Source organism: Chitinivorax sp. B (assembly GCF_005503445.1).
Taxonomy (GTDB): domain Bacteria; phylum Pseudomonadota; class Gammaproteobacteria; order Burkholderiales; family SCOH01; genus Chitinivorax.
Genome location: NZ_SCOH01000038.1, coordinates 1 through 51,589 on the forward strand (window position 1 = coordinate 1; position 51,589 = coordinate 51,589).

46 protein-coding genes and 1 pseudogene are annotated in these 51,589 nt (G+C 53.2%); 27 read left to right on the forward strand and 20 right to left on the reverse strand.

The annotated features are described in order from the left end of the window. Positions 1-82: 82 nt before the first annotated feature. The 3 genes from FFS57_RS19195 to FFS57_RS19205 form a co-directional block, all read right to left on the reverse strand. Complete coding sequence (locus tag FFS57_RS19195; protein ID WP_137939436.1) at positions 83-541, reverse strand: DUF3422 family protein; 459 nt, start codon at positions 539-541, stop codon at positions 83-85. 420 nt (positions 542-961) lie between these two features. Then, positions 962-3,946: an Rne/Rng family ribonuclease gene (locus FFS57_RS19200; RefSeq protein WP_137939437.1), complete on the reverse strand. Its 2,985-nt coding sequence runs from the start codon at positions 3,944-3,946 to the stop codon at positions 962-964. Positions 3,947-3,955: 9 nt separating this feature from the next. Continuing rightward, a complete protein-coding gene (locus FFS57_RS19205; protein ID WP_137939438.1) occupies positions 3,956-4,204 on the reverse strand; it encodes a hypothetical protein in 249 nt (82 codons plus the stop codon). A 501-nt stretch (positions 4,205-4,705) separates the two neighbouring features. Between FFS57_RS19205 and FFS57_RS19210 the strand changes: the two genes are divergently transcribed. From FFS57_RS19210 to FFS57_RS19245, 8 genes are all read left to right on the forward strand, one after another. Further along, positions 4,706-5,662, forward strand: a complete 957-nt coding sequence (locus tag FFS57_RS19210; RefSeq protein WP_137939439.1) for an RluA family pseudouridine synthase — start codon at positions 4,706-4,708, stop codon at positions 5,660-5,662. Between the two features lie 12 nt (positions 5,663-5,674). Further along, positions 5,675-6,331 carry an HAD-IA family hydrolase gene (locus tag FFS57_RS19215; RefSeq protein ID WP_249384075.1) on the forward strand — a complete coding sequence of 219 codons (657 nt, stop codon included), beginning with the start codon at positions 5,675-5,677 and terminating at the stop codon, positions 6,329-6,331. Continuing rightward, positions 6,310-6,669 (forward strand): Rieske (2Fe-2S) protein, encoded by a 360-nt coding sequence (locus tag FFS57_RS19220; protein WP_137939441.1) that lies wholly within the window; start codon positions 6,310-6,312, stop codon positions 6,667-6,669. The genes FFS57_RS19215 and FFS57_RS19220 overlap by 22 nt, the downstream gene beginning before the upstream one ends. Next, entirely contained in the window at positions 6,662-7,609 is a 948-nt protein-coding gene (locus FFS57_RS19225; protein WP_137939442.1) for a S49 family peptidase, read from the forward strand. Before FFS57_RS19220 ends, FFS57_RS19225 begins: the two co-directional genes overlap by 8 nt. Positions 7,610-7,718: 109 nt before the next feature. Then, positions 7,719-8,531, forward strand: coding sequence for a flagellar motor protein MotD (gene motD, locus FFS57_RS19230; RefSeq protein WP_137939443.1), 813 nt, complete (start codon positions 7,719-7,721; stop codon positions 8,529-8,531). A 120-nt stretch (positions 8,532-8,651) separates the two neighbouring features. After that, positions 8,652-9,485: a thymidylate synthase gene (locus tag FFS57_RS19235; RefSeq protein ID WP_502705930.1), complete on the forward strand. Its 834-nt coding sequence runs from the start codon at positions 8,652-8,654 to the stop codon at positions 9,483-9,485. Beyond that, on the forward strand, positions 9,482-9,706 hold the full coding sequence (locus tag FFS57_RS19240; RefSeq protein ID WP_137939444.1) for a hypothetical protein: 225 nt from the start codon (positions 9,482-9,484) through the stop codon (positions 9,704-9,706). The genes FFS57_RS19235 and FFS57_RS19240 overlap by 4 nt, the downstream gene beginning before the upstream one ends. Beyond that, a complete protein-coding gene (locus tag FFS57_RS19245) occupies positions 9,703-10,194 on the forward strand; it encodes a dihydrofolate reductase (protein ID WP_137939445.1) in 492 nt (163 codons plus the stop codon). Before FFS57_RS19240 ends, FFS57_RS19245 begins: the two co-directional genes overlap by 4 nt. A gap of 133 nt (positions 10,195-10,327) precedes the next feature. On the opposite strand, the gene FFS57_RS19250 is transcribed toward FFS57_RS19245, so the two are convergent. The 7 genes from FFS57_RS19250 to gloB all read right to left on the reverse strand — a co-directional run bounded on the left by FFS57_RS19250 (position 10,328) and on the right by gloB (position 16,596). Beyond that, entirely contained in the window at positions 10,328-11,041 is a 714-nt protein-coding gene (locus FFS57_RS19250; protein ID WP_137939446.1) for a hypothetical protein, read from the reverse strand. A gap of 259 nt (positions 11,042-11,300) precedes the next feature. Then, positions 11,301-12,536 carry a type IV pilus assembly protein FimV gene (locus FFS57_RS19255; protein ID WP_137939447.1) on the reverse strand — a complete coding sequence of 412 codons (1,236 nt, stop codon included), beginning with the start codon at positions 12,534-12,536 and terminating at the stop codon, positions 11,301-11,303. A gap of 322 nt (positions 12,537-12,858) precedes the next feature. Continuing rightward, positions 12,859-13,245, reverse strand: a complete 387-nt coding sequence (locus FFS57_RS19260; protein WP_137939448.1) for a YchJ family protein — start codon at positions 13,243-13,245, stop codon at positions 12,859-12,861. A gap of 1 nt (position 13,246) precedes the next feature. Beyond that, positions 13,247-13,594, reverse strand: coding sequence for a translation initiation factor Sui1 (locus FFS57_RS19265; RefSeq protein WP_137939449.1), 348 nt, complete (start codon positions 13,592-13,594; stop codon positions 13,247-13,249). A 2-nt stretch (positions 13,595-13,596) separates the two neighbouring features. Continuing rightward, entirely contained in the window at positions 13,597-13,788 is a 192-nt protein-coding gene (locus FFS57_RS19270) for an oxidoreductase-like domain-containing protein (protein ID WP_137939450.1), read from the reverse strand. A gap of 75 nt (positions 13,789-13,863) precedes the next feature. Next, complete coding sequence (locus FFS57_RS19275) at positions 13,864-15,477, reverse strand: lytic transglycosylase (RefSeq protein ID WP_171014076.1); 1,614 nt, start codon at positions 15,475-15,477, stop codon at positions 13,864-13,866. Between the two features lie 357 nt (positions 15,478-15,834). Then, the gene (gloB, locus tag FFS57_RS19280) at positions 15,835-16,596 is read right to left on the reverse strand and encodes a hydroxyacylglutathione hydrolase (protein ID WP_137939452.1); all 762 of its coding nucleotides are present in this window, start codon (positions 16,594-16,596) and stop codon (positions 15,835-15,837) included. Positions 16,597-16,652: 56 nt separating this feature from the next. Between gloB and FFS57_RS19285 the strand changes: the two genes are divergently transcribed. The 6 genes from FFS57_RS19285 to FFS57_RS19310 are packed head-to-tail and all read left to right on the forward strand — an operon-like array spanning position 16,653 to position 20,371. Beyond that, positions 16,653-17,399, forward strand: coding sequence for a class I SAM-dependent methyltransferase (locus FFS57_RS19285; protein WP_137939453.1), 747 nt, complete (start codon positions 16,653-16,655; stop codon positions 17,397-17,399). Continuing rightward, positions 17,392-17,841, forward strand: coding sequence for a ribonuclease HI (gene rnhA, locus FFS57_RS19290; RefSeq protein WP_137939454.1), 450 nt, complete (start codon positions 17,392-17,394; stop codon positions 17,839-17,841). The genes FFS57_RS19285 and rnhA overlap by 8 nt, the downstream gene beginning before the upstream one ends. Further along, on the forward strand, positions 17,838-18,572 hold the full coding sequence (gene dnaQ / locus FFS57_RS19295) for a DNA polymerase III subunit epsilon (RefSeq protein ID WP_137939455.1): 735 nt from the start codon (positions 17,838-17,840) through the stop codon (positions 18,570-18,572). The genes rnhA and dnaQ overlap by 4 nt, the downstream gene beginning before the upstream one ends. Continuing rightward, positions 18,559-19,269 carry a 2-C-methyl-D-erythritol 4-phosphate cytidylyltransferase gene (gene ispD / locus FFS57_RS19300; protein ID WP_137939456.1) on the forward strand — a complete coding sequence of 237 codons (711 nt, stop codon included), beginning with the start codon at positions 18,559-18,561 and terminating at the stop codon, positions 19,267-19,269. The genes dnaQ and ispD overlap by 14 nt, the downstream gene beginning before the upstream one ends. A gap of 17 nt (positions 19,270-19,286) precedes the next feature. Continuing rightward, complete coding sequence (ispF, locus tag FFS57_RS19305; protein ID WP_137939457.1) at positions 19,287-19,760, forward strand: 2-C-methyl-D-erythritol 2,4-cyclodiphosphate synthase; 474 nt, start codon at positions 19,287-19,289, stop codon at positions 19,758-19,760. Between the two features lie 11 nt (positions 19,761-19,771). Further along, the gene (locus tag FFS57_RS19310; RefSeq protein WP_137939458.1) at positions 19,772-20,371 is read left to right on the forward strand and encodes a GNAT family N-acetyltransferase; all 600 of its coding nucleotides are present in this window, start codon (positions 19,772-19,774) and stop codon (positions 20,369-20,371) included. 91 nt (positions 20,372-20,462) lie between these two features. Here the strand turns inward: FFS57_RS19310 and FFS57_RS19315 are convergent, their stop codons facing one another. Further along, positions 20,463-21,434 carry a VirK/YbjX family protein gene (locus tag FFS57_RS19315; RefSeq protein WP_171014077.1) on the reverse strand — a complete coding sequence of 324 codons (972 nt, stop codon included), beginning with the start codon at positions 21,432-21,434 and terminating at the stop codon, positions 20,463-20,465. Between the two features lie 183 nt (positions 21,435-21,617). On the opposite strand from FFS57_RS19315, the gene FFS57_RS19320 reads away from it, so the two are divergent. The 4 genes from FFS57_RS19320 (at position 21,618) to FFS57_RS19335 (ending at position 26,351) form a co-directional block, all read left to right on the forward strand. Then, on the forward strand, positions 21,618-22,442 hold the full coding sequence (locus tag FFS57_RS19320) for a DUF6502 family protein (RefSeq protein WP_137939460.1): 825 nt from the start codon (positions 21,618-21,620) through the stop codon (positions 22,440-22,442). Then, entirely contained in the window at positions 22,429-24,171 is a 1,743-nt protein-coding gene (locus tag FFS57_RS19325; protein ID WP_171014078.1) for a FecR family protein, read from the forward strand. Before FFS57_RS19320 ends, FFS57_RS19325 begins: the two co-directional genes overlap by 14 nt. Then, positions 24,168-25,514: a tetratricopeptide repeat protein gene (locus FFS57_RS19330; RefSeq protein ID WP_137939462.1), complete on the forward strand. Its 1,347-nt coding sequence runs from the start codon at positions 24,168-24,170 to the stop codon at positions 25,512-25,514. The genes FFS57_RS19325 and FFS57_RS19330 overlap by 4 nt, the downstream gene beginning before the upstream one ends. Positions 25,515-25,682: 168 nt before the next feature. Continuing rightward, a complete protein-coding gene (locus FFS57_RS19335; protein ID WP_137939463.1) occupies positions 25,683-26,351 on the forward strand; it encodes a YopT-type cysteine protease domain-containing protein in 669 nt (222 codons plus the stop codon). A 226-nt stretch (positions 26,352-26,577) separates the two neighbouring features. Here FFS57_RS19335 and FFS57_RS19340 read toward each other — a convergent pair whose 3' ends face one another. From FFS57_RS19340 to FFS57_RS19360, 5 genes are all read right to left on the reverse strand, one after another. Next, positions 26,578-28,041, reverse strand: a complete 1,464-nt coding sequence (locus FFS57_RS19340; RefSeq protein WP_137939464.1) for a PepSY domain-containing protein — start codon at positions 28,039-28,041, stop codon at positions 26,578-26,580. Between the two features lie 8 nt (positions 28,042-28,049). Further along, positions 28,050-30,092 carry a TonB-dependent receptor family protein gene (locus FFS57_RS19345; RefSeq protein ID WP_171014079.1) on the reverse strand — a complete coding sequence of 681 codons (2,043 nt, stop codon included), beginning with the start codon at positions 30,090-30,092 and terminating at the stop codon, positions 28,050-28,052. A 326-nt stretch (positions 30,093-30,418) separates the two neighbouring features. Next, positions 30,419-30,790 carry a DUF2946 family protein gene (locus tag FFS57_RS26305; RefSeq protein WP_137939466.1) on the reverse strand — a complete coding sequence of 124 codons (372 nt, stop codon included), beginning with the start codon at positions 30,788-30,790 and terminating at the stop codon, positions 30,419-30,421. Between the two features lie 102 nt (positions 30,791-30,892). Beyond that, complete coding sequence (locus tag FFS57_RS19355; protein ID WP_137939467.1) at positions 30,893-31,645, reverse strand: SIMPL domain-containing protein; 753 nt, start codon at positions 31,643-31,645, stop codon at positions 30,893-30,895. A gap of 354 nt (positions 31,646-31,999) precedes the next feature. Continuing rightward, on the reverse strand, positions 32,000-32,623 hold the full coding sequence (locus FFS57_RS19360) for a TetR family transcriptional regulator (protein ID WP_137939468.1): 624 nt from the start codon (positions 32,621-32,623) through the stop codon (positions 32,000-32,002). Between the two features lie 417 nt (positions 32,624-33,040). Here FFS57_RS19360 and FFS57_RS19365 point away from each other — a divergent pair, with 417 nt between their 5' ends. The 7 genes from FFS57_RS19365 to FFS57_RS19395 all read left to right on the forward strand — a co-directional run bounded on the left by FFS57_RS19365 (position 33,041) and on the right by FFS57_RS19395 (position 42,010). Beyond that, positions 33,041-34,228, forward strand: coding sequence for an efflux RND transporter periplasmic adaptor subunit (locus FFS57_RS19365; RefSeq protein WP_137939469.1), 1,188 nt, complete (start codon positions 33,041-33,043; stop codon positions 34,226-34,228). Between the two features lie 16 nt (positions 34,229-34,244). Next, positions 34,245-37,388, forward strand: a complete 3,144-nt coding sequence (locus tag FFS57_RS19370) for an efflux RND transporter permease subunit (RefSeq protein ID WP_137939470.1) — start codon at positions 34,245-34,247, stop codon at positions 37,386-37,388. Next, entirely contained in the window at positions 37,381-38,796 is a 1,416-nt protein-coding gene (locus FFS57_RS19375) for an efflux transporter outer membrane subunit (protein WP_137939471.1), read from the forward strand. The genes FFS57_RS19370 and FFS57_RS19375 overlap by 8 nt, the downstream gene beginning before the upstream one ends. Positions 38,797-39,014: 218 nt before the next feature. Further along, positions 39,015-39,740, forward strand: a complete 726-nt coding sequence (locus tag FFS57_RS19380) for a YebC/PmpR family DNA-binding transcriptional regulator (RefSeq protein WP_137939472.1) — start codon at positions 39,015-39,017, stop codon at positions 39,738-39,740. A gap of 152 nt (positions 39,741-39,892) precedes the next feature. After that, positions 39,893-40,780: a cysteine synthase CysM gene (cysM, locus tag FFS57_RS19385; RefSeq protein WP_137939473.1), complete on the forward strand. Its 888-nt coding sequence runs from the start codon at positions 39,893-39,895 to the stop codon at positions 40,778-40,780. An 83-nt stretch (positions 40,781-40,863) separates the two neighbouring features. Further along, positions 40,864-41,151, forward strand: coding sequence for a SemiSWEET transporter (locus FFS57_RS19390; protein ID WP_137939474.1), 288 nt, complete (start codon positions 40,864-40,866; stop codon positions 41,149-41,151). A 313-nt stretch (positions 41,152-41,464) separates the two neighbouring features. Next, entirely contained in the window at positions 41,465-42,010 is a 546-nt protein-coding gene (locus FFS57_RS19395) for a DUF4256 domain-containing protein (RefSeq protein WP_137939475.1), read from the forward strand. A gap of 201 nt (positions 42,011-42,211) precedes the next feature. Here FFS57_RS19395 and FFS57_RS19400 read toward each other — a convergent pair whose 3' ends face one another. Next, a complete protein-coding gene (locus tag FFS57_RS19400; protein WP_137939476.1) occupies positions 42,212-43,426 on the reverse strand; it encodes a pre-peptidase C-terminal domain-containing protein in 1,215 nt (404 codons plus the stop codon). 355 nt (positions 43,427-43,781) lie between these two features. Between FFS57_RS19400 and FFS57_RS19405 the strand changes: the two genes are divergently transcribed. Further along, positions 43,782-46,412: a bifunctional diguanylate cyclase/phosphodiesterase gene (locus tag FFS57_RS19405; RefSeq protein WP_137939477.1), complete on the forward strand. Its 2,631-nt coding sequence runs from the start codon at positions 43,782-43,784 to the stop codon at positions 46,410-46,412. 3 nt (positions 46,413-46,415) lie between these two features. Here the strand turns inward: FFS57_RS19405 and FFS57_RS19410 are convergent, their stop codons facing one another. From FFS57_RS19410 to FFS57_RS19420, 3 genes are read right to left on the reverse strand one after another with little or no spacing between them, the layout of a single operon-like run. Next, positions 46,416-47,609, reverse strand: coding sequence for an amino acid deaminase/aldolase (locus tag FFS57_RS19410; protein ID WP_137939478.1), 1,194 nt, complete (start codon positions 47,607-47,609; stop codon positions 46,416-46,418). Beyond that, on the reverse strand, positions 47,606-49,621 hold the full coding sequence (locus FFS57_RS19415) for an aldehyde dehydrogenase family protein (RefSeq protein ID WP_137939479.1): 2,016 nt from the start codon (positions 49,619-49,621) through the stop codon (positions 47,606-47,608). The genes FFS57_RS19410 and FFS57_RS19415 overlap by 4 nt, the downstream gene beginning before the upstream one ends. A gap of 1 nt (position 49,622) precedes the next feature. Next, the gene (locus FFS57_RS19420; protein WP_137939480.1) at positions 49,623-51,023 is read right to left on the reverse strand and encodes a GMC family oxidoreductase N-terminal domain-containing protein; all 1,401 of its coding nucleotides are present in this window, start codon (positions 51,021-51,023) and stop codon (positions 49,623-49,625) included. 211 nt (positions 51,024-51,234) lie between these two features. On the opposite strand from FFS57_RS19420, the pseudogene FFS57_RS19425 reads away from it, so the two are divergent. Beyond that, positions 51,235-51,589, forward strand: a pseudogene (locus FFS57_RS19425) (hypothetical protein); the annotation flags it as partial.

Genomic DNA, 51,589 nt, shown 5'->3' on the forward strand with positions numbered 1-51,589 from the left:
TCACCATCCAAGGCGTTCAAGCGACGCTGTGCGGCAAGGCTAACCGGGTCACGGGCAATAAGTGCCGTGGGACCAGATCCATTCAGTCCAATACCGCCCGCCCTGTTTGGAACAAACGCTGCAATTCGATTGCAGCATGGGCTGCCAGCATGACTTCACCTGGCAATTGGGCCAGCCAGTCTTGCGGGACGTGCAATAGCGCTGGGTGGGAAAATGGGTCGTGAAATTCGCCGTGGCGAATGAAGGTAACAGCTGAAAATTCGGAGTGGCGTGCCCATTTGAAATGAAAGGCCCCCATGTTGGCAGAAAAGTGATTGCTAGCTGCTTTGGGTGGGCTGATGTCATATGTTTCACATAGTTGGTGGATCAGGGCCAGTTCTTGGGCATATGGCAGTATTCGGTTCAAATAGGCAATATGGCTGGCCCGGCTGGGTGTTCGTACTGGTTCGAATGGGCGTGCATGTACTTCATCATTCAATAATCTGCGGTCTGGGTGGTCACGAAATGGTGTCAAACACACTTTTGGCACGGCTGCATTCATGCAATGTTCTCCTGGCGCAATAGCACCTATTGAAGTTCAACAGCAATCAATTGAAACGGCCGGGCGCAGGATGACGTGCCCATACCTCAAATGATGAGGTGATGATTTCGCTGCCGGAATGCGGCAGGGCAGAAGGTGGTGAATAAGCCGATTGGCATCTGCTCGTATCTTACCTCAGGTACCATGTCAGATCGAACGGCAATGTTTAATCGGCATTCGACCATGGCAAGTGCTATTTGGGCTTCATGGTGGATTGACCCAGTCAAATGACGTGATTCGCCATTCACCTAGAACGGCATTGCGAGCTTGCTGACTAGCTGAGCGTACTTGATATGCCGACAAAGAAAAACCCCAGGGCATGCCCTGGGGTTTCGCGTGATGAAGTCATTTCCGCCCGCAGCAGGCAGAACGATTTACATATTACTCGCCTTTGCGGGTTTCAATCTGCACCAGTGGCTCGCTGCTGCCACTTTCTATATGACTGGCGCGGTGACTGCGTTCAGCTTTGTGTACTGCATCACCTTCAACAACAGTAGGGGCAGCTCCTCGGTCGCCAGCCTTGGTTTCGATTTGTACCAGTTCAACCACCTCATTGACGACCGGACGTGCGGCTTGGCGGCGGCGGCGTGGAGCCGGTGTTGCAGCCGGGTCAGCCTGTGATACTGACTCCGTAACGGGTGTGGACTTGGTGGCAACCTGAACCAGACCGACCGTTTCCGGGGATGCAACTTCAATCGCAGACTGACGCGGTACCGGTTGGGTCGATTGAAATGCCGCAGGCACTTCAATATCTGGTGTTGGTGCAGGGCGGGTAGGTTCTTGCACGACCACCGGTGTTGTCTCGACAGGTGCAATGGTGACAACAGGCGTGGGCACTTCTACCACAACGGGTTTGGTTGGCGCTGCCGCCACTGCTGTCGGTATTGGCGCAGGGGTTACCGGAGCCGCCGGTGTTTCAGCTTGAACTGGTTTGACGGCCACAGGCTCTACCTCAAGCACTGCCGTGCGAGGAACTTCAACTGGTGCAGAAACAACCACAGGTTGTGGTGCTGGTGCTGAAATCACTGTGGCAGAAGTAGCTTCCACCATGGGTTGTGGAGCAGGTTGTTGCTCGACAATGCCTTCCTCTGATGTGGCTTCTTCTCCTGTAATACGCGTGCTTTCCGGACGACTTTCATCACGGCGATCACGGCGGTTGCGACGACGACGGCCGCGACCTTCACTGGCTTCTTCCTGTGCTAGGGGCACGTCCGTGCTCAGCTCACCTTCAAGTGCCGGCAAAGCTGCTTCCGGAGGAGTCTGTTTTGGCGGGCGTGGAGGCTTGGGCTGTTGCTGACGCCCACCTTGCTGCTGGTTTCCCTTCTCTGGGCGCTCTGCAGCTGCAATTTCCTTGGCTTCTTTGCGTTCCGTCTGTTCCCGGCGTTCCTGCTGGTCACGCTGGGGACGCTGACGTGATGCCTGATCTTCTTCAAAGCGTGGCTTATTGCTGGTACGTGACTGGCGATCACCTTCCTGGCGATCCTGACGGTCACGACGTTCACCTTTGTCGCTGCGTTCCTGACGCTCTCCACGTTCTCCACGTTCTTGCTGCGGTTGACGTTCGGTCCGTTCATTTCGCTCAGTGCGATCACCACGCTCGTTACGGCGATCACGCCGCTGTTGCTGCTGCGGTTTGGCTGCGACAGGTTTGACTTCAACAACCGGCTCTACCGGTTCGCCTCGGAACCAATTCAGGATTCGGCCAATCAGCCCTGGTTTGCTTTCGACTTTTGGCTCCGCCGCAACGGGTGCTGGCTGAGCCGGAGTAATGCCTTTGACGGCTGCTTCCTGGCGTTGTGGCTTGGCCTTTTCCTGACCATGCTTGTAAGCGTCTTCTTCCGCAGAAGGCATTTCCATCATCTTGTAGGATGGTTGAATGTCTTCAACATTGTTCAGATCATCATTGCGCAGGCGGTTGATGGTGTAATTTGGCGTTTCCATGTGGATGTTAGGAATCAACACCACACTGACCTTCAGCCGAGCTTCAATGGCATAGATCTCAGCGCGTTTTTCATTCAACAGGAACGTTGCCACATCCACGGGTACTTGTGCGTGAATGGCAGCGCTGTTTTCCTTCATGGCTTCTTCCTGAATGATGCGCAGGATGTGTAACGCCGAAGATTCGATGCCACGGATGAAACCTGTACCGTGGCAACGTGGACACGGGATATGGCTGGTTTCGCCCAGGCTGGGCTGCAGACGCTGACGCGAGAGTTCCAGCAAGCCAAAGCGCGAGATCTTGCCGATCTGCACCCGAGCACGATCATGGCGCAATGCATCTTTCAGACGGTTTTCGACTTCGCGCTGGTTTTTGCTACTTTCCATATCGATGAAGTCGATGACGATCAAGCCACCCAAATCACGCAGGCGTAGCTGGCGAGCGATTTCGTCGGCTGCTTCCAGATTGGTACGCAGCGCAGTTTCCTCGATATCGGATCCTTTGGTCGCCCGTGCCGAATTGACGTCGATAGATACCAGGGCCTCGGTGTGATCGATCACGATGGCACCGCCTGAAGGCAACGGTACATCACGGGAATAGGCAGTCTCGATCTGATGCTCGATTTGGAAACGCGAGAACAATGGCACATCATCGCGATACAGCTTGACACGGTTGACGTTGCCAGGCATTACGTGGCTCATGAACTGACGAGCCTGTTCGTAGATGTATTCGGTATCGATCAGGATTTCGCCGATATCTGGCTGGTAGTAGTCGCGAATGGCACGAATTACCAAGCTGCCTTCTTGATAGATCAGGAAGGGACCGGACTGTGATTTAGCCGCATTTTCAATGGCAGTCCACAACTGCAATAGGTAGTTCAAGTCCCATTGTAGTTCTTCCAGATTGCGGCCAATGCCGGCGGTACGCGCGATGATGGACATGCCGCCAGGGACTTCCAGCTGACCCATCAACTCGCGCAGTTCATTGCGTTCTTCGCCTTCGATTCGGCGAGATACACCGCCACCACGAGGATTATTTGGCATCAGCACGAGGTAGCGGCCAGCCAGCGACACAAAGGTAGTCAAGGCAGCGCCTTTGTTACCGCGCTCGTCCTTTTCCACTTGCACGATTACTTCCATGCCTTCACGCATTACGTCCTGAATACGTGCGCGACCACCTTCATAGTCACCTTGGAAATAGGAGCGGGCGATTTCCTTGAATGGCAGAAAGCCGTGGCGCTCTGTGCCATAGTCGACAAAGGCGGCTTCGAGGCTGGGCTCAATGCGGGTGATGATACCTTTGTAGATATTACTCTTGCGCTGTTCCTTGCCGACAGTTTCGATGTCGAAGTCGATGAGTTTTTGCCCATCGACAATGGCAACCCGGAGCTCTTCAGCTTGGGTCGCGTTGAATAACATACGCTTCATGGTCTTTTTCTAGTGTCCATGCGCGCCTTGATGCAGTGTGGCGATTGTACCGATCTGATGGCCAAACAAGGCCCATACAGAACCAGTAGGCCCTTTGCTGCCCGGTATGCGAATGGCAATACGCGGTCGCAGGCGACGAGGGCGATTGAGCCTGACAAACAGGCCAAACAGGGAAAGCGGTGCATCACGCACGGCATGACACGGCAGACAGATTCCGATCGCCAGCAACGAGATTGCGTTTGCAACTGACAGGCGCATAACGCAGTCATCGAATTAAAAATAAAGAACATGCACAAAGGCTAGGTGACGGCTGGCTTTGCCAAACTTTGGGGGATCGGCGGAATTGTTTCTGGCGTGTGTGGTTACATCCCGCAATCTTGCATTAATCAATCATTCGTCAACGCTGCCACGTTGGGCAACGCCGGAAAATCCACAGTGCTTAAAGCGCGCAAATCAATTACTATCACTACTTTTTTGGGTGAGTGACTTAACCGTCTTCACGTAAACTGCACGGCAAACCCGGTTGCCGGCTTGGCGTCTAGATACCGCCCCGCGATGCGTCGCGGAAAGCAGATCAGGGGAGCATTCAACCCTTCATCTGCCGGCTGGCACTGTCTGCAAACGCCGGGCGCCGGAGAACACCGCACAATCAATCGCAACCAAATCGGACAGGCTCTTGGCCTGATAACCCAATCTGCTGCGGTTTAGCGCGTGTGGCGCCGCTGCCAACCTGTTGACAGCCTAAGCAGTATAAGCAATATGTCAGACATTCGCAAAGATTCCGTCACCATGGTGACCGTGGCCGAGGATGGCGATGGCCAACGCCTCGATAACTATTTGATGCGTCTTTTGAAAGGTGTGCCGAAGAGTCACATTTACCGCATCATTCGCAGTGGCGAGGTACGGGTCAACAAAGGCCGTGCCCAACAAACCGATCGACTGAAGATCGGTGATGTGCTGCGGATTCCGCCCATTCGCCTGGCTCAGCAAGAAGGTCAGCCCAATGCGCCCGTTCATGTACAGAAAGTCGATTTCCAGGTTCTATTTGAGGATGATGCAATGTTGGTCATCAATAAGCCTGCTGGTATGGCCGTGCATGGTGGGAGTGGTATCAGCCGTGGCGTGATTGAACAGCTCCGACTGCAGCATCCTGATTACAAATTTCTTGAACTGGTTCATCGCCTGGATCGTGAAACATCCGGGGTATTGTTACTTGCCAAGAAACGGTCTGCATTGGTCGCTTTACATGAGGCAATTCGTGATAACGAGACAGATAAGCGCTACCTGACCATGGTGAAAGGTCGTTGGACCAACCCGCGTCAGAGCGTCAAGTTGCCGTTGCTGAAGTATTTGACTGCTGAGGGCGAGCGTCGTGTATCAGTCAATCATCAGGATGGTCAACCCTCACATACCGTTTTCAACCTGATCAATGGCTGGGAGCAGTACACACTATTGGAAGCCGAACTGAAAACGGGACGAACCCACCAGATCCGCGTGCACCTGTCACATTTAGGTTTTCCGATTTTGGGTGACGACAAGTATGGCGATTTTCCGCTCAACAAGCAGTTGGCGCGTGAAAACCTCAAACGAATGTTCCTGCATGCCTGGAAGCTGACCTTGCGTCATCCATTGAAGGGTACGCCAATGGTATTGCAGGCGGATTTGCCGGCTGATCTGCAAGCGTATGTCGCTAGTCTTGGCCAGCCACTCAGATAAGAAGGTGGATTGATGCCAAAACGTTATGATTTGCTGGTGTTTGATTGGGATGGTACGTTGATGGACTCCACGTTGAGCATCGTGCGTGCCATTCAACATGCTTTTCGTGATGTGGGGTTGCCATCCCCGTCCGATGAGCTGGCAAAACATGTAATCGGGCTGGGGCTGTCGGATGCCATGCGTTATCTGGACCCTGAATTGTCTGACGAGATATTGCGGCAATTGGTAGACGCATATCGTCACCATTATTTAGCACAGCACGCGTATATTGAGTTGTTTGAGGGTGTTGCTGAGGCGCTTGTACGTTATCGTGATGCGGGGTTTCTACTCGCGGTGGCAACAGGTAAGAGCCGCCAGGGTTTGAACCGTGCGCTGCAGACCGTCGGGATGGAAGGTATGTTTGACGTGACGCGTTGTGCGGACGAGACTTTCTCGAAACCGCACCCAGCCATGCTTGAGCAGATCATGACCTTTACCGGGATGGATGCCCGGCGTACCTTGATGATTGGTGATACTTCACATGACCTGTTGCTGGCACACAATGCACGAACGGATGGCTTTGCTGTCAGTTACGGGGCTCACCCACTGGAAGCGCTGCTGGTGCACCGGCCGGTTGGGGTTGCCCATACCTTCGCGGAACTGGATGAATGGCTGACACAGAACGCCTGATCTGTCGTGCAGATGAGTTACAGAATGGCAGACATGGCAAGCGTTTTCAGGTGACCTTGTATGGACAAACCCGGAATGCGTTTGTGATTCGTTGGCATGGCAAGGTGTATGCTTATATCAATGAATGCCAACATGTGCCCATCGAATTGGACTGGAATGAAGGCGAGTTTTTTGATTTATCAGGATGCTACCTTGTATGTGCCACCCATGGCGCATACTATGCTCCGGATAATGGCTACTGCCTGGGGGGGCCGTGTAAAGGACGGTCGCTGGTGAAACTTTCGGTAGTAGAGCATGACGAACAGGTTTTTTGGATAGACGAGACGACACATGGCTGAGAGTGGTAACAATTGGGAACGCGATACGCTGGAAAAGCTTTTGCTGGCAACCATCAAGGAGCAGCGTAAGGCGCGTGGTTGGAACATTTTGTTCCGTTTCATGACCTTTGGCATGATGTTTCTGGTCTTTGCCGCAGCGATGGGATGGTTGTCCGGCAGTAAGGATGCGGAAGGTCTGGGAGGTTCGCACACCGCTGTCGTGGAGATGTTCGGAGAGATTGCACCAGGTAGTCGGGCAAGTGCTGACGTGGTGATGGAGGGCCTGCGAAACGCTTTCAAGGACAAAAATACTAAGGGTGTGATTCTGCGCATCAACAGCCCAGGTGGCAGCCCCGTTCAGGCAGGCCAGATCTTTGATGAGATTCGTCGTTTGCGCGCTCGTCATCCGGCGATTCCAATCTACACTGTAGTCGATGATATCTGTGCATCTGGCGGGTACTATGCGGCGGCGGCAACGGATAAAATTTACGTCGACAAGGCCAGTTTGATTGGTTCGATTGGTGTGTTGATGAATGGTTTTGGTTTCACTGGTGCAATGGAAAAGCTGGGTGTTGAGCGTCGTTTGCTGACTGCTGGTAAGAACAAAGGCTTCCTTGATCCATTCTCGCCCATGAACGCCGAACAACAGACCTTTGCCAAGGAAATGCTTACCCAGATTCACCAGCAATTCATCGACGTTGTTCGTCAGGGGCGTGGCAAGCGCTTGAAAGATGATGAAAACACCTTTTCGGGTTTGATCTGGAACGGTGAGCAGGGTATCAAGATGGGCCTGGCGGACGGTTTCGGTTCAGTGGATTCCGTAGCACGTGACGTGATCAAGGTTGAAAAAACCGTTGATTTCACACCGAAGGAAAACTGGGCAGACCGCTTTGCCAAGAATATCGGTACCAGCGTTGCTGATCATTTGCCTTTGTCACAATCTGGTCTGCAATTGCGTTGATGTAGAACGGCCGGCAGATCATACCTTGTCCGCATGATCTGCCGATCTTGTCTTGCGAGGTGGTGCGGGCTACAGTCAGCGTATAGTTGGTCATTCGGGAATGCCATGCATGGCTCGCCGTAAAAGACACGAAGAACACGAAAATCACGAACGTTGGCTGGTATCCTACGCTGACTTCATCACTTTGCTATTTGCCTTTTTTGTTGTGATGTACGCGATCTCTCAAATCAACGAGGGGAAATACCGTGTGCTTTCCGATTCCCTGATTCAGGCTTTTCGTAATCAGCCCGCCAGCTCCATGCAGACGCAGACGGGATCGATTACCGGTTCTGCCGGCGCCATGGTGCAAAAGGGCGCGGTCATGACTGGTACCCCACCTAAAGTTCAAAGCGCTCAGCGTAAGGCGCAAGAGCTGAAAATGCGCAATATGGCGACTGATGTACAGAAAGTGCTGGCGCCACTGATCAAAGAGGGGCGTGTTCGGGTCACTGAAACCCCCCGTGGTATTGCGGTCGAGATCAATGCCAGTGTGTTGTTTGCATCGGGTCAGGCAGATCTACAGCTTGCTTCCATTGAAGCGTTGACAGAGGTTGGCCGACTCTTGGCTGTGGCTGATAATCTGGTACTGGTTGAGGGGCATACTGATCCGGTGCCGATCAATTCCATACAGTTTCCATCCAATTGGGAGTTATCCGGTGCCCGTGCGGGCAGTGTGGTACGGCTGTTTGTCGAAGCGGGCGTCAATCCGCTGCGTATGACGGTGATTGGTCGTGCGGATACCCGCCCGGTGGAAAATAACGCGACAGAAGAAGGGCGAGCGCGCAATCGCCGAGTCACGATCAATATTCTGGCGGAAAACCGTGAACAGATTACTGAGCTGCCTGAATTCAAACTGACACCTTCCGAACCTGCGAGCCCGTAGTTCAGCCAATTGGTTGTTTGCAGTTTTGACAAAAAAGTTTCGTACTAGGCTGTTGATGCCCCTCCTTTTTCTTCGTAAGATGGAGGGTTTTTTATTTTAGGTGTCATCGCTAGTTGAGCGATGTTGGTTCCTAAAATTGGCTTTCAACAAGGGTCCATTTTGCGCGAATATCAGGAACTGCTAAGCCGGGTTTTGGCAACAGGCGTTAGAAAAACTGACCGTACTGGCACGGGTACGATCTCAATATTTGGTTATCAGATGCGGTTCGACCTGCAAGCAGGTTTCCCGCTGCTGACGACCAAGAATGTCCATCTCAAATCTATCATTCACGAGCTGCTGTGGTTCCTGAGGGGCGATACCAATATTGCCTATCTGAAAGATAATGGCGTTACTATTTGGGATGAGTGGGCCAATGAAAACGGCGACCTCGGCCCGGTATATGGCTCGCAGTGGCGTAATTGGCCTGCTGCGGATGGCCGCCATATTGATCAGATCACGCAAGTGATCGAGCAGATCAAGCGGACACCGGACTCACGTCGATTGATCGTATCAGCATGGAATGTAGGTGAGATTGAGCAGATGAAACTGCCACCTTGCCATGCTTTTTTCCAGTTCTATGTGGCTGATGGCAAGCTGTCGTGTCAGTTATATCAACGTAGTGCGGATATTTTCCTGGGTGTTCCCTTCAATATTGCCAGTTATGCGCTGTTGACTATGATGGTGGCACAGGTATGCGGTTTGCAAGCTGGAGAATTCATCCATACCTTGGGTGATGCGCACATCTATCTGAATCACACGGAACAAGTGCAGACGCAGCTGGATCGTACACCGCGTACATTGCCAACGATGTGGATCAACCCAGAAGTGACAGATATCTTTGCGTTTACCTATGACGATTTCCGGTTGGAGAATTATGACCCTTATCCAGCCATCAAAGCGCCGGTGGCAGTATGAGTGGCGAATTCGATCACATTGTCTGGCGCTCTCCAACGGGGGAGATCTTGTCCTGCGTGGAAAAGATCAAAGTCATGCGCGAAAATCTCGAAGAATTGAAGCAAATGGCGCAGGATGCAATGGAAGATGCATTGCTGATGGGCGGTGACGAGCACCAGGTACGCCAAGTGTTGCATGAACTTGTCGATAGCCTGATCAACCCTTATCCGGATGCAGAATGATGGCGCCTGTTCTCTCGCTGATTGCTGCGATGGCACGCAATCGTGCCATCGGCATTGAAAACCGTTTGCCTTGGCGCTTGCCAGAAGACCTGCAGTACTTCAAACGTGTGACTATGGGTAAGCCAGTCATCATGGGGCGCAAGACTTATGAATCGATTGGGAGGCCGTTGCCGGGACGAACCAATATCGTGATTACCCGTAGCTGTGAATGGCGGGCTGAGGGTGTCGTGGTTGCCCATTCAGTACAGGATGCGTTGTCACGCGTGGGTGATGTGAGTGAGGTATTTGTAATCGGCGGGGCCGAGTTGTATGGCCAGGCTTTACCACAAGCCGATCGGCTGTATTTGACGGAAATCGGTACCGATTTTATTGGGGACGCGTATTTTCCTGAAGTTGATATGTGTGGCTGGCATGAGGTCAAACGTGAGTCATTCCCAGACGATGGGCGGGGATTCGGTTATGCCTTTGTGCAGTACCATCGATGCTAAGCAATTGTAAGGGTTTGCTGCTTTACAGTGGTTGATGGATTGTGCTTCAAGTATCTATGGTGTGTACCGAGCCAGTCGGCAACTTCATGCCGACTGGCTGGTTATGCACTAGCGGTGATCTATTCAAAGCCGATCAGAAGCGCCAACCCAGCTTCACGCTGGCGCTTGGTATGTCACCTACAGTATCCGCTTCAGCTGCGATGTTCAACAGTCCCAGATTCAAGTTGCCACCCATCAACAGCTTTGCTTTGTTGACCTTCTCGCTGGTCAGGTTGTGGGCGTTGGTATCCGTTTTGCTCCACACATAGCCTATGCCCACATAGGGGGTGAATAGCGTCAGCGTTTTCGAGATCAGCAGCTCAGCACCAGCACTACGGAATTTCAGACTGTTGTTGCCCTGAGTGGTACTGGCCGAGAGTCTGAGTCCAACCGCAGGGGTGGCCAAGCCACCTTCAACCAATGCATAGCGGGCTTCTGCACCAATCAGATTGGTATCTGCATCAATCACCTTGCCAAGTGATACGCCCAGGTCTAGCCCCATCGGGAGTCCTTTATGCAGATGAAGTCGAGGTATCAGTATTGAATTCAATATCTTGCCATCATTGGCGCGCTTCCAAAGATCATCATGCTTGGCATCGGTATAACTCAGTCCGACACCTACATCAAAACCCAATAGGCCGAGGGGTGTAGCTGGCGTAACGCCGCGGTAGCTATAAGCGGCAACGGCATCTTCTGCCAGTGAGCGAAATTCCCGCTGATTCAGATTGCCCATGGTGTTCAGATTACCGGCCAATACCGGCAGTGTGGCGCTCATGCTGAGCAGCGCCAAAGTAAATCGAATTTTCATGCTTGATGACATCCAAAAAGAAAGTGCATGTGTATAGCATCCACAACATGTGGAGTGAATATTGGCATGTGGTTGGAACAGTGTGCCCGATCGGGCACGGTCTTTAGTGGTCATGAACCACGTTAGCACGCATCTTGCTGGTATAGGTACTACATGTGGGCCATGGAGGCGGTTTGAAGGGTGGACAGATCGTATGCTAAATGGTTTCAGGATTGATCAATTTGATTGAAAGTAACACCGGTTCTAAGGTAGTTGATTTTCAGTTTGAAGTGGTATCTGACATTGTCGAGGTGGGGCGTTTTCGGATCAGGCTTGCACCAAAAACGGTAGCGATCAGGATGCCAGCACCTACACCCAATGCCAGATAGGGTGGTGAGTCCGCCCCCTGGATTGTGTTCGCCGTCTTGAGCTGTTTGTCGGCCACAGCTGCTGTAGCTGGTTTGCTACCGGGTAAATTGATAGCAGCTTGAACGGTGGCTGCCAAGGAGGTGCTACGGTTGTGTTGTTCTGCCAATTGCTTGCTGAGGCTGGCAATTTTTTCTTCCAATTCTTCCACTTTGTCTTTCATGGCAAGTAACTGGGCGGTTTTGTCATCTGGATCGGTTACAGATTTGTCGGTGGACGGGCTATCACCTTTGCCAGGTATGCTGGTATCAATTTGGGTTGCACTGAGCTTGACCTGAAAATCAGGCTGGCTGCTGATGCGAGGTACTCGTTCAGACTTACCTGCTTCTGGTAACTTGGCTGGTGCTGGGGAGGCCGATGGTGCTACAGCGACTTGAATCGATTCTGCTAATGGCAATACGTCTGGAATCAACAGTTCGTCCCCAATGCGGATCTGGTTCGGGTTTATCAGTTTGGGGTTGACTGCAATAATCGCTTTCTCCAATTTTCGCTGCTTGGTGCCGTTGTTTGGTTCAAAGCGTTGCGCAATTCGGGCAATTGAATCACCTTTTCGCACCTTCCAGGTTTCTCCTCGGCCAGCCACTACTGGTGCAGGTTCTTGAGTGATCGTGGTGGAATCAGTTTTAGGCAGTAGTTTCAAGACCGGCAAGAATACCTGTTGGGAAGGAACGGATAGAGTATCGCTTGCTTCCTTGTCCGGAGGTGGTGGGTCAAGGAAAAACGTATACTCCCGAACCGATTCACCACCATGCTCGCAATGTGAACGAATGCGCAACATCGAGACTGGCTCAGTCATGGGGTGAGCCGTGCTTAACACCAGCGTGCCCCGCTCGGCATTGCCTTCTACATTCAGAGTCGGATAGACAGCAGGAAAGCCACTTTCGTTCGTACCGCTACGGTCGACACTGAAGCATTGCGACAGCTCTTTTTCCGACGCCAAACTGAGCTGCTTGAATGGGATGTAGGCATCCAGCCGCTCACCCAGGAACGACCGTACTTGTAAGGCGCCCAAACCCGTTGCGTGAACAGGTGAACACAGCAACCAACCAGCAAGCGACGTGACAGCCAGAAATGCAAAAGTGGGGCGCATAGGGTTCTGCAATATGGTTTTCTCGGATTATAGCGAGAATCGCCTGGCTGTCAGTGTCGAACTGATCTACGTACATGGAGTTACTGTTGAAGATGCGAATGCAAACAGGATGTATTAGTGCTGGTTAAATAATAAATTTAATTAAATCAAATGGGTGGGTGCGTGAGTGATCGTAATGGCCAGGTTTCTTCATATTTCATTGTGAAATGGATTTCAGGATATGTAGCTTTAGAATCCATGTATTCGAACAAGCGCTACATGAGCTACAAAGAAAAGGAACTACTCGTTTCGGCGAGTGGGAATGAGGAGCTATATTGATGAGCTACTCGACCATATCACCATCGATATATTGCCAATAACCATCTACTTTGCGAAATCGACTGGTCTCGTGTAGCTTGCCAGCACGTCCATTGACTTTATAACGGGCGATAAACTCGACCTCACCCACGTTCTCGGTTTCACTGCTATGCTTGATTTCCAGTCCAATCCACTTGGTTGGTGGGTTGTCATTCAGATCCAGTTCGGCAGGACGAGTGGTAGCATGCCAGCTGGACTGCAAATACGCTACATTCCGTAATGTGTAAGCGGTGTAGCGCGAACGCATCAGGGCTTCAGGCGTGGGGGCTGGCATGCCCTGCAGCAATGGCTGGCAACAGTTGGTTAGGGAAAGACCACTGCCACAGGGGCATGGCTGAGGTTGCTTGGCCATATCAGCCGCCTGCCAGTTTGACGATAAAGCCGCGTTTTTCCAACTCTGTCTTGAGTAACTCACGATGATCACCCTGAATTTCCACAATACGGTCTTTCACCGCTCCACCAGTACCGCACTTGCGCTTCAGGTCTACTGCCAGTTGTTTGAGGGCATTGTCGTCCAGCAAGAAACCGGTTGCTGTCGTGACCGTTTTACCCCCTCTACCCCCGGTTTCGCGTCGTAGACGGATGACACCGTCACCGCTGGGAGGGGCAGCTTTCCTGCAGCAGCAGGCATTGACTGGTTGGCCGCAGCCAGGGCAAAGGCGACCGTGTTCCGTCGAATACACGGGGCGGGAGTTGGACATTGTCAGGATTCCTCTGTTGGGGGGGCGGGCTGCAGTTGCATCGTCTGTCGGGTTTCGTATTCCATCAATAAACGACGATATTCGGCCAGCTCAGCTGCATACATGTCGTGTACGCAAACTTCACAGCCATTGCCACAACAATCACCATCCTCTGGTGGAATGGGGGCATCGGGTAAGTGCAGGGGTTCTTCCATAGCGGATATTTTACCGCTGACGGCCGCTTTGGCAAAAACATGCGGCCGTTCAGAGAAGTGGCGAATGGCGGGTGATCAACTGTTATCGAGATGAATGACTAGCCGGTCGCCTGGGGTCAGGCGTTTACTGGGTTTATTCCAGCGCTGCAAGTCCGCAACTGTGACATTGAATTTACGGGCGATACTGAAAATGGTATCGCCACGTTTGACGACGTATTGTGTACCGCGGGACTTGGCTGGTTCATCACGGCCAACACGCGTACCAACCTTGATGAACTTTCCCTGTGTATTACGGCGTTCTTCCAGTACCAGTATCTTGCCAGCCGAGACACGATTACTGTTGAGTTGATTCAATGCCTTGAGCTCGCCCGGACTCATGCCATAACGTTTGGCGATGCTGAAGAGTGTTTCACCTCGTTTGACTTCATGTGAAGCCGGCTGGGTCTCAATGCGATCCAGTTTGGCGTAAGATGGTACTGACGGCACCATCGGGGTTTCAGCCAGAGCCGGAGCGGTAATGGCATCCACTTCGCCATTATCGCTAGGGACCAGCAGCATCTCGCCACGCGCCATGCGGGCTTGGCCGATATTGTTGACCTCGCGTAATTTATCGACTGTGGTGCCAAATTTTGCTGCAATTCGCTCGAAGCGCTCGCCACGCTGCGTGGCATAGGGTTTCCATGACAGCAGCGGCTTGTCATAGCTGGCTAGATTGGTGGTAAAAACGTCAGCCTTCTCTGCTGGCAGCAAAAGCTTACGGCTGGGTTTGTAAGCGATCACGGGCTTGTTGAAGGCAGGGTTCAAATGCAGAAATTCTTCAACCGGCATATTGGCCAGTTTGGCGGCAACCTTGGTATCCATGTGATGAGGCACATTGACCGCTTTGAAATAAGGCCGATTTGGAATTGGGCGCAACTTCAGGCCAAAACGGGCCGGATCGGCAATCAAATTGCGAATGGCCAGTAGCTTGGGTACATAGTTTTGCGTCTCCGCCGGCATACGGATGTTTAGGTAATCCTCTGGCAGGCCAGCAGCACGGTTCTTTGACAATGCCCGTGCTACGGCACCTTCGCCCCAGTTGTAAGCAGCCAGTGCCAAGTGCCAGTCACCGAACAGGCCATACAAATATTGTAGGTAGTCCAGTGCAGCATCCGTGGCAGCCAATACGTCACGACGACCGTCATACCACCACGTTTGCTCCAGGCCATAGTTCTTACCGGTCGACGGAATGAACTGCCAGATGCCGGATGCATGGGCTGAAGAATAGGCTTTGGGATTGAACGAGCTTTCAACGACGGGCAGCAATGCAAGATCCAGTGGCATGCTGCGACGCTCCAATTCGTTCACGATATGGTAGAGATAGCGTTGGGCGCGATCAGCCATCCGGTACAAATATTCGGGTCGTGCGGCATACCACTGCTCATAGTCACGTACTTGTGCCAGATCCAAATTGGACAAAGCAAAGCCTTGTCGGATGCGATCCCACAGATCATTGTCGGGAAAAAGCGAATTGCTCAGAGTCGGTGCGGTATCAGCGACATCGCTTTCGCCTAGTTCGTCGGAAAATTGCAACGAGTAAGGCTGATCTACATCGGCGGCGCTGGTAGTTTCATCGCTGGTTGTAGCAGACGCGGGCAGAGGCTCGGGCTTGTCATCCTGCGGCAGGCTGACTGACGGTTGAGGCGTCATGCGGGGCTCCGCTGCGTGGAGGGTGGACGCGGCGCCAGCTGCCAGCAAGGCAAGTACAAGATATGGCAGTTTTTTCATCAACATGACGACAATCAAAAACAAGTGAGGCCGAATTTTAATCGGGGGCTTTTGACGAAGTCAAAGCAGCTTGTCCGAGGACTGAGCACGTTGGCATGTTTTGTTGATGCCTAATTGCGGATCCCCGATCTTTTGGGCTGGTTAGCTGGCCCAATGGTATCGGCATCAAGGTTGGCCGTCATGCCGCTGTAATTCATACGATACTTCAATCTGGCGGCGACCGTGCAGTTTTTATTGGCGCGGTCGCCAGGTATCTCATTACTTCCAGGGGTTTTCTGGTTAAAAATGATCTTTCCAGGCTCGTAGTGCTGCGAAGGTGGAGAGCCCAGCGGCCAATGCCTGGGCCGTGTGCTGGCTGGCCTGGGTGATGACTGCGGGTTCGCTGTGGCGTAGAAAGGGGTTGGTCCGTTTCTCCATCCCGATAGTTGTAGGTAATGTGGGCCGGCCTTGATCACGGCTGGCTTGGTCTTGTCGATGGCGGATCTGTAGATCCAGGTTGTTGGGATCTGCAGCCAATGCAAAACGCTGATTCGACAGCGTATATTCATGGGTGCAATAGACTTTGGTATCGTCTGGCAGTGCGGCAAGTCGACCGAGTGACTGGTGCATTTGCGCTGGTGTACCTTCGAACAGGCGGCCACAGCCACAGGCAAATAGGGTATCGCCACACAGCAGCATACCTTCGGTGTAGAAGGCGATGTGATCCAGCGTATGGCCGGGAACTGCCATTACCTGCAACGTCAAATTCAACATGGGTAATGTCAACGTCTCCCCATCCATCAGAGGGGCGGTGATACCATCGAATGGCGTGATGGCAGGCCCATAGACAGGACAGCTCCATTGTTCGTGCAGTGTGTTGACACCACCTACATGGTCAGCATGGTGGTGGGTGACCAGAATTGCCACCAGAGTCAGCTGGTGGGCTGTTAGGTAATCGCGTACTGGCTGGGCATCGCCGGGGTCGACTACAACTGCATGAGGGCCTTCGCGTAAAAGCCAGATATAATTGTCATTGAAAGCCGGGATGGGGAAGATGTCCATCGTCACCTCTGAAACGGTTGGCGCCAAACGGTCGCCGGTGAAGGAAAGGGTTACCAATGCCTGACTGGAACGATTGGTGGGAAAGCCCACTGGGACAATATGTCATTGAACGTGAGCAGGCTTATTTTGACCACGTAGTCGCCAATCTGTTCGGATTCCATGCGGTTCAGGTTGGTATGTCACAGTTTGATCTGTTGCGTGCCAACAGGATGCCGCATCGCATCAAATTGGGGCGCATTGGCACTGTGGATTTGCACTGTGATCCAGCCAACCTGCCATTGGAGTCAGGCAGTATCGATCTCATTGTGCTGCCGCACGTGCTGGATTTCAATGCCAATCCGCACCAGGTGCTGCGCGAGGCGGAACGGGTGCTGGTGGCGGATGGCCAGCTGTTGATTGCCGGCTTTAACCCTTGGAGCCTATGGGGTGGCAAGCGGTTGTGGTTGCGACGACAGGGGATACCCTGGCGTGCTCATTTTCTGAGTCTGCCACGGATCAAGGATTGGCTGGCGTTGCTCAGCTTTGAAGTCAATGACAATCAATTGGCCTGTTACGCGCCGCCTTTTCTGCAGCTACAGTGGCTGCATCGTTTCGGCTTCATGGAGCGAGTTGGTCAGCGCTGGTGGCCGGTGGCTGGCGGTATTTACTTCCTGCATGCCATCAAGCGTGTGCAAGGGATGCGGTTGATTACACCGACCTGGCAACAATACAAACTGCGAGCACGCATTGCGGCCTTGGCCGAACGTCAGAGCGCTAATGCAGGTACGCATCAAAAGGGAAGTTCGGGACCACAACATGAATGAAGAATCTGTCGTCGAGATCTATACTGACGGCGCTTGTAAAGGCAACCCAGGCCCTGGTGGCTGGGGGGCGCTGCTGATATATGGTTCGCACGAGCGCGAATTGTTCGGCGGTGAAGAGGAAACCACCAACAATCGCATGGAATTGCGAGCCGTAATCGAGGCGCTGGGTGTGCTGAAACGGCCTTGCACGGTACGAGTGTATACCGATTCACAATATGTTCAGAAGGGCATCAGCGAGTGGATTCATGGCTGGAAAAAGAAGGGTTGGAAAACCAGCCAGAATGCACCGGTAAAGAACGCCGACCTTTGGCAACAACTGGACCGGGCTCAGGCGCAGCACGCTATCGAATGGCGCTGGGTCAAGGGACATGCTGGGCATGAATTCAACGAACGAGCCGATCAACTGGCCAATCAGGGCGTGACCCTGGCGAAAGCACCATGAGACAGATTATCCTCGATACCGAAACTACGGGTCTGGAGCCATCACAAGGTCACCGCATCATCGAAATTGCGGCTGTGGAAATGATCAACCGCGTCATATCGCCTGCTGATCGACATTTGCATCTGTACATCAATCCTGAGCGTGACAGTGATGAGGCAGCTTTGAATGTGCACGGTCTGACGACGGATTTTCTGTCGGATAAACCGAAATTTGCCGATGTCGCCAGGCAATTCCTGGAGTTTGTAAGAGGGGCTGAGCTGATTATTCACAACGCACCATTTGATCTTGGCTTTATCAACCATGAGTTCGCCATGTTGGGCATGGGGCGTATTCAAGACAATATTGCCGGTGTGATCGATACGCTGGCGATGGCCAAGGAAATGCGACCTGGCAAGCGCAATAACCTGGATGCGCTGTGTGACTTTTTCGGTATTGACCGCTCGGCACGGGTGTTGCACGGTGCGCTGATTGACTGTGAGCTGCTGGGTGACGTGTATTTGTCCATGACCCGTGGGCAGGAAAGCCTGATGATGGATATGGCGGACATTTCGCCTGCATCCTCGTTACAGTTCCAAGGTAGTAAGCGTGGTCCGTTGAGAGTAATCTCGCCGACAACCGATGAGCTGACTACCCATGAGGGTTATTTGAACGATCTCGATAAAGCGGTGAAGGGTAGCTGTATTTGGCGTCAATTGACTGCAACGCCGGAACCCGCCGATGCCGGTGGCTGAGCGGCGCTATGTTGCTCTGTTGCCAGCGGCAGGGAGCGGTTCCCGCATGGCTTCCAGTACCCCCAAGCAGTATTTGGATTTGGCTGGCGCACCGGTTATCAGGCATACCATTGCAGCGTTTGTTAACCACCCGGTGATCAATCAGGTGGTGGTAGTGATCAGTCAGGAAGATGAGTGGTTCACCAGTCATGATTGGCAATTTGCTGCAGGTAAACTGACGGTATTGCGTTGTGGTGGCAGTAGTCGGGCCGAATCGGTCCGTAATGGCCTGTTTCATTTGGCCGATACGCTGATGGATGCTGATTGGGTATTGGTACATGATGCAGCTCGGCCTTGTCTGGCGCAGTCGGAATTATCCCGACTATTGACCAACCTGGCAGAGGATGCAGTAGGGGGTATTCTCGCGGTGCCTGTGGCTGATACCCTCAAACGGGCTGATGCCGGCCAGCGCATTGCTGGCACAGTATCGCGAGATGCAATGTGGCAAGCACAAACACCGCAGATGTTCCGTTATGGCATTTTGTCGCAAGCGTTGGCGGGTGAGCTGGATGCTGACATTACCGATGAGGCTTCTGCTGTTGAGCGCCTTGGCTTGCAGCCTAAACTGGTGCCAGGCAGTGTACGCAATCTGAAAATCACCTATCCTGCCGATTTGGCGTTGGCGGACATGATCATCCGCAGTCAATCGGCGCAATGAATCAAACGAGGCAAAGTATGCGAATTGGGCAAGGGTTTGACGTACACGCACTGGTGGAAGGGCGCAAATTGATCATCGGTGGGGTAGACATTCCGTTTGAAAAAGGCCTGTTGGGGCATTCTGATGCTGACGTGCTGCTACATGCACTGACTGATGCACTCTTGGGGGCTGCGGCGTTGGGGGATATCGGACGACATTTTCCGGATACCGATGGCCGTTATAAAGATGCTGATAGCCGGGTGTTGCTGCGCGATGCATGGAAGCTGCTGCATGAGAAGGGCTACCGTGTGGTCAATGTTGATGCCACTATCATTGCTCAGGCACCCAAAATGGCACCGCATATTCCGCAAATGGTGGCTCATATTGCTGAAGACCTGGGCTTGTTACCCGACATGGTCAATATCAAGGCCAAAACGACAGAGCGCCTTGGCTTTACCGGCCGGGGCGAAGGCATTGCTGCCGAAGCGGTCTGTCTGATCACCCCACTCTGATTTCATTTGCAGTGACGTTTGCGATTCGTCATTACCAATTTGAAGATTTACTTGCGTTGTATCGTATTTGTTTACTGACTGGTGACAGTGGACAGGATGCGTCACATCTCTATCATGATCCTGAGCTGTTGGGGCATGTGTATGCGGCCCCTTATGCTGTATTTGCGCCGGAGTTGTGCTTTGTGCTGACATTGAGCGGCAAGGTTGTGGGCTACGTGCTGGGAGTGGCAGATTCCTCGCATTTTGCTGCCCAATGCGAGGCTGATTGGTTTCCGCCGTTGCGTTTGCGTTACCCGATGCCAGCCGAGGTCGACCAATCGCCTGATGCCCGGATGATTCGGACCTTGCATCGTGGTCACCCAGTCATGGCAGGAACACATGGCTATCCGGCTCATTTGCATATTGATCTGCTGCCAATGGCACAAGGCCAGGGGTGGGGTAACCGGCTATTGCAGGTGTTTCTGGCTGCGTTACGTGATGCAGGTGTCAGGGGGGTGCATTTGGGTGTCAATGGCCAGAACCAGCGTGCGCTGGCGTTTTATCAGCGTACAGGTTGGCATCCATTGGCGACTCATTCGTGGGGCTTGGTGCTGGGGATGGAGTTGACCTAGCTGCCATCAGCAGCCAAGTCTGATCGGAATCTGGTTTGTCATGTCAATGCTTGTCCTAGCAGTTATCGACGTGATTCATGATCCACGGCACTCAAGCTGCCTGATGATATTCGCCCAGAAAACGACTTTGCAGGGTGACTTGTTGCCCAGGCTGTACCAGCAGCGGTGTGACTTGTAACGCATCGCGAATGCTGACACTGATACTGTCTTCCAGGCTGAAGCGACGCAGGTATTGGGCACGTTTGCGGCTATCAATGTCTTCAAGTGTTTTGCGTGTCGGTTCGGCTGGCAAGGCATAACATCCTTTGGGCAGTAATTGCCCACCCATTTCTTCCCAGAAACCATCGTAATCGGCCGAAATCGTACGCTGTCGCCGGAATGGTGTGTGGTAGATATGATATTGGCCTGCAACTGCGCGAATCTTGCGGATACCCCACAATTTTGCAAGGTCATAGACACAGCGCATGATCAGATTTTTTGGCCTTAGTCCATGCAGATCGCGGGTTGCAGCCTTTACTGCCTCATTTCCCAGACTACGGCGCGGCCCTTGCAGGCAGCCGACCTCCATGATGTATTCCCCGGTTTCGTCCTGATGAATAGAGAACACCGCACGGGTAATGACTCCCTCTCCCGTCGGGGATAGCAGGCACACCATCAGTTCTCCCTCCTTGTCGAATGAGCGGGTCGGGCTCAACTCAATACCATACTGCTGACCACTTTTGCCTGTACAGGTGGCTAGTGGCAAACGACCTGTTTGATAGAGCAATGAACGCAGTGGCAAAGCGAGGTGTTCATCGATGAAGTCGTAATGCTGCTGGAGAATGGTCAGCTTTTCATTCAGCCCGATGTTTTTGCGAAGATAGGGGCGCTGCAATTTCAGGAACAGCTGGGTATTGCAGGCGGCCATTTCGGCGCGACGTTCATCATGTAACAGGTAGCCAAGCCAGCGTTGTGTCAATGGATAGATTGCCAGGGCACGTGCCAGATACTTCCAGTAACGCGAGCTGAGTAGCGACGCTGGTTGGCCTGCAATCAAGCGGGCGCTATGGAGAAGGGTTTTCATGGGCAGTGTCCTGATTTGCAATCGACCGGATCCAGTTCGGTGTGGGTATGAAGTGGATCTGATGGTTGATTCAGCGTGGGAAAAATTCACACTCATAATATGTGGAATATTTTCCCGCGTCAAATCGTCATGTTATGATGCGAATGTTTATTCTCTTGGATTGAATGGTTCTGAATGGACAGCATGCCCTCAGGAACGCCATCAACAAGGCTATTGGCGGCGATCCGGCATTTATTGCGGCCATTGGTCCGGCTATTGCTGGCAAATGGTATCGGCTACCCGGCCTTGTTGGAGCTGTTGAAAGAAGCCTATGTAAAAGAGGCAGAGGAACGGTTCTCGATAGACGGCAGGCCGCAAACAGATAGCCGTATCAGCTTGTTGACCGGCGTACATCGTAAGGATGTGAAGCGCTTGCGGGATGAGCCCGCTGCAAAACTGCCACATGAATCATTGACTGCCCAACTGTTTGCACGGTGGACGGGTGATCAACATTATCTGGACGACAGTGGTCATCCAAAGCCATTGGCCAGGCTGGGTAGCCAAGGTGGTGATTTGTCATTCGAAGCATTGGTGCAGTCGGTCAGCAAGGACATTCGGCCACGGGTGATACTGGATGAATGGCAGCGCCTGAGTCGGGTCATGATTGATGACGGTGATCGGGTTCATTTGCAAGTGACACAATTTTTGCCGAATGCCAGCCATGACGACAAAGTGTTTTTCGCCGGCCAAAACCTGCATGACCATATTGCAGCTGTTGCGCACAACGTGAGTGGTGCGCTGCCGCCTTTCATGGAGCGCTGCGTGTTTTACGACGGTTTAACGGTGGCAGATGTGGCGGCCTTGAAAGCATTGGCGGAGACAGAAGGTATGTCACTGCTGCAATTGCTGAGTCGTCAGGCAATGGCATTGAAAGCAGAACGGGCCGGTAAACCTGAGCAGGCTCAGCGCATCAATTGCGGTATCTATTTCTACCATGAGGCAGACGAGGTTGCAGATGAGCGGGCATGACAAGCCATTCTGGAAACAGGTGCTGATCGTCGGTGCCTTGAGCCTGGTGATCTCGACCAGTACGTTGGCGGCGGTCTGCGAGGCCCCACGTGACAACGGGATTGGTGGAACAGGTGTTCAGCCCGATACTCGCGATCAGCATCCGGCTGAGAATGGTATTGGTGGCACGGGTATACAACCTGATGCTGGCAAACCAGGCGACAAACCGTTGGAAAACGGCATTGGTGGAACCGGGCTGCGTGCCGGTAATGGCATAGGTGGAACTGGCCGTCAACAGCCAACAGCGAATTATGCAGGCCGGGTGTTGTTCGCCAAGGGCGGTATCATGGCGTGGCAACCAGATGGTCCAGCCCGCGTCCTGCGTAAGGGTGATCCAGTCTGCGAAGGCGATACTTTGGCGGTGGCTGATCTGGCGCTAGCGCAGTTACAGATGGCCGACAATGGCAAGCTGATGCTGCGTGCAAAAACGCGGCTAGTTATTGATGCCTTCCGTAAACCTTCTACCATGGATGGCAGTGAACGTTTTGCCGTGACCTTGCTGGAAGGCGGCATGCGGGCCATAACGGGCGAAATCGGGCATGCCCATAAAGAGAATTATGCAATTGCCACGCCGTTGGCCCGAATCGGTATTCGCGGCACCGATCATGAAGTGTTTCATATCGAACAGGCCCGCATTGACTTGGCCGCCGGTACCTACAACCGTGTACTGAGTGGTGGGACTGTGGTTGAAGCCGCTGGCAGCAAATTGCCATTGGGCCCAACCGAAGTGGGCTATGTTGGACCAAATGGTGCCAGCCCAACCTTGTTGAAAGCGTTGCCAGCATTGTTGGGGACATCTGCAGCCGAGCTGTTATCGACATCACGCAAGAGCACCCCGGGTGTGGAAGATACAACCAGTGATGACGTTGTCCAGGCATTGAAACTGGGTAGTAATCGGACAGTGGTCAACTTGGACGGTACCGAGCTGGTATTCGCCCCACCCCAATCTGCCTATGTTGGCGTCAACCAGCTGGGCGGCAAGCAGCAATACGCGATGTCCGCCAGTGTATTGGATGCCGGCCTGGAGTATGCGCTGGCATTACTTGATCCGAGCACCAATATCCCGATTGCGATGGCCGATGGTGATACGGGTTTCAACTACATCAGTGGGGATGCCCGCTTGGTCAAGATTTGTGGCGCCATGATGGATAACGTACCTGTGTACTGGGGGCTGTATGCCAACGGTACTGAAGGCGGATTCCAGATTGATCCGGATACCGGGGATGACCAATCGGTGAAGGTGCATCACTTTGCCTATTCTCCTGGCGGTGCCACCAGTATGGAAGTCATCAACAGTATCAGTGGTACTTTCACCTTCGAGAGATTGGTGGGGCATTCACGCCTGTCAGACGAGTCCGGCGCATTGGGTGGTCGCATCAATGGCATGTCGGTGGATGTGATGTTTGGTGGCAATCCGGGTATCACCCGCTATCAGATCAACCTGACCGACGCGCAGCGACGCGAATGGTCGGGAGCAATGGATGGTTTCAAATCGCTGGCGGATTTTGCTGCTGGCAAACTGCAGTTGCAAACCACTTGTGTTGGTACAGGTTGTGGCAGCGGTCAGGGCAATGGTGTTGCCACAGGGATGCTGGTCGGTCAGCAGGGTAAGGGTTTGGCTACCGGGTTTGGGTTGAGCACCCAGACAGGACAAACCGTGAATGGTGTAGCGGTGTTGTCTCGTCCATGATGAATAAGCGTTTGATCAACCAGCGTCTGGCGCGCTGGTATCTTGTGTTGTCGGTTGGTTTAAGTACATCCGTATGGGCTGAAGCGCTTCCGATGCTGGATCAGGCAGAACAATTGCTACGGCAGGGCAAAGCTGACCAAGCGCTTGCACTGTTAGCGCCAGCTGAAAGCCAACGGGCTGGGGAAGTTGATTACGACTATCTGTTAGGGGCGGCCTATCTGGCCAACAATCAGCCTGAGGCGGCCAGTTTTGCACTGGAGCGGGTGGTTGCACAGAGCCCACGGCATGCAGCCGCCTGGTTAGATCTGGGACGGGCTTACTTGAAAATGGGAGATCGCAGCCGTGCCAAAGCCGTGTTTGATACGATCATGGATATGCAGCCACCGGCTGCAGCACGTGCCATGGTCTATCGGCAACTGGTTGCACTGGAGCGCCCAGCCGAATCAGGGCCTTACACATTAACGGGCTATCTGGATACGGGATTGGGTTGGGACTCGAACATCAATACTTCACCCAGTGGTGACTTGTTGACGGTACCCGCTTTGGGCGATTTGCAAGTCAAATTGAACCCGCAAAATGTCCAGCTGCGAGACAGTTATGGTCGGTTGACAGCAGGTGGCGAAGCCTCGGTGCTACTGGCAGGGCAGTTACGCTCGGTGACCAGTGTCCGTGGTAATGCCCGCCGGTTTCGTCAGCATCATGTATTCAGTACTGACGACGCTGAACTGCGTAGTGGCTTGCAATTGACACATGGGAACACTTTGTGGGTGGTGAATGCGGTGGGGCAGTGGGCAACATTGGGTTCACGATTGAATCGCCGTAGTTGGGGCGGGAATCTGGATTGGTGGTATCGCTTGGATGAGCGCAATCACCTGTTGTTATCCGGTCAGTTCATGCGCCATCAATATCCGGCTCCCGGGTTGGCTGACAATAATTTTGATCAACGGGCCACATCGCTGAGCTGGATCTATAGTCACCCGGGCGGCGAATGGCAGCTTGCCAGCCAGTTGTTTGGCGCGAAGGAGGTCAGTGCGCAGGACCGGACCGATGGTAACGCCACGCTGAGCGGCATTCGTATGCAGGGTAGTTGGCGCGGGCCTGCGAATACTGAGTGGTATGTCACGGCGGGTGCTTTGCAAGGCAGATATGATCGGGTTAATTCAGCCTTTCTGGTCAACCGTGCCGACCGTCAATGGTCGGTCGGTGCTGGGGCTGCCATGCGATTGAACAAGGCACTTAGCCTGCAACTCAAATGGGATTACATTTCACGAAATTCGAATATTCCGATTTCCGACTATGTAAGGCACGATGTCAACGCCAGTGTCCGTTATGATTTTCGATAATTTTTTCTTATCAGGTGGATGGCCTAAGTGGCAGATGTTTTTAATATGTAAATTACGGTATATCTGATATTGTGGTTTTGTCGGTCTTGATATGCTCGCCGCTTTTTCATAAAGGTCGTGTCTGTATGCCATCAGGCATGGCTAAAAAATGATAGCGAGGTCGACAATATGTCAGGCAACATCACACCATGGCCCATCCTTCGCGAACTGGAAGCCTTTAGGCTTGCCAGTTACGATCAGCGCAATCCAGTATTGTCCAATCTGGGTGCCGATAAGCGTGTCGAGGTTGGTGCCTGTCCAGGCTTGAGTCTGGAATGGATCAAGCGTCACCGGCAATATCCAAACGAAACGCCCGTCAGCCGCATGAACTGGATGCGTAAGGACGGCGTACTGTGGCAAGCTGCAGAATACACCGATAAGTTCAATCGCCCCGCCAGCAGCAACAAGGAGCGGTTGGGGGGAGATCTGACCAGTCATATCGGATTGAACCCTAATCATCACTGGAAGCAAGCCAAGCCAGAAGCAAAAGACACCAGCAAGCTGTATCTGACCTATTTCAATCCGGCCAATCGCTATTCCATCCTATTGGCGAATCTGGAAGGCCTCAACACCGATCATATGTGTGCTACTTATTGTTATGAGGGGCGTCGAGGCAAGATGCTGGTGATTTTTGATCCGAACTTTGGCGAATTCAGCGTACCGTTGACTGCGTCGGATATGCGCCGTTTCATGGAAGCCTGGAGCAAGCAGTTCACGACTTATGTATCAGGCCGAACGGGCAAGGCCGTGAAGTTGACACTGAAAAGCGTCGAGGTCATTTCACTGGATGAGATTTGACGGGACGCTTGGTGGCGATGATAAAGGTGCCACCTGCCAACCGCTACGAGGTAAGTGCATTGGTCAATGCCCGCGATCAGAACTCAAGTGCGGCTCGACATCCTCATGTACCATATCTAGGTGCTGGACTTGTTGCTGCGCTTCACCTCACTGGCGACTGCTTATCACAGATATTGGCCAGATTCCGAGGGCAGCGGCTTGACCACTGCCTTTTTTGTTGATGACGTTACCCCTGTCTGGGTTGACGACGTTGCCACCACATCCACAGGCCGAATCCGATCGTCACTGCGTTCAGCAGGGCAAAGCAACCGAGCAGCCCGTCGCGCCCGTTCTTGCCCAGTACATCCAGCCAATGCACCTTGTGCAGCCAGGAAAATGCATAACCTTCCACCCGATTGGCGGGATGAACGGTCGCCGCCAACGTGCTGGTAGTGGGCTCGATGTAGTAGCTGTCCCCGGCAAACTGCACATGAACTACCGGCAAGCGTTTGTTGATGAAGCCGTATTCTCCCTCAAAACGGGTCACCCATTGATATGGAGGACTGGATGGGAGCGGTTGGCCAATGAGTGCACTGGCCAGTTGCCGGATATACCTTGTTTCGCCATGCTCTAGCGGACTCCCATCGGTTGCGTCCAGGTAGTGTGAAACTGACAGGGATGCGGGTTTACCGGTCGCACCATGGTGGGTATGTCCATGATCCGCCATGCTTTGGGGCTGTTTTTGTTGCCAAGCTGGTCGGCCATCGAGTATGACCAATGTGGCACCAGCTTGCAGGCTGCTGAGCTTTGCCGTCAGCAAGCTGGTTTGTATGGTTTGCTCGATGTGCGGCATAAGGGGCAAAGGCTGTTTCAGCCATAAATGCAATATGCCACTACTTGTAAACGCCAGCATGCTCAAACCTGCTAGCAGCCCTAATCGACGATGCCACCGACGGTTGGCGGGGTAACCAAGCCGGCGATGCTGCTTCATATACACCATGACCCCGAACAGGGTGGCAAGTGCTGCTGCAAACAGGATTAGCGACATCGTGATCCGTCGTGCAACAGGCAGTTCTTCCGCCCAAGTCCAGCTATGTATCAGTCTGAATACGTTCTGGAAAGTCGCCTTGCGATCGTCCATCAAGGCTGATAGACGTGCGGGGCTGGTTTCAACATAGGCACGCAGATTGTCATCTCGCTCGAACGACACTCGCCAAACGGGTAGCAACCGGTTGACGGGCAGATAGTCGACATCAAACTGGGTGATCAAAGTTGCATTGCGGATGGGGCTGCGGGTATCGCCAGTGAAATGTCGGGCCAAGGCAATTGCTTGCTCTTGATCGCCGGATAGAATTTCCTCACTCGTAGCTGCATTGAAATATCGCCATGTGGTGTGACCAGGCTCCCTGATCTGGTAGACCGGTAATCCTGCCCGACCGTACAAGCGTGCTGCGGCAAGCTGCTGAATTCCCGCTGCTTGCATGACTTCTGCCAGCGATTGGCCCGCCTGATTGATGATTTCGGCAGGTGGTTTCATGGCTATTGCGCTCGGGAACAGCCTTGTCATGATCGGGTGTGCGAGACCGCTCAAGGCCCACAATATGGCTGGAATAGCCGCCAATAGCCCGATTCGGCGATGCCAACGGTACCAGAATGCCAGCTGGTTTGGCTGGGTCAGTTGTTGTATCAAGCTGGAGTCTGCATGTGTCATGATTTACCTCAGGCGCCAAAGCGGTAACGCACACCCACATAGAAGGTGCGGCCATCACCTGCGGTATAACTGTCCTGCGTATCAGGATGACGGGCGCCTACGCCACTGAAGCTTGAGCTGGCCGATTCTGCATAGCGTTTGTCTGTCAGGTTCATCAGTTTGGCCCATACCTGCCAATTGCCCAGGTCGTGGCTGGCACGCAGGTGGTAAAGTGCATGGCCTGGGTAACGTACCGTGTTGGCGTTATCCATCCACCACTTGCCCATGCGTTGTGCTTCCAGACTCAAACGTGTGTCAGGAGTCGGGGTCCAAGTGGCCTCCAGATTGGCAATCAGTTTGGGTGCCTGTGGCATGTCGCGACCGGCATAGCTGAGGGCTGGGCTGGCATCATAGGTCAGGAAACGGTGTTGTGCCCAACTGCCGGAAGCGCGTAACTGCAGATCGGGCCAGACTTTCCAGCCCATTCCGAACTCCAGGCCTTGATGACGGGTGCGGCCAACATTGCGTGGTTCACTTTTGCCCGGTGCAATGGTGTAGTTCACCTGCTCATCGTGGCCGGATAGTCGATACAGTGCCAGTTCCCAGTTCCATCCATTACGACGGAAGCGGGTGCCAACTTCAATATTGTCATAGCGGGCGGGTTGCAGGTTTGGCACATTCAGTGCGCCATACAGGCTGCTGACTTCTGGTGGGATAAAACCTTGGCTAGCGTTGGCATAGGTATCCAGCCCAGAGATCAGGTTCCAGATTGCGCCTAACTTGGGGCTGGTACGCTGAAAACGTCGGGTTTCAGATGGTGCACCTGTCGTTGCCGAGGGTTGTAGATGATTGTGATAATCATATTTGATTGCGTCGTAACGCATACCACCTACCAATCTGACTGACTGGGTCAATTGCCACTCAAGCTGACTGTAAACTGCTTGATTGGTGAGCACGACACGATAATCGCGGCGCTGCCCTGCTACGTTGTAGCGCAGATACTTTTCGGTCGATGGGTCGCGCTCGATGCTCAGGTTTTGTTCGTTGTAGTCGTTGGGACTGCGTTCAGTACTAGCGCCCACGACCACCCGTACTTGGTCAAATTGCTGGCGATGGCGCAGATCCAGCCCGAACGATCGGAAATGGTTATCATTGAGTCGGCCACTGGCTGATGTTGAACCCGTGTTGAATACCAGATAGCTGGGTAATTGGGCGGTATCGTTGTTGCGCAGGAACAGCGTAGCGGCGGATTCACCATTCTCCATCCAGGAGCCTGCCAACGTGGTGCTCAATCGTGTTGCCTTGACCTCCCGCCAAGTGAACGTTTGCTGACTGAAGTCCGGGCGTTGTTCGAAGTCACTGGGCTTCAGGCTGCCGGGCATGTCAGTCCGTAGTGTGTTATGTGTCAACACGGTGATCAGGCTGGCTTTACTACTCAGGGCCAGGTCAGTTCGTAATGTGGCCCCAGTCTTTTCAAAGCTGTCGTAATCGGCATCCCCACCATCAGAGCGGGCGTGATAGCCCGCCACCCGCCACCCAATCTTGCCGGCAGACGAGGACACATCGACATCAGCGCGGCGATAGCCAGCATTACTGGCCTGGGTGGCAAACTGTGCCTCCAGTTCTGTGGTGGGCTTACGTGTCAGAAAGTTGACGGCTCCCCCTACTGCATTACTGCCATATAGTGAGGATGCGGGCCCTTTGATGACCTCTACACCCGCAGCGCCCGGCAGGTTGATTTCGTAGAGCGCGTTGTGGTTGAAAATGCCAACAGGCCGGATTGGCAAGCCATCTTCAAGATAAACGTAATAAGCGTTGGTCGATATCGGCATGCGAATTGCCATGCTGTGCTGCTCGTTGCCTAGATTAGTCATGAACACCCCGGGAACCTGGTTCAATACTTCACCGGTAAAGGTGGGTTTCAACCGATCCAGTGCCGCTTCAGACACTTTGCCAATAGCTGCTGGCGTATCCTTTAGGGCGGTCGCAGCGCGTGAGGCAGAGACGACAATTACATCCTGATTGGTGATAGTGGCCTCGCTGGCATAGCTGTGGGCGCAAACCAGTGACAAGGTAATAACAAGAGGGGAACGGGCAAAACATGGGTGCTGATGATATGACTTGAGTAATTCCATTGAGCAAATCTCTGGCAATGGCGCATGCCAATGCAGACTTGCGATAGCCTGACTCGATATACAGAGGCCATGTCTGTTACTGATGCCGGCTGTGATCAAACATGACCGGTAGTATTGAACAATGACTAATGTCCACCCGATGATTCATTGCTGTAAGCGCAGTCCACACTGATGCGCCCGGTACATTGCGCCGGTACGACCGGCGACAGCTCACACCATTCCCGTATCTATTGGTTTGGGAATGATTCAGTAACGGGATTGCATCAGTGGAATTGCGGCGGCCCTCGAGCTGGCGGGGCGCGAGGGATGACGACTTGCAGGAAAGGGCGAAGTACTGAGGCGACCAGTGGTGCCTGCCCTGCCAGCGGTAAACTCAGGTGAAAGGGCGGTGGCAGGATCGCCGGCCCGGATGGATTCAGGCAAAATGGACAATCAATACCATATTGGTGGGATTCAACCGGAGGGGAACTGGGTGAATCCACTTGAATCCGCTTGATGCCAAATGTGGTACAGACTTCAATCCATTCACCTGTGCTACTCGTCCGCCAAGTACTCAACGCGGGCGCCAACGCTGCAAAAAGCAGTACGAAGGCAACAAGCCAAAGAGTTGAGTGAAAGGGGCGGAGTGGGCGCATGGCTGGCCATTATAGCCGTGCTTGCACACATGTCGACATAACCTGGATCAAACAAGCATGCCGGTCACGGCATGCTAACACTCGGCCAGCACAGAAAGGTAGTTACTGATCCAGGTTGTAATCGATGGTCACCACCACACGGGCAATCTTGTCGATGGTGCTTTTATCATAGACGCCGCCGTAATCATTGGCTTCGACACTGCTACCAGTAGGCAGAATGTAAAATGCACCTTGTGATGCCGACCGCATGCTGCCAACCTTGGTATCACCATATTTCGCAAACTCGTCAGCACGTTTTTTTGCATTTTGCGTTGCCGCACCGATCAGCGACATTTTGACTTCTTCCAAGTTCGAAACCAAATACAGAGGTTTGGAATAGAATACAGGGTGACCATCGGCTTCTAACTGCAAGGCCGCCTTACTCGCTGTAGCAATCTTAGCCAAGTCTTTGCTGGTTACGGTAATCGACTGGCGAGCAACGAACCCTTTTTGTACTTGGCGAAACTGACCGTTCTGGGTTTCCTCCTCAATCATATTCGGGGTGACATCTTCATCGCCTTCTTTCAACGTTGCTTTATCAAACCCTTGCTTTTCCAGAAACGTATCCAGTACCGGACGACCCTGACGTAGCTTGCTTAACGCATCGGCAAAGGTATCAGCATGCACGCTGACGCCGATGCTCCATTCTGCCAGGTCCGCCTTGACAGGTTTTTCCGCTAGTCCTTTGACTGAAATATTCTGCCGCCCCGAACCAATATGCCGGGTTTGCGTGCCCAACAGAAAGGCTGCGACCGACATGCCTAGTGCCAGTAAAATACCCAGTGTTACCAAGGCCTTGGGTAATCCTTTTTCCATACTGTTTACTCCAGTGAAGTTGTTCTGAAAAATAAAATGAAACTGAAATCAATCAAATGCTTTTTCACTTGGTGATTTTAGAGTTGTTCTGAATATGTCTAATTGATTGAGAGTGAAATATGTGCGAGTGGGTTGATGGTGAGGGGTGTTGAAGGTGCTTTTAACATGGAATGAATTCGATGAGACTTGGGTTGTCCAGCGGTGTGTTGAAATGATGGTCGACAAGTTGAACCGGTCAGCAAATCGCCTTCTGATCAGGCGTGAAGGCGATGCTGGGTAGTTGTTTTTATATGGTATTTTCAGAAATGGCATTCCCAATTTAGAAGGCTATTGTCCAAGCTGTCGAAATTGAGATCATCTTGAGTCATTTCTTATGAGTCCTGACAGGTAAATATCAATCAGCGCGTCGGCTTCGTCACCAAGCGAGAAGTATTCCGGTACGGGCAGCCAGTGATAGAGTAGACCATCAATATAAGATAACAATCCTATGGCCGCCATGCGTGGCTTGATGTCCTTGCGAAGTTGGCCGGAAGCTGCAGCTTCGGCAAATTCTTGTTCGATCTGGCTCAGGCAATCGTCGCGGCCTTCCAGATGCCTTTTCTTCAGACTGGCCAGTTCGTCGGTGAATTCACACTTATGCAGGGTGATATTGAACACCGATCGACAATGTGCATCACCTACCACCTGACGGAGTACTTCGACTGATTTGGCTCGGATGCGATCAAGTGGGCTGGCATGGCTGTCATTCAGCGAATTCATCGCATCTTCCAGTGGCATGCGGGCGCGTTCGCATAGCGCTTCGAGCAGATCTGCCTTGTTTTTGAAATGCCAATAGATGGCGCCACGGGTCAGGCCTGCGTTAGCTGCGACATCATTCAGTGTCGTTTGTGCGACACCATTGGCGCTGAAGAGTTGTTCGGCTGAATCCAGCAGCTGGTTACGCGTTTCCAGTGCTTCTTCTTTGGTACGACGTGCCACGCCTGCTTACTCCGGGCGATGGCTGGTGGGCGGTAGGCAATCCATGTTAGATGGGGAGTCAGGATGTCTGTTAGGGGTTACTGCCACGTCGATCAAGAAGTTCATTTTGCTCTCCTGCGCGTAATCTTGACTGGGCATGCTTGCCCAATCGCATTTGGTTGGATATCTCGAAAGATTGGCCGGGATGGCACGAACTGGTGCTGTTGTCGAGGCCAACTACTGTCCGGGTATTTCCGGGTATGTCATGCATTCAGATTGGTAATCAAATTAAAAACAATGGATTGAATGTTGTTTCTGAAGTGCTTTATGACAAATTGTTACGCATTATAGCATGGATTTTATTTACAAACATGCGTGAATGTATGTAATATGCGAGCCATTGAAAATTGACCACTCTTGGTCCCATTGGAGTTACACATGCGACAGCACTATCCAAGAATCGCAACGCTCGCGCCCCTGGCAGCCTTAATCCTGGCTGCATGCGGCAAACCGGCTGAAAATGGCATGCATGGCATGCCGCCGCCGGAAGTCAACACATACAAGGTACAAACACAAGATCTACCCGTTTCATTCGAGTATGTCGGTGAGACCGCTGGCTCGAAGGAAGTTGAAATTCGTGGGCGGGTGAACGGTATTCTGGAACAGCGTGCGTATGAAGAAGGCAGCATGGTAAAAGCCGGGCAGACACTGTTCGTAATTGACCCGAAGCCTTATGAAGCACAATCGGCGGCGGCTGAGGCGGATGTCGCCAGTGCGGAGGCGCGTTTGGCACAAGCCAAGCGTGAAGTTGCACGGCTGAAACCTTTGATTGAGCAAAAGGCGACCAGTCAAAAGGAATATGACGATGCGCTGTCAAATGAACAATTGGCTGCTGCCTCGTTGAAAGCCACCCAGGCACGATTGAAAGAGGCGCGTCTGAATCTGGGGTATACCCGTGTCACCGCCCCGGTTTCCGGCATTACAGGCAAGGCCGCCAAGTCGGAAGGCAGTCTGGTCAGTGCCACAGGGGATAGTTTATTGACGACAGTCGTACAGGTTGATCCGCTGTATGTGAATTTCGGTATTGCTGAAGATGATCATCTGAAACTGTCTCGTGAGGCGGCGGTCGGTAAGATCAAACTGCCGGAAGGCGGCAAGTATCAGGTTTCGCTGCGGCTATCGGACGGTAGCGCGTTTGAACAGACCGGCAAGCTGAATTTCACCGATGCACGGGTCAATAATCAGACCGGTACGATCGATGCCCGGGCTGAACTGGCTAACCCAGGTGCCAAACTGAAATCGGGGCAATTCGTGCGGGTGATGCTGTCTGGTGCGGTACGACCCAATGCAGTGGCGGTACCGCAGGGTGCCGTGCTGGAAAGCGGCCAAGGTAAATTTGTCTATGTGATCGGTAAAGGCAAGGACGGTGCCAGCGTAGCCGAAATCCGTAATGTACAGGTGGGCGAGTGGGTCAACCTGGATAAGGGGGCCAAGGGCTGGATTGTACGTGATGGTCTGAAAGCCGGTGAAATGGTCATTCTCGACAATCTGGTGAAGGTCCGTCCAGGAGCGCCGGTGAAGCTCGCCACACCTGGGCAGGTACCTGCCAGCAAGCCGCAGGCTTAAGCAAGGGGCTTAATTCATGTTTTCTCGTTTTTTTATTGATCGCCCCATTTTCGCGGCGGTGATCTCAATTTTCATCATGCTCGCCGGCTTGGCTGCGATGCGGGTGTTGCCGATCGCGCAATATCCCGAGATTGCACCGCCTGTCGTTTCGGTGCGTGCTGTCTATCCTGGGGCCTCGGCAGAGGTGTTGGAGCAGACGGTGGCAGCCCCACTGGAAAACCAGATCAATGGCGTGGAACACATGCTGTATATGAATTCGACCTCTGCCGGTAACGGTGCGGTGGAAATTCAGGTGACTTTTGAAATTGGCACCGATGTGGACCAGGCTGCACTCAACGTCAATAACCGTGTCAAGCAGGCGGAAGCCCGATTGCCGCAGGAAGTTCGGCGGCAGGGTGTGACGGTGGAGAAGGGTAGTTCGGCTTTCTTGCAGGTATTGGCGTTCTACAGCCCGGATGGTCGTTACAGCGATTTGTATACTTCAAATTATGTCACGCAAAACGTGCTGGATCGCGTCAAGCGTATTCCAGGCACCACCAACGTACAGATCTTTGGTGCCAAGGACTATGCAATGCGTATCTGGATCAAACCGGATCGCATGACGCAGTTGAAAATGACCACCGATGAGTTGATCGCGGCCATCAACCAGCAAAACGCGCAGTTTGCACCGGGCAAGATCGGTCAGTCGCCGAACGAAGCAGGGCAGGAACTGGTGTATTCAATCACCACGCGCGGTCGGATGGCAGATGTGAAGGAGTTTGAAAACATCATCGTACGGGCCAATCCTGCCGGTAACATCAAGTTGAAGGATGTTGCACGCGTAGAGCTGGGCGCGAAGGACAACGACTTTATCGGTCGTTACAACGGCAAGCCTGCGGTGCTGTTAGGTATTTTCCTGCAGCCGGGCGCGAATGCGCTGGACGTGGCTGACGAAGTGAAACGCAACATTTCCGAAATGGCTGAGCAGTTCCCGCAAGGTTTGACTTATGCCATCCCTTATGACACCACACGATTTGTGGAAGTGTCGATCAAGGAGGTGTTGAAAACTCTCGGCGAAGCAATGGTACTGGTATTCCTGGTGGTGTACCTGTTCCTGCAGAACTGGCGAGCAACATTGATCCCGACCATTGCGGTGCCGGTGTCATTGATTGGTACGTTTGCTGGCTTGTTAATGCTGGGTTACTCAATCAACACACTGACCTTGTTCGGGATGGTGCTGGCGATTGGTATCGTGGTGGATGATGCGATTGTCGTGCTGGAAAACGTCGAACGTATCATGCATGAAGAACATGTCTCCGCCCATGCAGCAGCCGTCAAGGCAATGCGTGAAGTGACCGGGCCGGTGATCGCGATTGTGCTGGTGCTGACGGCGGTGTTCGTGCCGATTGCCTTCCTGGGTGGGTTGACTGGTGAGTTGTATCGTCAATTCGCGATCACCATTTCGATTGCAGTGGGTATCTCAGGCCTGGTGGCGTTGACACTGACCCCAAGTCTGTGCGTACTGATTTTGAAGCGCGAACACAAAGCACCGGGCCGCTTCTTCACTTGGTTCAACAACTGGTTTGAGCGTGTAACCCACCGCTATGTCGGCGGGGTGAGCTGGATGTTGCGTCGTTCGCTGATTGGCATGTTGTTGTTTGGTGGCATGGTGGCGATGACCGCAGGCCTGTGGAAGACAACACCTGGTTCGTTGGTTCCGGAAGAAGATCAGGGTTACTACATCGCAGCGGTGTTCCTGCCCGATGGCGCCACATTGCAGCGTACCGACAAGGTTGTGCAGGAAGTGATTGGGGCGATTCAGTCCAATTCTGCCAACCAGCACGTGATGTCTTTTGCTGGTATGGATTTCCTGGGTGGTGGCTTCCGTAACTCGGCTGCCACGATCTTTGTCTCACAAAAGCCATGGGATGAGCGTACGGTAAAAGCCAGTGATCTAGTTGGTGAGCTGTTTATGAAGACCGCGCATATCAAGGAGGCATTGGTATTGGCCTTCAACCCGCCAGCCATCTTTGGCCTGGGTAGTGCCGGTGGTTTCGACTTCTACATCCAGAACCGGGGTGAAGGTGGCGCCAAACGCCTGAACGAAGTGGCGCAACAGTTCATGGAACGTGCCAACAAAGATCCGATGCTGGCAGGGGTCAATACCTTGTGGCGTGCTGCTACACCACAGTTGTATGTGGACGTGGACCGTGAAAAGGCGGCATCGCTGGGTGTATCGCTGGATAATGTGTTCAACACCTTGTCCGCCATGCTGGGTAACTACTATGTCAATGACTTCAACAAGTATGGCCGTACCTGGCAGGTGTTGATGTCTGCTGATTCCAAGTACCGCATGCGCCCTGAAGATATTGGTTCTATGTATGTGAAGTCGACGTCGGGCAAGATGGTTCCATTGTCGGCCTTCACCAAGGTGGAATACACCTCGGGGCCGGAAACGCTGAACCGTTTCAACAACCTGCCTGCCGTACATTTGATGGGATCGGGTGCGCCGGGTGTCAGCTCAGGTCAAGCGATTGCCCGTATCGAACAGATCGCGAAGGAGGTCCTGCCACCTGACTTTACCTATGACTGGGGTGGTGCCTCTTATCAGGAGAAGCGCTCTGGTGGTACGTCTGGTCTGGCGATCGGAATGGCCGCGATCATGGTGTTCCTGATCCTGGCAGCACAGTACGAGAAGTGGTCGATGCCATTGTCCGTCATGCTGGCCCTACCGTTCGGTACCTTTGGTGCATTGGCTGCCGTGTGGTTGCGGGACATGAGTAATGACGTGTACTTCCAGATTGGCTTGGTAACCTTGCTGGGCTTGGCGGCGAAGAATGCGATCTTGATTGTGGAGTTCGCGGTACTCAAGAAGAACGAAGGCCTCTCAACAGTGGAAGCGGCACGGGAAGCAGCACGACTGCGCTTCCGTCCGATTCTGATGACTTCACTGGCCTTCATTTTGGGCGTGGTGCCGTTGGCCTTCTCGTCCGGTGCGGGCGCGGCATCCCGTCAATCGGTAGGGACCGGGGTAATGGGTGGGATGTTGGCGGCAACCTTCCTGGCCATCTTCTTTGTACCGCTGTTTTATAAGTTGATCACTGACTTGTTTGCCAAGAAGTCGAAAAACGAAGATGTGATCCCGGTCGAGCGTACGACCACGGAGGAACCCTATGCGTAATTCCCTCACCCTTGCCGTTGCATTGACGGTGTTGGCGGGCTGCGCCAGTGGGCCGGATTACCAGCGCCCAGCGCTGGACCTGCCGGCCGCTGTCCGCACGGAGAACAAGCCGCTTGAATTGTCGCGCTGGTGGGCAGCGTTCAACGATGCCACGTTGAACAGCCTGATTGATGATGCCTTGCAGCACAATCAGGATCTGAAAATTGCCAGTGCGCGTGTTGAAGAAGCGCGTGCCCTGGTCGATTCCAGCCGTGTTGCTTATCTGCCACAGCTGGATGCAGCGATGACCAGTTCACGGACCCGGCCTAGTCATCGTACTGCTGGCTATCAGGCAGGTTCGCCCAATCAGGTGACCAATCATCAGGCCACGTTGAATGTGTCCTATGAGTTAGATCTGTGGGGCAAAATTCGGCGTGCCAATGAGGCCGCCGATGCCGAACTGCTGAGCAGTCGTGAAGCCAAACATGCGGCACAGGCAGCCATCGCTGCTCAGGTCGCGCAGACATACTTCCAGTTGCGCGCGCTGGATAAGAAAGTCGAGCTGGCCAGCAAAACGCTGGATACCCGTGACGAAGCGATGAAGTTGCAGCAGGCTCGGTTCAAGTCGGGTGTGATTTCGTCACTGGATTTGTCGCAAGCTGAGAGCGAGCGTGAGGCCATTGCGGTGGCTTTGCCCAGCCTGAAAGCAGCTCAATCCAAAACCGAGCGGGCCTTGGCCTTGCTGGTGGGCCGATCGCCGAAGGATATTGTAGAAGGCCGTGTAGCGCGGCCGCAAGCGGATGCGGCATGGCCGACCTTGCCAACCGTGCCAGCTGGACTGACAGCGGATGTTCTGACACAGCGTCCTGACGTACGCCAGGCCGAAGCAGGTCTGGTTGCTGCGAATGCACGAATTGGTGAGGCGCGGGCGCAGTATTACCCCTCAATATCACTGACCGGTGCATTCGGTAGTGCCAGCGAGTCGTTGTCAAAGTTATTCACCGGTGACGCATTGATGTGGAATGTGGCAGGTTCGCTGGTGCAGCCGTTGGTGGGTTTGAAGCGTATCGATGCACAGGTCAATCAGGTTGAAGCCCGCAAAGTTCAACAGCAGGCCAGTTATGTAAAGACGGTACAGACCGCCTTCAAAGAGGCCCTGGATGCGTTGACCAGTCGTAGCGCCGCCGTTGAGGTACAAACTGCCCAAAACCGTCGGCTGCAATCGTTGACGCAGGCGACCAAACTGGCTTCGTTGCGATATCAGGCTGGCCAGGGCAGTTACCTGGAGCTGTTGGACTCGCAACGTAATCTGTATTCAACCGATCTTGATCGTGTGGACGCAGAGTTTGCCGCCTTGAATGCGACGGTGGATGTGTTCCGTGCGTTTGGTGGTGGCTGGGCGACCGATGAAAAAGTGGCGGCAAAATAAATCAATGTGACATGCAATGCCTAGTTGAGGTCGAGCAGGGCAATGTCTGCAGTGCCTGACTGTCAGTAAATCGGCCCGGATGTTCCGGGCCGCTTCTTTATACAAAATGTCTTGCTGCCTTTGCGGCATATCAAGACTTGACGCCAGCTTTGGGTTCGATTGGGGCGGCGTGGTAGAATTCTGCTCTTTCCTGACTCAAGCACTTAAACGAGGTCATCATGGCTGGTCATTCCAAATGGGCCAATATCCAACACCGTAAAGGCCGCCAAGACGCCAAACGCGGCAAGGTGTTCACCAAACTGATCAAGGAAGTCACCGTTGCTGCCAAGATGGGCGGAGGTGACATCAATTTCAATCCACGTCTGCGCTTGGCTGTTGACAAGGCCAAAGAAGAAAACATGCCAGCCGACAATATTGATCGTGCCATCAAGCGTGGTACCGGCGAGTTGGAAGGTGTGACCTATGAAGAGGCACGTTACGAAGGTTATGGCATTGGTGGTGCCGCCGTGATGGTGGATTGCCTGACCGATAACAAAACCCGTACCGTTGCCGATGTACGCCATGCATTTTCCAAATATGGTGGCAATATGGGGACCGACGGTTGTGTGTCATTCCAGTTCAAGCATTGTGGTTATCTGATTTATGCTCCAGGTGTGAATGAAGACGCAATCATGGAAGCGGCGCTGGAGGCTGGTGCTGAGGACGTCGTGACCAATGATGATGGTTCGATCGAAGTCATCACGCCACCCTATGAATTCACAACTGTCAAGGAAGTACTGGAAAAAGCCGGGTTCAAAGCAGAAATGGGTGAGGTCACCATGAAACCATTGAATGAAACTGAGTTGACCGGTGACGATGCCGTCAGGATGCAAAAGCTGTTGGATGTATTGGATGCGCTGGATGACGTGCAAGAGGTCTATACTTCTGCCTTGATGAGCGAATAACATATTCCCTGTCAGCGAAAAGCCCAGCATCAAGCTGGGCTTTTTCATTGGCATGCTTGCGACCGATAACAAGGTCGGCCGAATTGTCGTAGCACGTATCTTGTGCGACAGTATCTCTTTTACCCTGTCGACAACCTCAACTGATCGCTGTCATGTACAAATACCTGGAAGATTTCGTCGGCAACACGCCGCTGGTGAAACTCAAGCGCCTGCCTGGAAAGACCGGTAATACCATTCTGGTCAAGCTGGAAGGCAACAACCCGGCTGGTTCGGTGAAGGATCGTCCTGCTTTAAGCATGATTCGTCGCGCAGAGGCGCGTGGGCAGATCAAGCCGGGGGACACACTGATCGAGGCGACCAGTGGCAATACTGGCATTGCATTGGCCATGGCAGCGGCGATGATGGGTTACCGAATGGTATTGATCATGCCTGAGCATCTATCGGTTGAACGTCGCCAAACCATGAAGGCGTTTGGTGCAGAGCTGGTGCTGGTGTCCAAGACGCAAGGCATGGAAGGTGCGCGGGATTTGGCGGAGCAGATGGTACGCGATGGGCGTGGCTTGATTCTGGATCAGTTTGCCAACCCGGATAACCCACAAGCGCACTATGAAGGGACTGGGCCCGAGATCTGGCGTGATACACAAGGCCAAATCACCCATTTTGTCAGTAGTATGGGGACGACTGGTACCATCATGGGTACCGGTCGCTATTTGAAAGAGCAATGTTCGACCATACAGATTATTGGCGTGCAACCCTGTGATGGTGCACAGATTCCTGGAATTCGAAAATGGCCACCAGAATATGTGCCGGCCATCTGCCAGTGGGACAAGATCGACCGCATGATGGAAGTGACCCAGGCGGAAGCGGAAGAGATGACACGCCGATTGGCTAGGGAAGAAGGCATTTTTGCTGGTATTTCATCAGGTGGTGCATTGGCTGCCGCGTTGCGCTTGTCGGCAGAAGTAGAAGGTGCGACGATCGTATCGATAGTCTGTGACCGCGGCGATCGTTATCTTTCCACCGGCGTTTTCCCGGCTTAAAAAAAGCGAGTGGTATCCGGTGATGTGTAACTGGATGCCGTATCTTTGCTTGATCCAATCAGAATAAAAACGATCTTTCTCTTATGAATTCAATACCGGATTTGCTCGGCATGATTGCTGCCATCTGTACGACGGGGGCGTTTGTGCCTCAGGTGGTTCATGTTTGGCGGCGTAAATCTGCAAAGGATATCTCGTTCGGCATGTATAGCATCCTGGTTGTTGGTGTGCTGTTGTGGTTGATATATGGCGTCCTGATCCATTCTTGGCCGGTGATATTGGCCAATGCAGCAACACTGGTACTGGCACTGGCCATTTTGTTGCTGAAGATTTGGTACGAACGGCGGGACCGATGTGTATCGGAATCTACGTGATAGGTCGACTAGGATCTACCACTATCAATGCCAGGTAAGGGAACACTCAATCAGCCTGGCCTTTGGCTGCAAAATATTTGAAAAAATAGATGCCGGCAAATTCAATGATCGCGTTTGCAGGGTGTCATAGCCTGCCATCGTTGGTTATCACGCTACAAGCCTTCCTGCCAGCCAGGAGACACACTTGAAAAAGGTTGTGTCGGTCGCAGGCCGTACAGGTTCTTCACCTTGAGTGTGGAATTTAAGTGTCCTGAGCACCATAAGGGATTCGAAACAACAAAATTGACATACGAGACCGGAAAGGAGAGCGGGGGTGAAAACAACACTGAACGATGATCTGATCAGGGTATTGAAGAATCGGTTCGAGAAAAACATGGATCGTCACCGTGGATTGGACTGGAATGCCATTCTGGTGAAATTGGAAGCCAATGCGGAAAAATGCCAATCACTCAGTGAAATGGAGCGAACAGGTGGTGAGCCGGATGTTATTGGTTATGAAGAGCAAACTGATGAATTCACTTTTTGCGATTGCTCACCTGAAAGTCCGGTAGGTCGACGTAGCCTTTGTTACGATCGTGATGCACTTGAATCAAGAAAAGAGAATAAACCTGGTGGTACTGCAGTTGATATGGCTGCTTCGATGGGAATAGAAGTTTTGACGGAAGATCAGTACCGAGCGTTGCAAAAGCTTGGGGAGTTCGACAGGAAAACTTCAAGCTGGGTGAAAACCCCATCAGGAATTCGAGAACTTGGTGGCGCGCTCTTTTGCGACCGTCGCTATGACCATGTATTCGTTTATCACAACGGTGCCGAATCTTATTATTCTGCCCGAGGATTTCGTGGCCTGCTCAAGGTTTAGATCTTGAATGACCATAGGCATTTAGTCTGTCTGTGGCCTTGACCACTCGCCGCACTGGCTCCGTTGGACCGCAGGTGCCAATCGGTCTGGTACAGGAAAAAGATGAGTGGGGTAACGCGTGGTACAAAACTGCCCAGTACGAGAATTTTGAATGATGCGTTTCCCCGATCATGCGCGCTTAAAAAGACTGAAAACAGCTACTTAAAGCTTGATCTGATAAGCAAAGTGGTACAGGTCGTTGATGTTGGATGACACCGCTTTATCATTGCTGCGGAATCGGATCGGCACGATGTCATAGTAGTGTCGGCTGACCGTGGTGTCGAAAGTATAGTTGCCAACAGCAGGCTCCAACGTCAGCGGAATGCTGAATGTGCCATTGGCGCCGGTGCTGGCCATGGCGGTAATGGTTTGGTTGCCCAGCTTGATTGAGATGTCGACAGCCACCGGTGCATTGGCGATCGGCTGATCATTCGTACCGAATGCGGTGCCGTTGATGGAAATCGTCCCTTTCACCCGCCATTTATTGCCTTGCCCATAATTGATGAATCCGGCAACACCCCCCTCGGTATCAATTTTATCGATTTGAACCCGTGCCGCCTGAGGGGGCAAGAGTTCCTTGATGCGCAACGAATAGCCTGAACCGGCCTTACCACCTGCGAATTGTAGGTAATAAGTGCCTTTACTCAGGTTGACGGGGGTCGCCATAAATGGATGGATGGTTTTGATCGGGGTGAATTGTTCATTGAAGATGTGCAGCAGGGTGCCATCATATGGAATGGTGCGATTGTCATGCTTATGCGTGGCCACAATGATGGGTGTATCTTTGCCTAATTCCAGTTTTTGCCAGTCCTGATCGTCATCCAGGTCTTTGGTCTGGTTAAGCAGGGTAAATGGTGTATGCAAAACCAGCTTGGGTGCTTGCCAAGGGCTGTCATCAGGCTCTGCCACATCGTAACTGGTGCTGCTGCGGAAAACCAATCTGAATGGATTGGCTGTATCCAGTCCGCTAGCCGCGGTCACCCCGACGTAGTACGTCCCAGCCTCTGCGATATAGCTCAATTGTTCCGTTGATTGTGTTTTGAACTGCGATAACGCCAATTGCTGTAAGGCTGTGCCTGCGGTATTGGGGTGATAGAGACGAAGGTCATAGTCAACACCGGCCGTAGTCGGTCCCGTCAAGCCGATGGTCAATTTCTTCTTGGTGTCGTTGTCGATTCGATACCATTTGGTTTCATTGGCAGAGGCGGGTAGGTCAAGCTGTACCATACCCTCAGACAGAATCGTGGCGCTGGCTGGAATGGGCTGATCGGTGCTGGTCAAGCGCTCGATGCGGGGCTGGGGGCTGGGCTGACCGGCAAATGTACTGGTGCTGCACAGCATCAGTGCAGCGATGAGTGTGATGCCAAAGCGTTTCATATCCGCTCCAATTGATCATTGATGGGGCAAGTTGCGTGTTGCAATCCACGCAGTCAGGTAAATATGTCAATTTGATTTATTAACTAGATATCTGTTCATGTGGAAATTTTCAATTTCCGTTGCTATGCCTTATCTGTTCTTGATCATATTGACGAGAAGAATGGTAAGGTCCGGGTTTTTATATTTGCAAAATCGAATTTTGTTGTGGGGATTGGAAAAAGCTGGGTGACGATATTGTCAATGGAGGTAGTGGCAATCAATTCCCCCAAAGCCCCAATTGTTGGGATGAATCGGTCTCTTTGATTTGCTGGCCTATGATGTAAGCGTACAGTCAATTCATACATGAGGCCCCGCATTGCCAACGAGCGAACAACCTGTACAAAAGCTGTTTGGTCAGTATGTCGTCTTGGTGATCGGCATCATGATGTTCCTGATCGTAGGGCTGGCATGGTTGTTGTACAGGACTGCTATTGAGCAAAACGAAATCTCTTTTCGGTCCGAACAAACACTGATTCGTGCATTGTTGGATACATCGCGACACCACCTCGCAACCAGTCTTTCTGACTATGCGGTCTGGGATGAGATGGATCAACGCGTTGGGCGACCACTTAATGCTGATCTGGCTTGGTTCGAATCCAATACCACGGCTACGGTTTATGCCAATCTTCAGATTGATCTGATGCTCTTGGTGGATGAACGCCAAGGTGTACTACGCCTGATGAATCGGGGTGAATGGCTATCGAATCGCCGATTTGATCTTAATCGCCTTCCGACATGGCAAGCGCTGGTCAGCGCAGCGCTGAATGCGCCTGCTAACAAAGTTGTTACAGAGGATCTCCGTTGGGGAGGCGAGAATTATCGGGTCGCCGCGCAACGCATTCAGCCTCAGGCAACTGAGCAGGCGGTGGTATCCGGATCGAAAACCGGACGTGTGATGCTATTTGCACGAAGCCTTGGCAAAGATCGGTTGTTTAGTTTGCTGCGAGAGCAGAATCTGCCCGAGCTTGCAGTGGTCGCGGTGCCACCCGAGCGCGTTGCTTCCCTGCGACTGACGCCATTGCCAGGTGAGTCTTATATCACTTGGCGGTCAGCACAAAGTGGTACGGCTTTTCTGCAGGCACTATGGTTCCCTGCGGCATTGTTTATGTTGTTGATTCTTGTTCTTTGTTTACTGGTGACGAAAGATGCCCGTTTGCGTCATTCACAATTGGCGACAGATGCAATGCGTCAAGCAAATCATCGCAAGGCGTTGGTGGCATTGGTGGATCTACTCCATCTTCGTCACAATGCGCGGGATTTGACCGACCCGGCGTTTTGGCGGCAATTCCTGCAAATTGTCATGACCACTTTCCAGGCAAGGCGAGTGTCATTGCTGTCATACCAACTTGAAGGCCAAGGCATCGACATCATTGCATCAACTGGCAGCGGTGATGCAGTGCCGAATCCAACCCCCGAGCATTTGACCCAGCAACGTGTGTTATTGAGTACTGATCCGTGGCCATGTGCCAGTGCAGCCATAACACGTGATGGCAGGTTGGTCGGCGAACTGCAGCTTGAGCGAACCGCAGCCCAAGTCTGGACCTCTGATGAAGCCAATTTTCTGGTCGCGGTCGCGGCGCTGGTTACTTTGGCGTTTGAAACATTTGTTCGTCAGGGGGCTGAGGCCAACCTATACCGCCGTATGCATTTTGATCTGCTGACCGGCTTGCCGAGTCAGCTATCGTTGCCAGACGGTAAGGTGGGGGCAATTCCCCTTATCGACACACACGGTTTTTGCGCATTGGCTGTCCTTCGTATCGATGGCCTGGAAGACGTCAATATTGTCTATGGCCGTGAATCGGGTGATACGTTATTGACCATGCTGGCAGAGCGGTTTGCCAACAAGTTGGTTGCCAATGAGCAGGTTTCCCGAAGTGGCGGTAAGCGTTTCGATCTGTTACTGGGCGGCGATACCTCGGAACGGGTACGCGAACGTCTGGAAGATCTCGTCAAATATGCAGCGGAGCCCGTGCTGTTCAACGGTCGGAGTTACCAGCCACGATGCCGAATCGGTGCGGTACTGTGCAATAGTAAGGACATCAAAGTAGAGCGCATGCAAGAGGCAAACTTGGCCCTTGATTGCGCAGTACAGTCAGGACGTGATCGAGTGGTGTGGTATCACGACAGCTTGCTCGCCACAGCCGCGCGACGTGTTGCAGTCACGCAAGGCCTTCGTTACGCATTGTCGCAGGAAGCCCTTTCACTTGCATATCAGCCATTTGTTGATGCCCGGTCAGGGTTGCCGATAGGTGCTGAAGTATTGCTGCGCTGGACGCATCCTGAGTTGGGCCCGGTCTCGCCTGCTGAATTTATCCCCATTGCGGAAGAGGAGGGGATAATCGTGGCGTTGGGTGATTGGGTACTCAGCAACGCCATGTCACAGCTACGGCAGTGGAATGAGCGATTGCCGATTCGATTGAAACTCGCCGTGAACCTGTCGCCACGACAACTCGAAGATGAAACGTTGGCTGTTCGTATTATTGAGCTGTTACGACAGCATGATGTAGCACATCAATCAATTGAGTTTGAAGTGACGGAAGGGCTGGCTTTGGAAACGGCAGCCAACATCACCAAAAACCTGAAGGCATTGCGTGCCGCTGATATGAATGTGGCTATTGATGATTTTGGGACCGGTTATGCAACCTTTAGTTTTCTTCGCCGCTATGAAGTGCAGAAAATCAAACTCGACAAGATGTTCATCGATGAATTGGGGCAGCCGCCAATTCGCCAATTGGTGCAGAGCATGATTACCATGAGTCGAGGCCTTGGCGCCAAGGTGACTGCGGAAGGTGTAGAAACGGTAGAGCAGCGACATATTCTAAGTGAGTTAGGCTGTGACTATCTGCAGGGCTATTACTTTGCTCGCCCGATGGATGCGTTGGCACTGGCGGCATGGGTTGAAAACACGATAGTGGCTAGACAGATACCAGTGCCGGGACAGACTTGATTCCTACTCAAAACAGTATCCATCTCCCCGGTAGGTCTGCCATTGGCCCACGAGCTGGCCATGACGAACGATCTGCAGGCTATCGAAACGTTCGCACAGTTCACCTGCCTTGGCGTGCCGGAACAGCACAGGCTGGCCCGGTGCCAGGTAGCGGGCTGCACTGCCAAATAGCGGGGTTTGTACTTCGCCAGCACCTTCATTGGGGTGATATTGCAAGCCTTCTGGCAACCAGGGTTGCGGTACTTTACCAGGGCCAATGGCGCCGGAAGCGATATAGCCACCACCCAGGCAGGTGACGCAATCTGGATTGGGTTGACGGGACACTTCCAAGGCAAAAAAGAGGGCGGGTACGTGGCGGAAATGGCGATAGTAGTCGAACAGAACCGGGCTGTAGAAACCGGAGCCGACAGCAATGTCAGTGACGACAGACTCGCTGCGAGTGGATTCGATGCTACCGGTGCCGCCGCCGTTGACGAACCGTAGTGTGGCCCCGACTTGTTCCAAGGCGTCTACCATGGCTTTCCGCCGAGCGGAAATTTTGGGGATGGCCCATTGCTTCAGGTGTCTGATCACTTTGCTTTCCAGCATCTTGCCAGGTATGGCATCGCCCACGCCGGCAATCTGGGCCTCATAGCCCATGACACCGTCCAGCCTCAGTGCTGGACATTGCATCAGGCGCTGATACAACAACAGTACCTTTTCTACGGTATCGAGTGGTGAGCGATACACACCGAATCGTAGGCTGGGCAGGTTGAAGGACATATCCAGATCGAAGGCGACCGGCAGGATGCATCCCGTCGTTTCCGCAAGTTGCTGCAGGTGTTCCAAATGGCTTTCGCAATCCGCCATCAAGGTGATGCCAGCACCTGCTCGAACCGCATCACAGACCGCGTGGAGGGTGGGACGGTTGATGGTCGGGTAGGCCACCAACAGGTCATCAAAGCCTTGCCCAGCCAACCAGACGGCCTCTTCGGCGCTGTAGCACAACAACCCTTGGCAAGGCAGCGGGCTATCAAGAATGTGGCGCAATACCTGGACGCAGCGGATCGATTTGGTGGCCAGCCGAATGGGTGTACCAGCAGCCCGTTGGGCAATGGCGGCAATGTTCTCGTCGAGGGCATCCAGATCCAGCAAGGCGGTTGGCAGGCGTTGCCCCACCAGCAAGGCTTGCCAGTCAGGGTAATCGATCTGGCTCATCGGCCCTTCTTCCACAGCTTGGCAGCAAGGCTTTCGATGCCGAGCCCCGCTTTGGCAAAGCGAACGAAATGGCTCAGCCCACCACCGTATAAGCCAGTGGTCAATTGATCAAACAAGCGATACTTCTCGGCCGTATAGGGGTACCAGTTGGCCTCGATCTTGCCACTCATTTTTTCCATCATCATCGATTTCATATTGCAGAAGTTGTGCAATCCATAACGGCCCTTGTAGCGGCCGATGCCGGAGTCGCGGGTGCCGCCAAAGGGTAGGTAGTGATTGCCTTCCGTGACCATGACGTTGTTGATGGAAACATTACCGGTAACCAGTGCCCGTGCTACACGCTCGGCGCGGGTCATATCCTTGCTCCAGACTGAGGCTGACAGGCCGAAGCTGGAATCGTTAGCCAATTGAATCGCTTCGGCTTCTGTGCGGAAACGGAAAATCGGGATCACCGGTCCAAAGATTTCCTCTTGATTGATCCGCATGGCGTGGCTGCTACCTTCCAGGATGATGGGTGGAATACGACGGTCAATGCCATTCCACTGTTCGCCGGTGAGACGACGTGCCCCGTGACGCTCGGCATCTTCAACCAGGTCGCGTACGATGGCGGTTTGCCGGTCGCTGATCATCGGGCCCATGTCGTCGTCCAGATCGATACCGATGCGGATCTGTCTGGCGCGTGCTACCAGCTTGGCTTTGAACGTATCGTAGATGGCCTCATGTACATAAAGTCGTTCTACTGCGGTGCAGGATTGACCGGTATTGGTCAGGCCGCCCCATAAGGCACCGGCCACAGCACGTTCCAGGTCGGCGTCCTCGAATACCAGCATCGGGTCTTTGCCACCTAGCTCCAATTCAACTGGGATCAGGCTGACAGCCGCTTTGCTGGCAATTTTGCGGCCGGTGGCGACCGAGCCGGTAAAGAAGATCTTGTTAGGTTTGCCATCTATCAATTGACTGCCCACCTGGCCATCACCATAGACCACCTGTACCCAGCCCGGCTCAAAGCCAGCTTGCTGCAACACGCTTTCCACCAGACCGGTCAGCGGGGTCAACTCAGATGGCTTGAAGATGGTAGCGTTGCCGGTGACAAACGAAATGGCGATCGGGTCAATGGCCTGATTGAATGGGTAGTTCCATGGTGCGATGATCAGCACTGTACCGAGCGGTTCATAACAGATGCGGGACTGCTTGCCCATCATGGCGATTGAGGTGGGTACCTTTTCATCTTTCAGCAACTTGCCGGCATTCTTCAATAGGTAATCCAGCCCATCGCAAACCGCGAAAATTTCGCCGACCAATGCGTCAAAACGCGATTTGCCGCTTTCTTTCACCACCTGACCGACAATCTCCTCACGCCTGGCCAGCAGAATGTTTTTCAGCCGGCGGAGGTAATTCAGCCGTTCTGCTACCGGCATCGCACCAATCCGCTGTTGGGCCGTCTGTGCGCGTTGGTAGATGGTACTTACCCAATCATCCTGAGTGGTTTTGAGTGGGTTGGCCAGATCGATCAGTTCAGTCATCTCGTTTTCTCCGGGTAGTTCGGTGCTGATGGTGGCATCCCAGTGCAACGCATCGCGAATCAGCGGGCCGCTGGCAGGTTGGGTGAAACCGTAATACAGGCTGTAACACAAGCCGGACAAGCCGATCTCCATTTGTCGTAAAACTGCCAGCACAGGCCATTGGCAAGTACTGGCGGCATGGCTCAGCTTGAGCAGACCCATTAGGAAAGGGCTTGGTAAGCGCGCGATGAAATGCAACAGCAAGCGCAGATCTGCCAGGTCACGTGGATGCATGCCGGGTGCGATGCGGTCAAATTCACTCACAACACCGGCAGCAGAAAAACTGGGTAAGTCAGGCTGACCTGGGCAGAGGTGGTCGCCTATGCGATTGAGCGTGGCCAGCTCGACTGCATCCAGAAAGCGACTGGCAGGCAATGGCATGTCGACTGCCATTGTCAGGGGAGGCCGGTGAGCGGGTGCAGGATTCAGGCGATGCAGCGGAATTTCCATGTCAGGAGGCCTCCAGAATCGATTGCGCAGCCATGCGGCCCAGCACCATGATCGTCAAAGACGGATTGATGCCTGGGGCATTGGGAAACAGGCTGGAATCTGCGACATGAATGGCATGGCTGCCAAACAGCCGGAAGTCATGTCCGACACAGGCCGTGGCAGCGTCATTGCCAATGCGGGCACCACCCATCAGATGCAGGCCAATACCCATGCGTCCATCGAAAACCTGTTCGGCACCGGTCGATTGAAAAATCTGATAAACCGCTTCCCGCCCTGCTTTGGCGCGACCTCGATCTTCAGCATCGAGTCGCTTGTCGATGCGTATCCGGCCATCGTTGGTCAGGCTGATCCGACCAGGATGCGTGTCACGAACTGCCACTTCAATGCTGGCCAGATGGGTGATGTCCCGCATCATCGCTTGATGAGACGTGCCACGCTGTGGCAAAAGGAGTGCGCTGCCGATCGGGGGCGCGAAGACATTCTCCAGTTTGAAGCCCTGTCGTCGAAAGCTGGCATCAGCCGATTTATAAGACTGTAGCGGCCCGCGATGAGCGTTGACCGGTTCGCGGTAACGGGCGAAATACATGTACTGGGGATGGCTGTAGAATCGTTGCCCGAGCATCGGTAACCTTCGCCCAAAGCCCGAGCGTAGCAACAGGCTGCTGGTGCCGATCGCATTGGCAGCCAGCACCAGTCGCCGGCCGTGGAAGGTCAGTTGTCGGCCATCAGCCAGCTTGGTATGAATGGTGACGCCATCACGGTGTTCTTCGATATGCGTGGCTTCGCAAGCGGATAGCAACTGGCAACCTGCCTTCAACGCTCGCTTCAGTGAAGTCAGTGGGGTGCTCTGCTTGCTGTCCAGGCGGCAACCATACAGGCATTCAATGCAATCGTTACGTTGTTCATGATGGCAGCCGCGTTGAGCTCGGGTAAGCGGGGCATAATGAAAACCACAGCGCTCAAAACCTTCGCGAAAGATCTGCGCGTTACGGTTGGCGTGTTCCGCAGGCACGGTCTGTACGCTGATGGTGGCTTTGGCTGCGTGATACCAGGGCAGCATACCCTGCACCGAAAAGGCAGGAAATCCGCTGTCGGCATGCCAGGATTGCAACGCATCCTCATCAAACTCATCCAGCAGCGCTTGGTTGACGATGGATCCGCCACCCACCACCTTGGGGCGCAGCAGCGCCAGCGTGGCATCGCTGTTCAGCTCCAGTCCACCATTCCAGAACAGTTGGGCGTTACCGTCAAGCTCACAACGAGGGTAGCTGTTACGGGAGAAGTATTGCCCAGCCTCCAGAATCAGACAGGATAGGCCAGCCTCGGTCAATTGTGCGGCGACATTTGACCCGCCGATTCCAGCACCGACAATCACGGCATCGTAACGTACTGCATTTGGCATAACGTCAATCCTGTGCTGTCTGTTGTTGTCATAATAACATTGTTATTTTAAGACACAATATCTATGCTTGATGAGGATATATGAACTGACGTTATATTGATTGTCAATGGGTAACAATATGATTATCAGTGTAATAAATAATAACGTGTCAGTCGCCATCGATGCCTTGATAACGATAGTCGGCGGTATAACAAAGCAGAAGGAGAGACGGATGGTTGCAATGCATAAAGCCGCATTGGGTGTTGTGCTGGTTGGCGGTGGTAGTGCCTGGGGGGCTGGGTTTGCGCTTCAAGAGCAGTTTGCGGCAGATGTCGGATTGGGGTTTGCGCAGGGGCCGACGGTCATCGGTGCCTTGGCAGCCCAGCACAATCCGGCCGGCTTGGCTGGGTTGAGTAAGTCCGAAGCATTGGGCGCACTCAGTCTGATCAATCTTGACGCACGATTTCGACCGCAGTCCAGTACGACTTATCTGTTTGATCGGGTAACCGGGCAGGTGGGCGTGGCGGACAATATTACCGGACTACCGACTGGAGCCGTCCGGGATGTGGAGGGTGGGGGTGGTGGCC

Coding starts and splice junctions, on each gene's coding strand:
- FFS57_RS19195 (WP_137939436.1), bottom strand. CDS start 541: ATGAATGCAGCCGTGCCAAAAGTGTGTTTGACACCATTTCGTGACCAC.
- FFS57_RS19200 (WP_137939437.1), bottom strand. CDS start 3,946: ATGAAGCGTATGTTATTCAACGCGACCCAAGCTGAAGAGCTCCGGGTT.
- FFS57_RS19205 (WP_137939438.1), bottom strand. CDS start 4,204: ATGCGCCTGTCAGTTGCAAACGCAATCTCGTTGCTGGCGATCGGAATC.
- FFS57_RS19210 (WP_137939439.1), top strand. CDS start 4,706: ATGTCAGACATTCGCAAAGATTCCGTCACCATGGTGACCGTGGCCGAG.
- FFS57_RS19215 (WP_249384075.1), top strand. CDS start 5,675: ATGCCAAAACGTTATGATTTGCTGGTGTTTGATTGGGATGGTACGTTG.
- FFS57_RS19220 (WP_137939441.1), top strand. CDS start 6,310: ATGGCTGACACAGAACGCCTGATCTGTCGTGCAGATGAGTTACAGAAT.
- FFS57_RS19225 (WP_137939442.1), top strand. CDS start 6,662: ATGGCTGAGAGTGGTAACAATTGGGAACGCGATACGCTGGAAAAGCTT.
- motD (WP_137939443.1), top strand. CDS start 7,719: ATGGCTCGCCGTAAAAGACACGAAGAACACGAAAATCACGAACGTTGG.
- FFS57_RS19235 (WP_502705930.1), top strand. CDS start 8,652: ATGTTGGTTCCTAAAATTGGCTTTCAACAAGGGTCCATTTTGCGCGAA.
- FFS57_RS19240 (WP_137939444.1), top strand. CDS start 9,482: ATGAGTGGCGAATTCGATCACATTGTCTGGCGCTCTCCAACGGGGGAG.
- FFS57_RS19245 (WP_137939445.1), top strand. CDS start 9,703: ATGATGGCGCCTGTTCTCTCGCTGATTGCTGCGATGGCACGCAATCGT.
- FFS57_RS19250 (WP_137939446.1), bottom strand. CDS start 11,041: ATGAAAATTCGATTTACTTTGGCGCTGCTCAGCATGAGCGCCACACTG.
- FFS57_RS19255 (WP_137939447.1), bottom strand. CDS start 12,536: ATGCGCCCCACTTTTGCATTTCTGGCTGTCACGTCGCTTGCTGGTTGG.
- FFS57_RS19260 (WP_137939448.1), bottom strand. CDS start 13,245: ATGGCCAAGCAACCTCAGCCATGCCCCTGTGGCAGTGGTCTTTCCCTA.
- FFS57_RS19265 (WP_137939449.1), bottom strand. CDS start 13,594: ATGTCCAACTCCCGCCCCGTGTATTCGACGGAACACGGTCGCCTTTGC.
- FFS57_RS19270 (WP_137939450.1), bottom strand. CDS start 13,788: ATGGAAGAACCCCTGCACTTACCCGATGCCCCCATTCCACCAGAGGAT.
- FFS57_RS19275 (WP_171014076.1), bottom strand. CDS start 15,477: ATGACGCCTCAACCGTCAGTCAGCCTGCCGCAGGATGACAAGCCCGAG.
- gloB (WP_137939452.1), bottom strand. CDS start 16,596: ATGGACATCTTCCCCATCCCGGCTTTCAATGACAATTATATCTGGCTT.
- FFS57_RS19285 (WP_137939453.1), top strand. CDS start 16,653: ATGCCTGACTGGAACGATTGGTGGGAAAGCCCACTGGGACAATATGTC.
- rnhA (WP_137939454.1), top strand. CDS start 17,392: ATGAATGAAGAATCTGTCGTCGAGATCTATACTGACGGCGCTTGTAAA.
- dnaQ (WP_137939455.1), top strand. CDS start 17,838: ATGAGACAGATTATCCTCGATACCGAAACTACGGGTCTGGAGCCATCA.
- ispD (WP_137939456.1), top strand. CDS start 18,559: ATGCCGGTGGCTGAGCGGCGCTATGTTGCTCTGTTGCCAGCGGCAGGG.
- ispF (WP_137939457.1), top strand. CDS start 19,287: ATGCGAATTGGGCAAGGGTTTGACGTACACGCACTGGTGGAAGGGCGC.
- FFS57_RS19315 (WP_171014077.1), bottom strand. CDS start 21,434: ATGAAAACCCTTCTCCATAGCGCCCGCTTGATTGCAGGCCAACCAGCG.
- FFS57_RS19320 (WP_137939460.1), top strand. CDS start 21,618: ATGCCCTCAGGAACGCCATCAACAAGGCTATTGGCGGCGATCCGGCAT.
- FFS57_RS19325 (WP_171014078.1), top strand. CDS start 22,429: ATGAGCGGGCATGACAAGCCATTCTGGAAACAGGTGCTGATCGTCGGT.
- FFS57_RS19330 (WP_137939462.1), top strand. CDS start 24,168: ATGATGAATAAGCGTTTGATCAACCAGCGTCTGGCGCGCTGGTATCTT.
- FFS57_RS19335 (WP_137939463.1), top strand. CDS start 25,683: ATGTCAGGCAACATCACACCATGGCCCATCCTTCGCGAACTGGAAGCC.
- FFS57_RS19340 (WP_137939464.1), bottom strand. CDS start 28,041: ATGACACATGCAGACTCCAGCTTGATACAACAACTGACCCAGCCAAAC.
- FFS57_RS26305 (WP_137939466.1), bottom strand. CDS start 30,790: ATGCGCCCACTCCGCCCCTTTCACTCAACTCTTTGGCTTGTTGCCTTC.
- FFS57_RS19355 (WP_137939467.1), bottom strand. CDS start 31,645: ATGGAAAAAGGATTACCCAAGGCCTTGGTAACACTGGGTATTTTACTG.
- FFS57_RS19365 (WP_137939469.1), top strand. CDS start 33,041: ATGCGACAGCACTATCCAAGAATCGCAACGCTCGCGCCCCTGGCAGCC.
- FFS57_RS19370 (WP_137939470.1), top strand. CDS start 34,245: ATGTTTTCTCGTTTTTTTATTGATCGCCCCATTTTCGCGGCGGTGATC.
- FFS57_RS19375 (WP_137939471.1), top strand. CDS start 37,381: ATGCGTAATTCCCTCACCCTTGCCGTTGCATTGACGGTGTTGGCGGGC.
- FFS57_RS19380 (WP_137939472.1), top strand. CDS start 39,015: ATGGCTGGTCATTCCAAATGGGCCAATATCCAACACCGTAAAGGCCGC.
- cysM (WP_137939473.1), top strand. CDS start 39,893: ATGTACAAATACCTGGAAGATTTCGTCGGCAACACGCCGCTGGTGAAA.
- FFS57_RS19390 (WP_137939474.1), top strand. CDS start 40,864: ATGAATTCAATACCGGATTTGCTCGGCATGATTGCTGCCATCTGTACG.
- FFS57_RS19400 (WP_137939476.1), bottom strand. CDS start 43,426: ATGAAACGCTTTGGCATCACACTCATCGCTGCACTGATGCTGTGCAGC.
- FFS57_RS19410 (WP_137939478.1), bottom strand. CDS start 47,609: ATGAGCCAGATCGATTACCCTGACTGGCAAGCCTTGCTGGTGGGGCAA.
- FFS57_RS19415 (WP_137939479.1), bottom strand. CDS start 49,621: ATGGAAATTCCGCTGCATCGCCTGAATCCTGCACCCGCTCACCGGCCT.
- FFS57_RS19420 (WP_137939480.1), bottom strand. CDS start 51,023: ATGCCAAATGCAGTACGTTACGATGCCGTGATTGTCGGTGCTGGAATC.